This window comes from Pseudobutyrivibrio ruminis DSM 9787, assembly GCF_900218035.1.
Classification (GTDB): domain Bacteria; phylum Bacillota; class Clostridia; order Lachnospirales; family Lachnospiraceae; genus Pseudobutyrivibrio; species Pseudobutyrivibrio ruminis.
This window is the reverse complement of the sequence record NZ_OBMR01000015.1, coordinates 1-57,671: the sequence shown is the minus strand read 5'-3', so window position 1 is coordinate 57,671 and position 57,671 is coordinate 1. Positions and strand designations below refer to the sequence as shown.

Annotated in this window: 47 protein-coding genes (1 of these 47 running past the window's edge); 34 read left to right on the top strand and 13 right to left on the bottom strand. The window is 41.4% G+C overall.

From position 1 onward, the window contains the following. The 4 genes from CRN97_RS13505 to CRN97_RS14350 all read left to right on the top strand — a co-directional run. Window positions 1–2,633, top strand: the 3' portion of a protein-coding gene (locus tag CRN97_RS13505; RefSeq protein WP_097077241.1) for an Ig-like domain-containing protein. The gene continues 7,690 nt to the left of window position 1, outside the view; 2,633 of the gene's 10,323 nt are visible here — the last part of the coding sequence; its start codon lies off the left edge, out of view; the stop codon is at window positions 2,631–2,633. A 141-nt stretch (window positions 2,634–2,774) separates the two neighbouring features. After that, on the top strand, window positions 2,775–3,956 hold the full coding sequence (locus CRN97_RS13500; RefSeq protein ID WP_097077240.1) for a class B sortase: 1,182 nt from the start codon (window positions 2,775–2,777) through the stop codon (window positions 3,954–3,956). A 45-nt stretch (window positions 3,957–4,001) separates the two neighbouring features. Continuing rightward, the gene (locus CRN97_RS13495; protein ID WP_179670763.1) at window positions 4,002–6,341 is read left to right on the top strand and encodes a leucine-rich repeat domain-containing protein; all 2,340 of its coding nucleotides are present in this window, start codon (window positions 4,002–4,004) and stop codon (window positions 6,339–6,341) included. A 14-nt stretch (window positions 6,342–6,355) separates the two neighbouring features. Then, window positions 6,356–7,012 (top strand): lysoplasmalogenase family protein, encoded by a 657-nt coding sequence (locus CRN97_RS14350; RefSeq protein WP_097077238.1) that lies wholly within the window; start codon window positions 6,356–6,358, stop codon window positions 7,010–7,012. On the opposite strand, the gene CRN97_RS13485 is transcribed toward CRN97_RS14350, so the two are convergent. After that, window positions 6,998–9,547: a hypothetical protein gene (locus tag CRN97_RS13485; protein ID WP_097077237.1), complete on the bottom strand. Its 2,550-nt coding sequence runs from the start codon at window positions 9,545–9,547 to the stop codon at window positions 6,998–7,000. The two genes, CRN97_RS14350 and CRN97_RS13485, sit on opposite strands and share 15 nt — an antisense overlap. 199 nt (window positions 9,548–9,746) lie before the next feature. Between CRN97_RS13485 and CRN97_RS13480 the strand changes: the two genes are divergently transcribed. Continuing rightward, window positions 9,747–11,939, top strand: coding sequence for an LTA synthase family protein (locus CRN97_RS13480; RefSeq protein WP_097077236.1), 2,193 nt, complete (start codon window positions 9,747–9,749; stop codon window positions 11,937–11,939). 40 nt (window positions 11,940–11,979) lie between these two features. Here the strand turns inward: CRN97_RS13480 and CRN97_RS13475 are convergent, their stop codons facing one another. Beyond that, the gene (locus CRN97_RS13475; protein ID WP_179670762.1) at window positions 11,980–12,807 is read right to left on the bottom strand and encodes an AraC family transcriptional regulator; all 828 of its coding nucleotides are present in this window, start codon (window positions 12,805–12,807) and stop codon (window positions 11,980–11,982) included. Window positions 12,808–12,920: 113 nt separating this feature from the next. On the opposite strand from CRN97_RS13475, the gene CRN97_RS13470 reads away from it, so the two are divergent. From CRN97_RS13470 to CRN97_RS13450, 5 genes are all read left to right on the top strand, one after another. Beyond that, complete coding sequence (locus CRN97_RS13470; protein ID WP_097077234.1) at window positions 12,921–15,134, top strand: alpha-galactosidase; 2,214 nt, start codon at window positions 12,921–12,923, stop codon at window positions 15,132–15,134. 94 nt (window positions 15,135–15,228) lie between these two features. Further along, window positions 15,229–16,545, top strand: a complete 1,317-nt coding sequence (locus CRN97_RS13465; protein ID WP_097077233.1) for an ABC transporter substrate-binding protein — start codon at window positions 15,229–15,231, stop codon at window positions 16,543–16,545. 87 nt (window positions 16,546–16,632) lie between these two features. Next, a complete protein-coding gene (locus CRN97_RS13460) occupies window positions 16,633–17,523 on the top strand; it encodes a carbohydrate ABC transporter permease (protein WP_097077232.1) in 891 nt (296 codons plus the stop codon). Between the two features lie 15 nt (window positions 17,524–17,538). After that, the gene (locus CRN97_RS13455; RefSeq protein ID WP_044939063.1) at window positions 17,539–18,360 is read left to right on the top strand and encodes a carbohydrate ABC transporter permease; all 822 of its coding nucleotides are present in this window, start codon (window positions 17,539–17,541) and stop codon (window positions 18,358–18,360) included. Window positions 18,361–18,576: 216 nt separating this feature from the next. Then, the gene (locus CRN97_RS13450; protein ID WP_097077231.1) at window positions 18,577–20,052 is read left to right on the top strand and encodes a PTS transporter subunit EIIC; all 1,476 of its coding nucleotides are present in this window, start codon (window positions 18,577–18,579) and stop codon (window positions 20,050–20,052) included. Window positions 20,053–20,133: 81 nt separating this feature from the next. Here the strand turns inward: CRN97_RS13450 and CRN97_RS13445 are convergent, their stop codons facing one another. The 4 genes from CRN97_RS13445 to CRN97_RS13430 form a co-directional block, all read right to left on the bottom strand. Continuing rightward, window positions 20,134–20,631: a hypothetical protein gene (locus CRN97_RS13445; protein WP_097077230.1), complete on the bottom strand. Its 498-nt coding sequence runs from the start codon at window positions 20,629–20,631 to the stop codon at window positions 20,134–20,136. Window positions 20,632–20,703: 72 nt separating this feature from the next. After that, a complete protein-coding gene (locus tag CRN97_RS13440; protein ID WP_097077229.1) occupies window positions 20,704–21,552 on the bottom strand; it encodes a MurR/RpiR family transcriptional regulator in 849 nt (282 codons plus the stop codon). Continuing rightward, the gene (nagA, locus tag CRN97_RS13435) at window positions 21,539–22,693 is read right to left on the bottom strand and encodes an N-acetylglucosamine-6-phosphate deacetylase (protein WP_097077228.1); all 1,155 of its coding nucleotides are present in this window, start codon (window positions 22,691–22,693) and stop codon (window positions 21,539–21,541) included. Before nagA ends, CRN97_RS13440 begins: the two co-directional genes overlap by 14 nt. After that, window positions 22,680–23,390 carry an N-acetylmannosamine-6-phosphate 2-epimerase gene (locus CRN97_RS13430; RefSeq protein WP_097077227.1) on the bottom strand — a complete coding sequence of 237 codons (711 nt, stop codon included), beginning with the start codon at window positions 23,388–23,390 and terminating at the stop codon, window positions 22,680–22,682. Before CRN97_RS13430 ends, nagA begins: the two co-directional genes overlap by 14 nt. A 250-nt stretch (window positions 23,391–23,640) precedes the next feature. On the opposite strand from CRN97_RS13430, the gene nagB reads away from it, so the two are divergent. After that, window positions 23,641–24,366: a glucosamine-6-phosphate deaminase gene (gene nagB / locus CRN97_RS13425; protein ID WP_097077226.1), complete on the top strand. Its 726-nt coding sequence runs from the start codon at window positions 23,641–23,643 to the stop codon at window positions 24,364–24,366. A 787-nt stretch (window positions 24,367–25,153) separates the two neighbouring features. Here nagB and CRN97_RS13420 read toward each other — a convergent pair. The 4 genes from CRN97_RS13420 to murC all read right to left on the bottom strand — a co-directional run bounded on the left by CRN97_RS13420 (window position 25,154) and on the right by murC (window position 30,083). Next, entirely contained in the window at window positions 25,154–26,332 is a 1,179-nt protein-coding gene (locus CRN97_RS13420; protein ID WP_044939028.1) for a ribose-phosphate pyrophosphokinase, read from the bottom strand. Window positions 26,333–26,360: 28 nt separating this feature from the next. Continuing rightward, window positions 26,361–27,350, bottom strand: coding sequence for an ATP-binding protein (locus CRN97_RS13415; protein ID WP_074789448.1), 990 nt, complete (start codon window positions 27,348–27,350; stop codon window positions 26,361–26,363). Window positions 27,351–27,364: 14 nt separating this feature from the next. Then, the gene (locus CRN97_RS13410; protein WP_097077225.1) at window positions 27,365–28,492 is read right to left on the bottom strand and encodes a DnaD domain protein; all 1,128 of its coding nucleotides are present in this window, start codon (window positions 28,490–28,492) and stop codon (window positions 27,365–27,367) included. Window positions 28,493–28,703: 211 nt separating this feature from the next. Continuing rightward, complete coding sequence (gene murC, locus CRN97_RS13405) at window positions 28,704–30,083, bottom strand: UDP-N-acetylmuramate--L-alanine ligase (protein WP_097077224.1); 1,380 nt, start codon at window positions 30,081–30,083, stop codon at window positions 28,704–28,706. A 268-nt stretch (window positions 30,084–30,351) separates the two neighbouring features. Between murC and CRN97_RS13400 the strand changes: the two genes are divergently transcribed. From CRN97_RS13400 to CRN97_RS13325, 16 genes are all read left to right on the top strand, one after another. After that, window positions 30,352–31,626 (top strand): glucose-1-phosphate adenylyltransferase, encoded by a 1,275-nt coding sequence (locus tag CRN97_RS13400; RefSeq protein WP_097077246.1) that lies wholly within the window; start codon window positions 30,352–30,354, stop codon window positions 31,624–31,626. After that, on the top strand, window positions 31,623–32,756 hold the full coding sequence (gene glgD / locus CRN97_RS13395) for a glucose-1-phosphate adenylyltransferase subunit GlgD (protein ID WP_044939015.1): 1,134 nt from the start codon (window positions 31,623–31,625) through the stop codon (window positions 32,754–32,756). The genes CRN97_RS13400 and glgD overlap by 4 nt, the downstream gene beginning before the upstream one ends. Before the next feature lie 2 nt (window positions 32,757–32,758). After that, window positions 32,759–33,019 (top strand): septation regulator SpoVG, encoded by a 261-nt coding sequence (spoVG, locus tag CRN97_RS13390; RefSeq protein WP_028235339.1) that lies wholly within the window; start codon window positions 32,759–32,761, stop codon window positions 33,017–33,019. 5 nt (window positions 33,020–33,024) lie between these two features. Further along, entirely contained in the window at window positions 33,025–33,600 is a 576-nt protein-coding gene (gene pth / locus CRN97_RS13385; protein WP_033152292.1) for an aminoacyl-tRNA hydrolase, read from the top strand. Between the two features lie 107 nt (window positions 33,601–33,707). After that, the gene (locus CRN97_RS13380; protein ID WP_097077223.1) at window positions 33,708–34,952 is read left to right on the top strand and encodes a BTAD domain-containing putative transcriptional regulator; all 1,245 of its coding nucleotides are present in this window, start codon (window positions 33,708–33,710) and stop codon (window positions 34,950–34,952) included. A gap of 2 nt (window positions 34,953–34,954) precedes the next feature. After that, window positions 34,955–35,377, top strand: a complete 423-nt coding sequence (locus tag CRN97_RS13375; RefSeq protein ID WP_097077222.1) for a hypothetical protein — start codon at window positions 34,955–34,957, stop codon at window positions 35,375–35,377. A 19-nt stretch (window positions 35,378–35,396) separates the two neighbouring features. Then, on the top strand, window positions 35,397–36,359 hold the full coding sequence (locus tag CRN97_RS13370; RefSeq protein ID WP_242962108.1) for a transglutaminase-like domain-containing protein: 963 nt from the start codon (window positions 35,397–35,399) through the stop codon (window positions 36,357–36,359). A 10-nt stretch (window positions 36,360–36,369) separates the two neighbouring features. Then, window positions 36,370–37,422: a type II secretion system F family protein gene (locus tag CRN97_RS13365; protein ID WP_044939005.1), complete on the top strand. Its 1,053-nt coding sequence runs from the start codon at window positions 36,370–36,372 to the stop codon at window positions 37,420–37,422. Between the two features lies 1 nt (window position 37,423). Continuing rightward, window positions 37,424–37,777, top strand: coding sequence for a hypothetical protein (locus tag CRN97_RS13360; protein WP_081822054.1), 354 nt, complete (start codon window positions 37,424–37,426; stop codon window positions 37,775–37,777). A gap of 2 nt (window positions 37,778–37,779) precedes the next feature. Then, window positions 37,780–38,274, top strand: coding sequence for a DUF4860 domain-containing protein (locus CRN97_RS13355; protein ID WP_090395427.1), 495 nt, complete (start codon window positions 37,780–37,782; stop codon window positions 38,272–38,274). Continuing rightward, window positions 38,264–38,647 carry a hypothetical protein gene (locus CRN97_RS13350; protein WP_033152281.1) on the top strand — a complete coding sequence of 128 codons (384 nt, stop codon included), beginning with the start codon at window positions 38,264–38,266 and terminating at the stop codon, window positions 38,645–38,647. The genes CRN97_RS13355 and CRN97_RS13350 overlap by 11 nt, the downstream gene beginning before the upstream one ends. An 8-nt stretch (window positions 38,648–38,655) precedes the next feature. After that, window positions 38,656–39,018 carry a hypothetical protein gene (locus tag CRN97_RS13345; RefSeq protein WP_097077221.1) on the top strand — a complete coding sequence of 121 codons (363 nt, stop codon included), beginning with the start codon at window positions 38,656–38,658 and terminating at the stop codon, window positions 39,016–39,018. Window positions 39,019–39,028: 10 nt separating this feature from the next. Further along, window positions 39,029–40,135, top strand: coding sequence for a type IV pilus twitching motility protein PilT (locus CRN97_RS13340; protein ID WP_044938996.1), 1,107 nt, complete (start codon window positions 39,029–39,031; stop codon window positions 40,133–40,135). Window positions 40,136–40,141: 6 nt separating this feature from the next. Continuing rightward, window positions 40,142–41,788 carry a SulP family inorganic anion transporter gene (locus tag CRN97_RS13335; protein ID WP_097077220.1) on the top strand — a complete coding sequence of 549 codons (1,647 nt, stop codon included), beginning with the start codon at window positions 40,142–40,144 and terminating at the stop codon, window positions 41,786–41,788. A 2-nt stretch (window positions 41,789–41,790) separates the two neighbouring features. After that, window positions 41,791–45,318 carry a transcription-repair coupling factor gene (mfd, locus tag CRN97_RS13330; RefSeq protein ID WP_097077219.1) on the top strand — a complete coding sequence of 1,176 codons (3,528 nt, stop codon included), beginning with the start codon at window positions 41,791–41,793 and terminating at the stop codon, window positions 45,316–45,318. An 811-nt stretch (window positions 45,319–46,129) separates the two neighbouring features. Next, window positions 46,130–46,549: an acyl-CoA thioesterase gene (locus CRN97_RS13325; protein WP_097077218.1), complete on the top strand. Its 420-nt coding sequence runs from the start codon at window positions 46,130–46,132 to the stop codon at window positions 46,547–46,549. Window positions 46,550–46,556: 7 nt separating this feature from the next. On the opposite strand, the gene CRN97_RS13320 is transcribed toward CRN97_RS13325, so the two are convergent. Continuing rightward, entirely contained in the window at window positions 46,557–47,144 is a 588-nt protein-coding gene (locus CRN97_RS13320) for an ECF transporter S component (protein ID WP_097077217.1), read from the bottom strand. Between the two features lie 686 nt (window positions 47,145–47,830). Between CRN97_RS13320 and CRN97_RS13315 the strand changes: the two genes are divergently transcribed. From CRN97_RS13315 to CRN97_RS13300, 4 genes are read left to right on the top strand one after another with little or no spacing between them, the layout of a single operon-like run. After that, on the top strand, window positions 47,831–49,030 hold the full coding sequence (locus CRN97_RS13315) for a peptidylprolyl isomerase (RefSeq protein ID WP_097077216.1): 1,200 nt from the start codon (window positions 47,831–47,833) through the stop codon (window positions 49,028–49,030). Beyond that, on the top strand, window positions 48,999–50,771 hold the full coding sequence (locus CRN97_RS13310; protein WP_330400142.1) for an ABC transporter ATP-binding protein: 1,773 nt from the start codon (window positions 48,999–49,001) through the stop codon (window positions 50,769–50,771). Before CRN97_RS13315 ends, CRN97_RS13310 begins: the two co-directional genes overlap by 32 nt. After that, on the top strand, window positions 50,764–52,506 hold the full coding sequence (locus CRN97_RS13305) for an ABC transporter ATP-binding protein (protein WP_097077214.1): 1,743 nt from the start codon (window positions 50,764–50,766) through the stop codon (window positions 52,504–52,506). The genes CRN97_RS13310 and CRN97_RS13305 overlap by 8 nt, the downstream gene beginning before the upstream one ends. Before the next feature lie 8 nt (window positions 52,507–52,514). After that, on the top strand, window positions 52,515–53,810 hold the full coding sequence (locus tag CRN97_RS13300; RefSeq protein WP_044938972.1) for a UDP-N-acetylglucosamine 1-carboxyvinyltransferase: 1,296 nt from the start codon (window positions 52,515–52,517) through the stop codon (window positions 53,808–53,810). 47 nt (window positions 53,811–53,857) lie between these two features. On the opposite strand, the gene CRN97_RS13295 is transcribed toward CRN97_RS13300, so the two are convergent. Continuing rightward, window positions 53,858–54,586, bottom strand: a complete 729-nt coding sequence (locus CRN97_RS13295) for an ion transporter (RefSeq protein WP_074789485.1) — start codon at window positions 54,584–54,586, stop codon at window positions 53,858–53,860. Window positions 54,587–54,593: 7 nt separating this feature from the next. After that, window positions 54,594–54,755: a hypothetical protein gene (locus CRN97_RS14185; protein ID WP_179670761.1), complete on the bottom strand. Its 162-nt coding sequence runs from the start codon at window positions 54,753–54,755 to the stop codon at window positions 54,594–54,596. A 124-nt stretch (window positions 54,756–54,879) separates the two neighbouring features. On the opposite strand from CRN97_RS14185, the gene CRN97_RS13290 reads away from it, so the two are divergent. The 3 genes from CRN97_RS13290 to CRN97_RS13280 form a co-directional block, all read left to right on the top strand. Next, a complete protein-coding gene (locus CRN97_RS13290) occupies window positions 54,880–55,119 on the top strand; it encodes a cysteine-rich small domain-containing protein (RefSeq protein WP_097077213.1) in 240 nt (79 codons plus the stop codon). A 109-nt stretch (window positions 55,120–55,228) separates the two neighbouring features. Then, window positions 55,229–57,280, top strand: a complete 2,052-nt coding sequence (locus CRN97_RS13285; RefSeq protein WP_097077212.1) for a methyl-accepting chemotaxis protein — start codon at window positions 55,229–55,231, stop codon at window positions 57,278–57,280. An 87-nt stretch (window positions 57,281–57,367) separates the two neighbouring features. Then, window positions 57,368–57,671 (top strand): transposase (locus CRN97_RS13280; protein WP_143483272.1); only part of this gene is annotated, 304 nt, incomplete at its 3' end.

Here is a 57,671-nt window from a genome sequence, read left to right as displayed (position 1 = left end):
GAATTACAGATACAGCTGGTAACTATAAGACCTTGGAAGAAGGCGAAGATTACGAAGTTACATTAGCTAGAAATAAAACAACAGGTAGTGCTGCTTGGACAAAGAGCGGTAGCAAGAAGCAGAACGCTTCAGTGGCATCTACATCACCAGAAATCACAATTACTGGTAAGGGCATGTACAAGGATTCAATTTCATTGCCATATAACATTGGTAAGAATTTGAATACTTTGGATCTCAATGTCACATACAGATACGAAGGAGATACTTACACATATTCAACAGCCGAGAACAAACCTGAAAAGTATAAGGATCAGTGGGCTCACGAATACGATGGAAAAACACATCAGCCAGTAGTTGTAAGCGTTGGAAATATTGGTGCAAAGAATTATTCAGTTACATATACAGATTTGAACGATAATGAAAAACCTCGTGTAGATGCTGGATATTATAAAGTAGTAATCACAGGCCAGGGAGATTACTGTGGAACAATCACACAGGTGTTTAAGATTAACAAGAAAGCAATTGGAAATGCTTCAAACACACTGTTTGAAACACAGGATCCTATGCATCCTATGCAGTCAGATGATGGTATGCTGAAATTCACTGTTTCAGGTACAAACATTTCAAGAATGACAGCAGATGATGTTCAGACATATCTTGTTGACACAGGAAAGATTAAGGCTGAGGATACCGCTAACCAAAACAAGTTTGTTAATTACTACTACGCTGTTTACGACGGCACAACTGTAAAGCCAACAATAAAGATTGAAGATACACAGCTAAATACTGTTATCGACAACTCAAAGGATGTCACTATTACATACGAACCTGATTGTAACCAAGCATCAACCTTTAAGTATGAAGGTAACTCTTTGCTGTATGAAACAAGTACAATTAACATACAGTTTAAGTCCAATACAGAGGATAATGAAGGTAACTATTATGCGCCTTCGACTCCTATTACATTTACAATTAAGTTCATCATTATTGAAGAAAGTTTAAGTGACTTCGATGTTAAATTTGTAAATGGAACAGATGATAATAGAGTTGACTATGCTGATGGTGCAGAAATAACACCACAAGTTACAGTATTTAGACCATCCACATCAACTGATGTTAAGAATGAACTTGATTTAGGAACAGATTATACTCTTAAATATGATGACAATGTTATTCCTGGTAAGGCTACAGTCACAGTAACAGGTATAGGAAACTATTCAGGTAAAAAGATATTGAACTTCTATATCACTGGTGACTTAAGCAAAACGTCTGTATATTATGAAGACGCAAGTGGTAACTTAGTTCGATCTGGAGATGACCAGGGACCAACACAGAAGTACCATGGTGAAGGAATCACAGAGGGTGATCCAAAGATGTACCTTGTACTTGAGCACCCAGGCGTAAATCCTGAAAAAGAAAAGCTTGAATTAAACAAGCAGTATACATGCTTGAAGCCTGCTACAGGAACAAAGACAGGTGAGGTGGTATATCGAGGCGTAACAGACAAGTCTAAGGATTACTACTGGACAGGTGAAAAGACTGTAACCTTCAATATTGATTTTGATGTATCAAACATTGGTATCTTAAATTACCAGCCTGAGTATCCATACACTGGAAAGCCAATTATTCCTGACTTTAAGCTTGATTACAGCGAGTCAGTTGCATCAATCACTAGCATCGAATACAAACGTGATGGCAAGACAATCACATATACTGGTGATGGTGACACAGTAGAAGAAGCTCCAGACTTCGTAGAGCCAGGCACAATTGAAGCTACAATCAACTACGATGTAAATGGAGAGCCAGGAACAAAGACTGTCACATACGACATCACACCAAGGTCGTTAGATAAATGTAAGGTTATCTACACTCAGAATAATAGATACACAGGACAGCAGGTAAAACCTGGATTCACAGTATTTATTATTGAGGATGGAAAGGTTGTTCAGACACTTGAGAAAGACAAGCACTATACAGTAGAATATGGTGCTAATATCTACGGAGATGCAACCATAACTATTACAGGTAATGGAAATGAGCTTGTAGGATCAAAGACTTACTACGCTACAATCTCTTTAGGAAAGCCAGTTAACTTGAAACTTTCAGCTAGCGGACAAAGTATCACTGCTACATGGGTACATGATATTTACACTGCAGGCGATGAGTTAGAGCTTGTTAAAGTAGATACTGGTGAGGTTCTTTCAGTAAAGAAGGTTAAAAGCTCAACGCAGACATACACCTTTACAGGCCTCGAAAATGTTACTAACTATAAAGTTAGAATTAGAAGTTATCAAACTATAAATGGAGATTTGAAGTACAGCGATTACACAGAAGATATGACAACAACAGATATCTCATCATCTTCATTGAGCTACAAGACAAGCAATGGTAAGGTAACTATTATCTGGGGCGATGATTTCGGCGATGCAGTAATATACAAGGTATACCGAGCTACTAATGCAACAGACAAGGGCACAAAGATTGCTGTATATCCTACATCAACAGGAGCATACACCAATTCAAACCTTGTACCAGGAACCACCTACTACTATTATGTAGAAGGATACTCAATTATTAACGGAAAACTCACGTTAGTAAGCGAATCCGAGCACATACAAGTAACAGTTAAATAACTCTAATACTAAAGGCTCTAGAGCTAAGCTCTAGGGCCTTTTTTGTGTTATAAATAAAAAAATTTTAATCTATTAATTGTGTGTTCATATTGAATTTGATACAATATATTGTAGTATCATGTGCAATAGGAAGAACGATATATGTCAGACAAGAAAAGGTTTAGTATTGGTGGGTTTGAGTTTGAAACTCACTATGAATATCGTGCAGCCCAAGAGGACGTCAAAAAAATAGAGTGCATCAATGAGGAGCTTGATATACAAGATCCAGAGGTTGCCCTACGCCTATATAATGATATTCGTGATGGCATCATTACATTCAACAGTCCAATCGGAGCTCAATACACCGAGCACGTGGCTGATATTGTGGCAAACAAATCGGCAGGACTTCTAGACGATAGAGAGATAATCGAAGAGGCAGCAACCAAGGCTAAAAGCTCCAGACGCCTTGGCTTGGTGTTTGTAGCTATGGCTGTGGTGCTCATTGGAGTATACGCGGCAGTGGAAATAAAGGACGTTTACGAGACTCGAAAGATAGCTGCAGAAATACAAAATCGAGAAGATAATACCCAAAACACTAATATTTCACAAAATAACGTTAATATTGATAATGATAATGACGATATAGATTCTGTAGAGGACTCAGATGGAGGGAATGTGTCGTCCAATTCAGCTGCAGCTAATGAAATTACTGAGGATTTAATAGTTAGTCCTTGGGACAAGAATTATGCGGCGGATGAGCGTGAGATTCTTCCAGATATGATTGATTTATACTCACAAAATAGCGATTTTGTGGGAATCCTGGAAATCGTTGACACGGATATCAACTATCCAGTCATGCAAACGCCAAACGACCCAGAATACTATTTGAGAAGAGATTTCTATGGAGAAACGAGTACCGCCGGTACTTTATTCGTCGATTATCGTTGCGACATAGTTAATCCAACCACTAACACCATCATATATGGTCACAACATGAGATCAGGGACCATGTTTGGTGGATTGAAAAGATACTTAGACTATGATTATTATCAGTCGCACAAGACGATAACCTTTAAAACTCTATATGAGGAGCAGGAGTACGAAGTTGTAGGCGTAGGCTTGTCAGCAGTGGGTTATGATGATGACGACAGCTACAAATACTACAATTTCATAGACGCAGTTACAGGCTCTGAGCTCCAGGAGTTTTTAGATAATATCCAAAGTTTATCAGTCTACGACGAGACAATAGACATTAGTTCTACTGACAAAATATTGACTCTCAGCACATGCAACAGCTACACCGAGGACGGTCGCATGTTTGTAGTGGCAAAGAGAGTTAAATAACAAATAACAGAGCCTAAAAACTTGGATTTAGGGATGGGAAATGCTATGGTGAAAAAGAACAAGGGATTATTGAAAAAAATTGGATGTATTCTTATTAGCGCATCTATACTTCTGACGGGCTGGACATTCTTTGGCAGCTCAATTTCAATTGCGGATTCGGATACAGATTTTGTTACGGAGACGCCTCTTGAGCCTTCGGAAAATGAGGGAGAACCTTCAGAAGAAGAAAATACAGAGGAACTTGAGGTAACAGAGCCTTCTGCAGATGCAGCAGTAGAGGAGCCAACAGGTGAAGCAGCAGGAAATGAAACTGTTACATTAGACCCAAATACATTTGAGACATACAGCTTATCAGAGGATATGCTTCGTTCATCTTTGACTTCAGTTAATTCAGATGGTGTGTTTACTTTCACAAGTGATGCAAATACTGTAAGCTCAGCAGATGGATATAGTAATTCAACTACAATTACAAGAATTGTTGATTCAGATAGCTGCGGCGCAAATATTGGGGCAAGTTCTTTTGTAAACTGCACAGCTTTAACAAATATAAATATTAGTGGAACTGCTTCAATTGGTGACGAGGCATTTATGGGGTGTACATCACTTAAAAGTGCAACATTTGGTTCAGTTTCAAGCTTTTCTTCAACAGCCTTTCAAGAGTGTGAGGCACTTACAGAATTATCAATAACAAATCCTGGAACATACTACACATATAACAATGCAATTTATAATGGAACAACCCTTGTATTTGTAGCACCTGGAACCGAATCACTTACTGTAAAGGCTGGAACTACAGCAATTGGCAAAAATGCTTTCTATGGTTCAAATGTTTCATCTCTAAAATTTGAAGATGCATCAGATATGCAAAGTATTGACGAACAGGAGAATTGGCCTTTAAACAAACCATTAAGCGTCAATGCCCCAAATGGTCAGAATACTGCAGTAGAGACTTATTTCGATGAATACAAGGAAACTCATAAAGATTCACAGATATCAATAGTATTCAGTAATGAGGAAGTAGGTACACTTACTGTTATTATCACAGAGGAAGCATCAGATGGAAGCTTTAGCGAAGAAGTTGTATATGAAAACAAAGCAGAAGGTGCAGTAATTCGACCTACAACAAGAGCTGGCTATACATGCAGTGAGACATACACAGTAACAGCAGATGATGTTCAGACTCACACATTTACTTATACACCAGGAGGAACTACAACTGGTATTACAGTAACAATCACAGAAACAGCATCAGACAATAGTTTTAGTGAGACAATCACTTATACAGACAAAGCAGCTGGCGATGTAATCAGTCCTACAACAAGAACTGGCTACACTTGCTCAGATACATACACAGTAACATCAGATACAACACAGACACATACATTCACCTACACTGTCGGCGAATCAGAAGGTGGCGGTGGCGGCGGTTCAGATGCCAAGAAGTACTCAGGTACAATCATGGGTAACTTCTACGAGAACGATGGCAAGACAGCTATCGGCACACGTCAGGTTGGTTCATTCTCTCAGGCAGCAGGCACAACAGTTTCTGCTCCTGCAGTAGATGGTTACACAGCATTTGGCACAACAACCTACAAGGTAACAGCTACAGATGGCCAGACAGCCACATTCAATTACAAGAGAAATAGCTCATCTTCATCAGGCTCTACAAAGAAGTTTAAGGTCACAGTTTATGATGAATTCTATGACCAGACAATGACAAAGAAGATTGAGACAAAGACACGTCAGACTGACACATATGCTCAGGGCGATACATACAGCTACGAGCCAAAGACATACTCTGGTTACGAGTTCGTTACAGCAGAGAATCAGTCAGGTACAGTAAATCAGGATAGAACAGTAACATTCAAGTACAAAGCAACAACAGCTTCTGGCAAGACAACAAGCAACTCAAAGTATTCAGTTATAGCTGGTGCAAACCAGAAGGTACCATCAAATGTAGGTACAGTTACAATCACATGTGACGGCCCACTTGATAAGATTGTTGCAATCAAGGTTGATGGTGTAACACTTGCTCAGAACCAGTTCACTGTAGAGTCAGGTTCAACAATCCTTACTCTTACTGCTTCATATGTTGCAAGCCTTTCAGCTGGCGACCATGTAGTCAGATTTGAGTACACAGACGGTTGGGCAGAGACATTACTTACAATCACAGGAAAGACAACAACTACAGTTACTTACAAGGTTGGAAGCGATGGTTCAATTTCTTCTGGCCACACAAAGGATACAACACCTACTACAGCAGATGGATTCGATAGCAGATATTTACTTTGCTTAGCAATCTTCTTACTTGGAGCAGGTACAATTCTTTTCAGCAAGCAGAAGAAGCTTGAAGCTATTCTTGCAGGTGAGAGAGACGACGAATAAGTCGGGTGAAAAATATGATAATAGAAACTATTATTTATGTAGCACTTATAATTGCATTATTTGCTGTATGTGATAATAGATTTTCAAGGAGATACTATGTCCCATTAAAGGTGATCTGTAGTATCTCCTTTTTGGTTATTCTATTTATCAATCAGTGGTATTCGGAAAGATTAGGGTTGCTTCTGTGGGCCCTATTAGCCTGTTTTATAGGCGATTTAATGATGGGCCTATACAACACCTATAGTCGCAAACAAGCCATGGAAATCGGCATTATAGCCTTTATGCTGGGCCATGTAGGACTGCTTAATTATATGTGCCGAATCTCCGTAGGTACAAATGTGCTTGTGTACATCGTGCCAGTCATTCCTTGTCTGATATTAGTTGGCATGTCAAAGTGGTGTCACCTCCATATGGGCAGCCTTTTCGTGCCATGCATAATCTACTGCTACTTCGTATCTACAATGACTTTAAAGGCCCTTGAATGCGGCCTCAACGGCACACCAATCCTTGGCATAGCTGGAATGCTGTTCCTGTTCAGCGACTTCACTATATTATTCCTATATTTTTACCATTATAAAAACCGCAACAACAAGCGGTTGGTTCACTATGTGAATCTAGGCACTTATTATGCTGCGGTTTTATTATTCATATATAGTTTACTGTATGTATGACACAAATACATTTCCAAAGGATTCAAAATAGTCACTAGCTTCGGTTAGTGACATTTTTTGATTTTGGCTTGTCATAGGATCGAAGTATATGATGGAGCTTGCATCGTATCCTACAATAAGTACTGCGGTGTCATCACCGGTGTATGCGTACACTGGTGTGCCAAGGTTTACATAGTAGAGAACTTGGCTAAGCGACAATCCTGTTAAATCAAGAATATCGTAATCCTTCAACGTCTTTGAAAGCACCGAAATAGGTGTTTCTCCTGATTCTAACAGTGTGTGCACCTGCACATTTTCTCCAGCCTGAACAAGCATAGCTGAAAGGGCTCTGGCGCTGCCGGAAGCCTCCGAATCACTAGAACCAACAGCGATTCCTGTGATTGCATTCTGATATGACTTGCGGCCTCGTTTCCACACGTATTTAGGTGTGTTATCAAGCACGATACCCATGTTTTCATCGGCCTCAGTAATGGCGCGATTCAAATCGTCGGTGGCCAGTGAAACCTTGCTGCCTACATATACAAAGTATTGTGTAGAGCTTGTGGCAGAGGCAACAGAGATTGAGTGGCTGCCATCGGCAAGTACCAGGCCAGGCACATCGTAATCAACCTTGCCAAGCTTTTCGTCTTCCTCCAGCTCAGCCATGGTGAGAACAACAACCTGTTCCTTGGAATCATCGGCCATTGTGCTAACATCAACGGCTTTGTTTTGCTCACCAGCACTATTCTTGATGGTGTCCCCATCAGCGGAGGTGATAATGCCCTCAGAATCTATCTGAATACGGTCCAGATAAATGGTGTAGGACTCGATTGAAACATCTGTAATGTAGTACCCGCGCTTTTGATATGTCATCAGCTCACGTCCTGAGCCAGAAGAGATATCTGCGATTGTCAGCTTGTACATTGGATAAACAGTAGAGCCGGCACCGTCGATAGTGATATCGTTTTCATTTAAAGTACCGTAAATCAAATCGTCATCCAAAAAGGCCAGTGGCTTTAAGAGCTGTCCTTTGCTTGCTGTAATATCATAGGAATTTCCAGTCTCCAAATCCATGATGTGGATTGAATCTGACATATCCTCCTGATCCATCCAAGCCAGGTATCTGCGGGATGCAGACACAGCGTATTGAGCATCATCAAGGCCTGTCATCAGCTCCTTGGTAGTAAGCTCGTTTAAGTTCATATATAGAAGAGTTCCATTTACCATGATGTAGAACTGGTTGTCAGCTGTCTCGTACAAAAGCTCCGAGAAATTGGCGTTCAAAATCTGGTAAGAGCTTGTAGAGGTGATGAACACCTGCTCGCTGGAAGTATCTTCGATTGCATCGTAGTGGTAAAGGTTGATACCACATTCGCCTTCGTGGCTGCCGGAATTCATGTATCCATAAACAACATAGTCCATAGTACCGGATTCATCGATGTTTAGTAGAAGAATCTGGTGTTGGTTGTAAATAGAACGGCTATCAGTAGGGTCGTCCACAAAGCTGAAAATCTGCTTTAGTGTACGGTCAGTCTGATTGTATTCGTAAAGTGAACCGTTTTGCACAAATGAAACGATGGTACCTGTTTCATTTGACATGTACTGCAAATCAGGATCAGTGATGCCGATGTTTAGCACATTTTGACTAAATGAAACTGACTTATCATCCAAAATTTGCTCCATTGTCCTGTAGTAAGAAAGCAGGTACAATCTGTCGGAAGTATAGCGGATTCTGAAATCCTCTACACATGTGTAGTACTCAGATTTACCAGAGTTATCTCTATTTAATAGGTAAGTGAATGTGAGGCTGATGTAGTTGCTGCTGATATCAGTGAGAGCTGTATTTACATCACCAACCTGTGTGCCGTCAAATCCACCGTAGGAAATCTGAGCAAGATTTGAATTGATAGTAACGTGGTTTAAATCCTCGGAAGCAGAGGAGGAAGGCTCGATATATGTAGCCAAATCCGATGCATCCTCTGAAAGAGCTGTATTGTGGAAATACTGAGCAAAATCAAGTATCTCTTCCTCGTTACATCCCTCTGGCTGCATGATTCTAGTGTAGTAGTAGATTTCCTGGTCGCCGCTTGTGATTGTAAGAATAAGAAGATATTCTTCGTTCTTCTCAATCAGGTTTTCAGCCTGGAAGCTAGCCTTGAGAAGGCCTTCCTCAGATGTAAATTCAAGCTGGTTATTCGAAATGTTTCGCTGAGTATCCAAAGAGCGTATCTCGTATGATAATCCATCTACATCATAGTCCTTGGAATCCACTGTGATAGACACATTACGCTTGGAATCCAAAGGAATAATAGCGTCTCGCATGTAGGCTGGGTCCATCTCGGTTACATAGCCGTGAAGCTCTGTAGTTGCATCACCTAAATAATCTATGGTGACAGTAGGCAACGTAGGAGAGGACTGGGCCAAAACCTCCTGTGGCTCGCTGATATTTGTGACTACCTCGAAAAACACCACTGAAACCACAAAAACAACCAATAAAATGGCCAATCGCTTAAGGATTTCTGTAGGGATGCCCTTCTTATAGAATTGTAACTTCATATATTCTCGCTTTCTTGATTAAATATCTTTTAAGTGTTATAATCCGTTGGAATTTTGATTTTAAGATATTCAGATGTCCTATCTTTAATAAGAAATGATTTTCTTTGATAGGCTCTGAATATTTAACATTTTATCACTATTTTTTCATACTGTCTTGATTAAATTAGATTAGATGTTATTTGTGCTAATCGGAGGATTCATGAAAAGATTTTTTTCAAAAATAAAGTCCGGCTTTGTATGGCTGGGAAAGAACATAAAAAAGCCATTTATCAAGCTGGCTAACTCAAAGGCTGTTCAGTCTTATCTAGGAAGTAAATTCCATAAAACATGGTTGATGTTGTGGGATAAATACTCATTCTGGATGCACATTCCACTATCGATGCTCCTGATATTTGTTATGGAGTGGATGTCCCGTCATTCATTCACAGAGGCATGGGGCTTCGTAGTTAATCACACAGGACCTTACCTATTCAATTCATATTGTATATTCGTAGCACTTTCAATTGTGTTCCTTAGTAAGAGACGTGGTTGGTGGCGAGTATTCATCAGCATGATTTTTATAATTCTTGGTATTATAAATTGCGTCATTCTGTTGAACCGTGTTTCACCATTCGGCTACACTGATTTATATATGATCAGCGACTTGCTGACAATGCAGGATTCCAACTACTTCTCGCCACAGGAAGCTATGATTGCAATCACAGCCTTGGTAATCTACATAATCATCATGATTATCTATTTGAAAAAAGGCAAGAAAAAGCAGAACGGCAAGCCATTCTGGCAGAGATTGATACTTGTGGTGGCCCTTTGGGTTTCCCTTTATCCATCCACATTGCTTCTTAGAAACTCAGGAATCATGACATCCTACTTCGGCAACCTTGCCCAGGGATATTTGGATTACGGTTATTTATATGGCTTCTCTACTTCGGTTCTTGACCGTGGTATGAACCGCCCATTCGGTTATTCAAAGAGCAAAATCGAAAGTATCGTTGATGAAGATTCTGCTTATGTAAGCACACTTGAGATTCCATCTGAGGACGACTCACAGCCAAACATCGTTGTTATCTTGCTTGAGTCATTCTACGATGTATCAGAGGCAGATTTTATCGAGACAAGTGAGGACCCAATTCCTTACATTCACTACCTTGAGCAGAACTATTCTACAGGCCACTGTATCGTACCTGTAGTTGGTGCCGGCACATGTAACTCTGAGTTCGAAGTTCTTACAGGACTTAGCTGCAACTTCTTCGGCCCAGGTGAGTACCCACAGAAGACCATCCTTAAGGAGACAGATGTTGAGAGCTACGCTGATGTTCTTTCAGAAGATGGCTACAGCACTCACGTTGTCCACAACAATGGTGGTAACTTCTATTCAAGAGCAAACGCATTCTCCATGATGGGATTTGATACATTCACATCTAAGGAGCTTTTAGATATTACAGATTACACTCCACTTGGAAACTGGCCTACAGACGACATCCTTATTGATGGTACTCTCGACGCCATGGATGCCACACCAGAGAGCGATTTCGTTTACACAATCACAGTTGAAGGCCACGGCGCTTACCCAACTTACCAGGTTGAGGAAGATCCAGTTATCAAGGTCAACGCAGTAGGCAAGACAGAAGAAGAAAACTGGGCTTGGGAATATTACATCAACCGTATCTACAACGTAGATGATTTTATTAAGCAGTACATCGAGGCACTTGATGCCAGAGGTGAGGATACACTTGTTATCATGTTTGGTGACCACCTTCCAACTATGGGTCTTACAAACGATGAGGTTGCCACAGGTGACCTTTACAAGACAAAGTACTTCACATGGAACAACTTCGGTATGGAAAAGGTCGACGAGGATTTAGCATCATACCAGCTTGTATCAGAGTTCTTAAACAGACTCAACATTCACAACGGAAACATCAACGCTTACCATCAGACAGCAATGGCTGAGGGCAAGGAGCGTGGAACCAGCGAATACATGAATGACTTACGTATGCTTCAGTACGATATCATGTACGGAGATCGTTACACATACGAAGTTGGCACAGAGTACGGCCCTTCAGACTTAATCATGGGTGTAAATGATGTCACAATCGACAGCGCATACTTCTTCAACGGAAGGCTGCACATCTATGGTGATGAGTTTACCAAGTGGTCTAAGGTATATGTAAATGACGAACAGGTTTCAACTAAATACGAATCTGGACAGGTCCTTTCAATAAAGGCTTCTGACGTTAAAAACGGCGATGTAATCAAGGTTTGCCAGGTAGGTAGTTCAAACACCATCTTCCGCGAATCAAATGAGTACACCGTATTCGATCCGAACTATGTAGAGGAAGAAGAGGAAGCAGAATTAGAAGAATCTGAAACATCAGAAGATGCAGATGAATAAAAATAAGGTCGCAAGGCATTAAGCTTTGCGACCTTTGTTTTTATGTGTGATTGCTGCGATATTCGCTAGGCGATAGATTGCTGTATCTTTTGAATGCCTTTGAAAAAGTGAAGGAGTCGGAATACCCTACATTAAAGGCAATGGTATTGACGCTTTCATTTGATTTTAAAAGCATTTCAGAGGCCTTTTTCATGCGGTAGGTGGCCAGGTAGGATTGAGGTGTGTAGCCGGTGGCATGTTTGAACACACGGGTCAAATAACTTCTGTTTAATCCACAGGCATTGGCGATGTCTTCCACATTGATAGGCTCGGAATATTTCAGTCTGATATATCTGATGGCGTTTTTTACATAGGCAAGGCGAGGGTCCACCTCAGTGGCTTCTGTCTTGGTGCTGGACAGTTTTGATATGCAGCTAAACATCTGATAAACCATAGCGTAGCAGTAGCATTCGTTGTCATAATTATCGTATATACGATTTATATATTCTACAATTTCACTGGCATCTCCATTTGGAGTAAAGATTGGCTGCTCCAGAGAAATTCCTGCTGAATTAAAAAGCTCTGTAACACGAGGACCATCCACGTGTATCCAGGTGTACTCCCAAGGGTCATTGGAATCCGCTTCATAATAGGCTTTCACCTTGGCCGGAATCAGGAAGCCTTGGCCTGTATGAATCTCATATTTCTTATCATTCATATACAGATATCCCACACCAGAAATTACATAGTGAAAGATAGTTCTTGTGCGGACGATTGGCCCATAATTATAGTGTGGTTCACATTTATATCGGCCTACCTCAAAAAGATAAAAATCATTCGAAGTTGTAATGTCTACAAATCGGCATTTATCTACGCCTCTAATTTCCATACGATTCTCCCAAATGTCACATAGTGACATGAACATGAATAATTGGAACATCTTAATTGTTCTACGTAATCAATATAATGATTATAGCAAAAAAGAAGGGCAAAGGAGAGAATATGGGAATAATTTTTAATGAGCAGGAAAACCAATTTCATATATTTAATAAAGCATTAAGCTATGTGATTGGAATATGTGAGGATGGAGACATTGGCCAGCTGTATTTTGGAAAGCCAATACATACAGAACAAAGATTGCAGGATTATCAATCATTTGGAATCAGACCTTTATGCTGTAACGAAAAGGATGATGAGAAATACACCAAGGAGCTGGCCCTTTTGGAGTACCCAGCCTTTGGCGATGGAGATTTTGGATCAAGCGCATATGAAGTGCTTCAGGAGAATGGATCTAGAGTCACAAAGTTTACCTACCAGTTTCATAGAATCTACAAGGGCAAGGCGTCAATCCCAGGCCTTCCAGCCACATACACAAATGAGGATGATGAGGCAGAGTCATTAGAGATAGTTTGCAGAGATTTGATATCTGGTCTTGAAGTGACTTTGTACTACACAGTTTGGGAGAATTACTCTGCTATTTGCCGCCATACAAAGCTAAAGAATACTGGAGACAAGAAGCTAAAGCTTGAGCAGGCACTTAGCTGCAATGTGGATTTTCCAGATACCAGCTTCACATGGCTTCAGTTTGAAGGTGCATGGGGAAGAGAGCGCAGCCCAAAGGAAAGAGATATATCATCAGGCATCACTGCCATCGAAAGCCTTCGTGGCCATTCCAGCGCAAACTATAATCCATTTGTAATTATCAAAAGAAAGAATGCAGATGATTTTCAGGGGGAGGCCTTTGGATTCAATCTGGTATACAGCGGAAACTATATTGCAAAGGCACAGGCTGACACTTTTGGAAAACTTAGATTCAATATGGGAATCAATCCAAAGTGGTTTCAGTGGCCACTTGAGCCTGGGGAAGAGTTTAATACTCCAGAGGTCATTATTACCTACACTTCAAATGGTCTCAATGATTTAAGCCAAAACATACATAGGCTCATGAACAACAACCTGGTGAGAAGCGCCTATAAAAACAAGCCACGCCCAATTCTTCTCAACAACTGGGAAGCTACAGAGATGGATTTCGATGAGGAAAAAATCCTTAAGATTGCCAGAAAAGGAAAGGAAGCAGGTGTAGAGCTTTTCGTCCTTGATGATGGCTGGTTTGGAAAGAGAAATGACGATTTTGCAGGCTTGGGAGACTGGTACGTAAATACCGATAAGCTTCCAGATGGCATCAGCGGATTATCAAAAAAGATAAATGATCTTGGATTAAAATTCGGCCTTTGGATTGAGCCGGAGATGGTAAACGAGGATTCCGATATGTACTGCCAGCATCCTGATTGGGTACTTGCAGCACCATACCGACCACGCACATTAGGCCGCCATCAGATGGTTTTGGATTATTCAAAGCCAGAGGTTGTAGACAACATCTACAATCAGCTTTACGAAGTGATTTCAAACGCCAGCATCGACTATATCAAGTGGGATATGAACCGCTCAATTACTGAGTGCTACAGCCAGGATGTGGCTAAAGGAAGACAGGGCATGACATATCACAAATATATCATGGGCGTGTACAGCCTTTATGAGAGATTGAGAAAGGCATTCCCACATATCCTGTTTGAATCATGCGCCAGCGGTGGTGCCAGATTCGACGCAGGTATGCTTTACTATGCTCCACAGGCTTGGTGTTCAGATGACACAGATGGACATGAGAGAGTGAAAATCCAGTACGGCACAAGCTACGGCTATCCTGTGTCAATGGTTGGCTCACACGTATCTGCATCCCCAAATCTGCAGACACATCGCGATATGACCATAGACGATAGAGCTAATGTGGCTTACTATGGCACATTTGGATACGAGCTTGATTTAAACGAAATATCTGCAGAGGAATTCGAGAGAGTCAAAGAGCAGATTAAGTTTATGAAGGAGTACCGTGAGCTGTTCCAGTATGGAAATTATTATCGTCTACAGTCTCCATTCGAAAACAATATCTCAGCATGGATGGTTGTTTCAGATGATAGACAAACAGCAATCGTTACCACACATAAAACAGAAAATATTCCAAACTGGGGAATAGAACGAATAAAGCTTCAGGGGTTAAATCCAGATATCGTATATACGATAAATGATAAGGATGATATTTATGGTGACTATTTGATGAATGCCGGAATTTCCCTTATGAACAAGGAGAGAAACTGGTATGAGAGCGATGGAGACTACACAACTCACATGTATATCCTAAAAGGGAAAGTCACAAAATGACATCTTTTGGAATAATTAATCCATATAAAGATGTGCTAAAGAAAGTTAATATGAATTTATAATAAAAATCGGCAAGACCGAAAGGGAGGTTATTATGAAGGTAAAGAAAGTGACTAGTTTATTGCTTGCCTCATTAATGGCAATGTCTATGATGGCATGTGGTGGCTCTGGGGAAAGCACATCAGATGCAGCAGCAGACAGCGGTGATGCAGCAGCAACAGAGATGAAGGGCAGCGTAGAAGGCGAACTTACAGTTTCTATTTGGGATGAAAACCAGAGAGCTGGTTTACAGGAAATCATTGATGAGTGGTCAGAGCAGTCTGGCGTAAAGGCTACTATCCAGGTAGTTGGTTGGGATGATTATTGGACACTTCTTGAGGCAGGCGCTTCAGGCGGTGAGCTTCCAGATGTATTCTGGATGCATTCAAACCAGGCACAGAAATACATGGAAAATGACATGCTCATGGATTTGACAGACAAGATTGAAGCTAGCGACAAGATTGACATGGCAAATTACTACGAAGGTATCGTTGATCTTTATCAGTCAGGTGGCAAGCAGTACGCAGTTCCAAAGGATATCGATACAATCGCTCTCTGGTACAACAAAACAATCTTTGACGAGATGGGCGTTGATTATCCAGATGACACATGGACATGGGATACATTCGTAGATGCAGCAGCAAAGCTTACAAACGATGAGCACTGGGGATATGCAATTGCACCTTCAAACAACCAGGACTCATTCTACAACGCAGTATATTCAATGGGTGGAGAAATCATCAGCGATGACAAGAAGTCTTCAGGCTATGACAACCCTAACACAATCAAGGCAATTCAGATGTATGTAGATATGATTCAGGACGGCTCTTGCCCAGACCTTAACACAATCTCAGAATCTGCAGCAGATGTACTTTTCGAGTCAGGAAAGGTTGCAATGGTAACACAGGGTTCTTGGATGGTATCAGCTTTCAAGGACAACGAATACACAGCAGCAAACTGTGATGTAGCAGTTCTTCCAAAGGATGCAACAACAGGTAAGAGAGTTTCTATTTACAACGGACTTGGCTGGGCAGCATCAGCAAACACAAAGAATCCAGATGCAGCATGGTCACTTATCGAATGGCTTGGTTCTAAGGAAATGCAGGAGAAGCAGGCAGAGCTTGGTGTAACAATGTCAGCATACGAAGGATGCTCAGACCTTTGGGTTAACTGCACAGATGTATTCGACTTAAGCGGACATATGGATATGCTTGATGCAGACTTAGTATTCCGTCCATATTCAAAGTACACAACAGTTTGGGAAGATATGCAGACAGAAAAGCTTAAAGAAGCTTGGACAGGCGAAAAGGACGTAGAAACAGTTTGTCAGGAAATTTGTGACAGCATGAATCAGACCCTCAGTGAGGAATAACTTCTTCTTTATTATTGTTTAAATTGCAGATAAAGGTGCAGTAGTCCATACTGCACCTTGTCTGTCTTAAAGCAGGAGACTATTGTTATGAATAAAAAAAGAGTTACAAAGCGCGAAAGAAGCGAATTTATTTGGGGATGGCTTTTCATTGCTCCAACAATGATAGGGCTAATCATTCTAAACATCATTCCAATTTTTCAAACTATATATCAGAGCTTTTTCAAAACAGGTGATTTCGGAAAAGGAAATATTTTTGTAGGGCTCGGTAATTATCAAAGGGTTTTCTCAGATACTGAAGTATGGCAGGCATTATGGAACACAATTAAATATGCAGTAGTTGAGGTACCAATCTCTATCATTATTTCGTTAGTATTAGCTGTATTTTTAAATGGGAAAATAAAAGGTAGAAGTGCCTTTAGAACCATCTTTTTCCTGCCAATGGTTGCGGCTCCAGCAGCAATCGCTATGGTGTGGAGATGGTTATATAATTCTGAATTTGGACTATTGAATCATATCTTGCCAGGAAAGACCAACTGGATTTCAAATCCAGACATTGCAATCTATTCAATTGCAATCATCGGTATCTGGTCAATCATCGGCTACAATATGGTTTTGTTTTTGGCAGGCTTGCAGGAAGTTCCAAGAGACTACTATGAGGCTGCATCTATAGATGGAGCAAATGGAATTCAGCAGTTTTTCAGCCTTACAGTTCCACTTATTTCTCCAACAATTTTCTTCGTATTGGTTACAAGAGTTATTGCAGCTATGCAGGTATTCGACGTTATCTACATGGTAATCGACAATAACAATCCTGCACTGTTTAAAACGCAGTCACTTGTAAGCTTGTTCTACAAATACTCATTTACACAGGGCAACAAGGGCTACGGAGCAACAGTTGTGGTAGTGCTTCTTGTAGTAATTATGCTTTTGACTGTATTGCAGATGGTTGGTCAAAAGAAGTGGGTTCACTACAACTAATGTGAGGTGAGAAAAATGGGACGTAAAAATAAAATAATTATTTATATAATTCTAATAATCATGTCATTTATAATGCTGGTGCCATTTGCATGGATGGTGCTTACAGCATTCAAGACAGTTGGCGAATCTACTCAGATGGATCCATTCGTAATCTTTCCGTCAAAGCTTCGGGTAGAAAACTTTGTAAAAGTTCTTCATAACGTAAACTTTGGAAGACTGTATTTCAATACAATAATGATGATTGCCCTTCGAGTTTTGTGTGCAGTTCTCACAGCCACACTTGCAGGATATGCCTTTGCCAGACTTCAGTTTAAGGGCAGGGATTTCATGTTTGGCTTGGTTCTTTTCCAGATGATGATTCCATCTCAGATTTTTATCATTCCACAGTACGTAATGGTAAGTAAGCTTGGCTGGACCAACTCACTGCTAGGACTTTTATTCCCAGGTTTGGTATCAGCCTTTGGAACCTTCCTTCTTCGCCAGGCCTACATGGGCTTACCAAAGGAACTGGAGGAAGCGGCCCGACTGGATGGCTGCAACATTGGACAAACCTTCCTCTTCATCATGGCTCCTCTTACAAAATCAGCCATGGTAGCCCTTGGAATCTTTACAGCAGTATTTGCTTACAAGGATTTGATGTGGCCAATGATTGTTTGTCCAGATACAAACAAAACAACCCTTGCAAGTGCACTTTCAAAGATGCAAGGACAGTTCTCTTCAAACTATCCAGAACTTATGGCAGCAGCATTAATCGCATGCCTCCCAATGATTGTTCTTTATGTCATTTTCCAGAAGCAATTCATCGAAGGTATTGCTACATCCGGTGGAAAGCTTTAATAAAACCCAAATACATGAAAGGAAGCCCAAGCATATGCTTGGGCTTCTTTTGCGTGAAAGTACTGTCAGGGAAACTGAAAGGTTAGCTATAAACATGAAAGAGGTTTCAGAGTAGGGCGAATTCATTGACACAGATTTTATCCAATAACTATAATTTAGTTAGTACTTAATAAGGAATCTTATTAGGGAGTTAGGGGATAAAAAGGAGGATAATGTATGAAGTTTTTACAAAAACTTGGAAAAGCCCTTATGTTGCCCGTAGCGGTATTACCTCTATGTGCTCTTTTGATGGGTATTGGTTACGCTTTATGCCCAGCAACAATGCAAGGAGGAGATATCACCGGTGCAAAGATGCTTATCGGATTGTTCCTGGTAAAAGCTGGCGCAGCGTTAATTGACCACATAGCGATTCTTTTTGTTATCGGTGTAGGTGTTGGTATGTCAGATGACCATGACGGTACAGGTGGATTAGCAGCTCTCGTTTCATGGTTAATTATGACAACACTTCTTGCTACAGGATTTGTTACAACAATCATGCCTTCAATCGCAGAAAGTGCTACACGTTCAATGGCGTTTGATAAGATTGAAAATCCATTTATTGGTATTCTTGCCGGTGTAATCGGATCAATGTGCTACAACAAATTTAAAGGCACAAAGCTTCCAGATTGGTTAGCATTCTTCAGTGGTAAGAGAAGTGTAGCAATCATTTCAGGTATCATTTCTATCTGTGTTTCTGCTGTATTGCTCTTTGTATGGCCATTACTTTTTGCAGGCCTTGTAGCAATCGGTACAGGAGTTTCAAAGATGGGAATCGTTGGAGCTGGTATCTATGCATTCCTTAACAGACTTCTTATTCCAACAGGTCTTCACCACGCACTTAACAACGTATTCTGGTTCGACACAATCGGACTTGGTGATTTAACAAACTTCTGGGCAGGCAAGACATCTGCAGATGTTTCATGGGATTTAGGACTTTACATGTCAGGATTCTTCCCATGTATGATGTTTGGTATACCAGGTGCTGCAATCGCAATGATTAGACGTGCAAAGACAAATCAGAAAAAGGTTGCCATTGGTATTCTTTCATCTGCTGCAATCTGCGCATTCGTTTGCGGTGTTACAGAGCCATTCGAGTTTGCATTCATGTTCCTTGCTCCAGGTCTTTACGTAGTATACGCACTCCTCTATGGTGTGTTTACAATTATCACAGGCTTGGTAGGATTTAGAGCGGGCTTCTCATTCTCAGCTGGCGCGACAGACTTAATCTTCTCTGCATCACTTCCAGCTGCTAAGAACACATGGATGATTATTCCACTTGGCATTGCAGCATTTGTAGTATTCTACCTTGTATTCTATTACATGATTGGAGCATTCAACCTCCAGACAATTGGACGCGAGGATGACGAAGAACTCTTCGGTGAAATTGATAAAGATGCAAAGCTTTCAGATAGCAACTACGCTGCAGTAGCTACAAAGGTTTTAGCTGCTCTCGGCGGAAAAGAAAATATCACATCAGCTGACTACTGTGCAACAAGACTCCGACTTGAAGTAAAGGATCAGTCAGTGATTGATGAAAAAGCTGTAAAAGCTGCTGGTGCTGCCGGCATGATTCGCCCTGGCAAAACATCAGTACAGGTAGTCATCGGAACTCAGGTACAGTTCGTATATGACGAATTCAAGAAATTACTATAATTCACATTCCCATAACTCCATTCTAGAATGTAAAAAGGCCACAGCGAAAGCTGTGGTCTTTTTCTATGTTGTAATATTCTTTTATACGTCTGGAACGTTAGGAACGATGATTTGAACTTCCTGATTAGAAGCGGCGTTAATTTGGATATCGCCTTTAGCTTTTTTACCAACAATTTTGATCAATGAAGTTCCTTCTTCAACATCGATATTTAAAGTTCCTTCTGCTGTGGCATCATCGAGATTTTCCCAAAGTGTAATAACTTCCTTATCGGGAGTTATCTCAATAATTTTAAAATTACCTTTTTCTACATCAAAGGAATAGTCAAGTGAAAACTCACTGGTTTCATCAGCCGTTAAATACCAAACATAGTCGTTTCCAGTGAAACCTTTAAATTGTAAATCAACAGAGTCAGAAGTGACATTTCCAAGTCTTTCAGCGTAGGTATAGCTACAACTGTCATCAGAAAGAAATGAATCATCATCGTAACCACGGCTTTGCATATCTGTAATACTGTTGCTGCAGCCACCTAATAACAATCCTAAAACGCTAAGTGTTGTAATAATTATATGTTTTTGCATTATAAAAATCCCCTTAAATGTATTTATAGGGATAAGTATACACATATAATATTGAGTGGTCAATTGCAGGATCTACAAAGGTGAGATATTTTTCTCAATCTCCAGTGCAGTCAATGTACGCTTGTATTTTTCAGCTTTGAAAAATGAGTCGTTAGCAAAATAGTAAGAGTATAGAATATCAATAAGTATCAGCAGAGATATTTGTGGGGAAATCTTGGTGCCTTTTTCAAGCTCCTTGAGGTAGGCAACTTCAACGATTTCATCGCAAAGCTCTGCTAATTTTTTGTCTTTTGAAGCGGTAAAGAGAACCACTCTGGCTCCGTTTTGTTTAGCTTTTTTAATGCCGTCGATAACCACTTTTGTGGTACCGCTGATAGAAAAAGCCAAAACTAAAGAACCTCTTTTTACTAAAGAGGCATTCATAGCAATCATCTGGGAATCCGTAATTGCGATAACATCTAGACCTAGTCTCATAAATCGAAGCTGGAATTCGCGGGCTACATATCCGCTAGAACCCATGCCATACACTGGGACAGTGTACTCGGTGTTGCTGAGCTTGGTAGCGATGCGTCGCATCTGATCTTCATCAATCAAATCGAAGGCTTTCACCATAATGTCTTTATAGTTTTTGCGAACAGAGCGAGTGATATCAGAGATTTCTTTTTCTTCCTTTTCAGTGAAGTAATCCTTGAAATCCAGCTCGTACATGTAAACAAATTCGCGGTAGCCTTTGAACCCGCATTTCTTGGCAAAACGTGAAAGTGTAGCCTCAGAAACGTATAGCAGCAAGGAGATATGCTTTGATGAAAAATCGCTGATTTCAGTGTTCTCCAAAAAGTAATCTGCAACCTGCTGCTCTGATTTAGTCAAGTTATCGTAAGCTTCTCGAATTTTATCTTTAGTTGTATCAACTGTTGACATATTTACCTCTTACTATGACTTTTTTAATACTTAGATCGGATTTATTAATTATAACAAAATCCGCCTGTTTGCCAATAGTGATGGAACCGACGGTGTCGTACACACCAATAGCTCTAGCGGGATTTCTAGAAGCACAAAGAATGGCATCTGCAAGAGGAATGTTCATTTCCTTTACAGCAGTCATCATACAGTCGAAGAGGTTAGTGGCAGAGCCGGCGATAGTGCCATCGTGAAGAGTGGCTCTGCGTCCCCTTACAATTACAGGCTGGCCGCCCAGTTCGTATTCTCCGTCAGGCAGTCCTGTGGCGCGCATAGAATCACTAATCATAATAAGTCTGTCAGCACCGAAAACCTTGTACATCATATTTACTGCAGCAGGATATACATGGACGCCGTCGCAGATAAGCTCTGGAGTGACATCTTCGTTTTCTGCAGCAGCACCTATTGGACCAGGTGCACGGTGTGTAAATGCTGGCATTGCATTGAACAGGTGAGTAAGATGCTTTGCGCCGCGCTTAAAAGCTTCTTTGCATGTGTCATAGTCTGCTGTGGTGTGGGCCAAGGATATTCTTGTTTCGTCCTTTGCCTTATCGATGAACTCCATTGCGCCATCAGTTTCAGGGGCGATATCGCATAAACGAACTGAATTACCACTGGCTACGTTTATACGGTGAAACATATCGTAATCTGGATTTTGAATATACTTAGGATTCTGGGCGCCCTTCTTTTCAGGTGAAATGAATGGACCTTCCATATTTATGCCGTGGATAGTAGCAAATCCTTCTGTATTATTATCGTATTTACGATAGTCGGCAACAGCCTTAGCAATAGTAGTAAGAGTCTTTTCTGGATATGTCATGGTTGTTGGCAGGATAGAAGTGACGCCTACGCTTGCCTCGTATTTTGCCATGGCAGCAAGAGCTTCCTTTGTGCCATCACAAGAATCAAAACTCATGCATCCATGGAGATGTATATCACACAAACCAGGGATAACATAGCAATCGCTGGCATCAAATATTTCTGTATCGCTAGATGAAGTGATATCCTGGCCGATATCCGAAATCAACCCATCCTTACAAACAACATCAACTTCATCAAATTTTCCGTCTTCCAAAAACACGCTACCGTTAATTATTTTCATTTTGAATCTCCTTGATTGAATCGGTAAATCGTTTTGTAATCAGCTGTGGCCTGGTGATTGCGCTGCCAATAACAGCGCAGTGACATCCAAGCTCAAAGGCCTTTTGAAGCTGAGCTACCTCCCAAATACCGCCTTCGCAAATTACAGGAATACTGAGTGTGTCGACAAGCCTTTTAAGCATGTCAAAATCCGGTAATTGCCTTCCAGCAGTTTCTTTGGTGTAGCCAGCTAGAGTAGTGCTGACAATATCGAACCCAAGCTCCTGAGCTTTAACACCTTCTTCGTAGGTAGAGCAATCTGCCATAAAAAGCATATCCGGATACTTTGCTCGAACCTCCATGAAAAAGCTGTCTAGTGTAATGCCACCTGGCCTGTTTCTATCTGTGGCATCAGTAGCAATAATATCAATACCAGCTTCAGCGAGAGCATCGATTTCTGTCATGGTAGGAGTGATGTAGATTTCTGAATCATCGTATTCTCGCTTCCACAATCCAATAATAGGAACATCAGTGGTCTTTTTTATCTCTGCAATGTCATCAGGCCCGTTTACTCTGACTCCAACTGCGCCGCCTTCTACAGCCGCCTTCGCCAGCCTTCCCATAATGAAGCTACTATGGAGAGGCTCGCTTTCAAGGGCTTGGCAGGAAACCACCAATCCACCCTTTATTTGATTTAAGATTTGAGAATTATGATTCATAGGTAACTCCTTATGCATCTATTTTAAGTAAGATATTTTTATTCCTCAATAATTTAGCCCATTTATGAAAGTACTAACATCACCACACCCTGATATGGGATATGTGTATGAAAGCCGTTTCAGAAGTGCTCCGTTTAATTGACGCTAAACTCTGGCGGTCCATATAATTAGTTTACAAAAGAGATAGCGCAAACTCTAAACACATATTGTTAGTACAATAATAGCATAATAAAACTGAGGTATTTAAGAAATGAAGATTTACAAAGAAAAAGATTACGATGCTGTAAGCAAGAGAGCAGCGGCCCTTGTAGCAGCTCAAATAAAAGAAAAAAATGACAGTATCCTTGGCCTTGCCACAGGCTCATCACCAGTAGGCATGTACAAGGAACTAGTAGAAATGTACAACTCCGGCGAATTATCATTCAAAAACATTCGTACCGTAAACCTAGATGAATACGCAGGCCTTGCAGACGATGATGTAAACAGCTACCACTATTTTATGAACCAGCATCTCTTCTCAAAGGTAGACATCGACCCTGCAAACACCCACTTACCTAACGGAATTGCGACAGACCCTGATGCAGAATGTGCATCCTACGAAAAAATGGTACAATCCCTTGGCGGAGCAGACCTTCAGGTCTTAGGCCTTGGCGAAAACGGACACATCGGCTTCAACGAACCAGGCACACCTTTTACCGAAGCCACTCACCTGGTAGATCTAACCGAAAGCACCATCCGTGCCAACTCCCGCCTCTTCGAAAAAATCGAAGACGTCCCAAGACAGGCCTACTCCATGGGCATCAAAACCATTATGAGCGCCAAGCACATCCTACTCATCGTAACCGGCACCGCCAAAGCAGACGCCTTGGCCAAAGTCCTAACCGGCCCCGTCACCGAAACCGTGCCAGGTTCAGTCCTCCAAACCCATCCGGACGTCACCGTAATCTGCGACGAAGCCGCTGCATCCCATCTCTAAACCGCACCCTACGGCCCCAGGTACCACACCCGGGGCTCTTTTTATGCCCGCACCCGCCCCGCCCGCCGTAACCATAAGGGGCCAACTGCCCTCCATGAAACGCTTTGTCAAGCAAACTCCAGCTACGCTGGCCGGCTGTGGATAACTGCTTAACAATTTCGCGAAGATTATAGATTTTCTTAACGCCAAAAGGGAGCTTTATGTGGGTGTCTTTTCATTGGTTTTGCAATTCGAAGCCGCTGTGTGTAGGATGCAGACACTTGAGGTTTACGTATTAGTCTCCACACAAGGCTTAGGATAATTGCGCTCATACTTCGTTTGCCAAGAAAATTAAGAAAGGGGATTTTGGATGCTTAGGCGCCGCCCTTTAACTCAGTCCGTTTCGTTGTCGGGCTCTCGGCGCCGTCCATGGCGCCTCACGCCTATTCATCGCAAAATACCCCTTTCTAATTTTCTAGGCTCACTTCAAATGTCGCGGCAATTATTCCTAAGCTTGCTGTGGAGATTAATACTTATAGATAAAGTGTGTCTGCATTTCCTACATACAGTGGCGTCAGAATTGCAAAGAATTGAAAAAACACCCACTTATAAAGAAAGCGACTCTTGGCGTTTAGAAAATCATAATCTGAAGGCGAAGTTAAGCAGTTACCACAGTCGGCCAGTGTAGCTGGAGTTTGATTAGAAATTCACTCATGGAGGGCAGTTGGCCCAGCCCCCAATCCCCGGCGGGGCTGGTGCGGGCAATAAAAAGAGCCCCTCATAAGAGAGGGGCCCAGAAGGGTGCGGCTTAGTATTCGCCGTTTTTGTACTTTGTGATGAGCTTTTCAATACGTCCGTATGGGTTGAGGAGCTCTGAGATTGAGCACTCGTGGTTGAGGGTATCGATGATGTATGCGATGTACTTTGACATGTCGCATTTGATGAAGTAGTCCTTGTTGAGGACTTCATCTGTAAGGTATGTCAGGTTTGTTGTAACAACCTTGTAGATGATGCCGTCAGCTACGGCCTTGTCGAACTTCTCCATTCCGTTTGTGAAGAGTCCGAATGTAGCTACTACGAAGATACGCTTTGCGTTGCGCTTCTTGAGCTCTGTAGCTACGTCTATCATTGACTCGCCAGAAGAAATCATGTCATCTACGATGATAACGTCCTTGCCAGCTACGTCATTTCCAAGGAATTCGTGTGCTACGATAGGATTACGTCCGTCTACGATGCGGCTGTAATCACGACGCTTGTAAAACATACCAACATTTACGCCAAGGACAGAAGCCATATATACGGCTCTCTTTGTACCACCTTCATCTGGAGAGATGATCATAAGGTGATCATTGTCGAGAGTAAGGTCCTTGCAGTTCTTGAGGATAGCCTTAAGGAACTGGTATGTAGGAGAAACTGTCTCAAAGCTGTGAAGTGGAATAGCATTCTGTACACGTGGGTCGTGAGCATCAAATGTGATGATGTTGTCTACACCCATGTTTACAAGTTCCTGAAGTGCCATAGCACAGTCAAGAGATTCACGAGCACTTCTGCGGTGCTGTCTGCCTTCATAAAGGAATGGGATGATAACTGTGATACGCTTAGCTTTTCCCATTGCTGCTGCGATGATACGCTTTAAGTCACAGAAGATGTCGTCTGGACTCATGTGGTTCTCGTGACCACAAACGCTGTATGTAAGGCTGTAGTTTGTAACATCTACGAGGATGTATAAATCAAGTCCTCTAACTGACTGGTTGATGATACCCTTTGCTTCGCCTGAACCGAAACGTGGGCAATCAGCCTTTACGATGTAAGAATCGCTGCGGTAACCTGCGAGAGTAATGATTGACTGATCACTCTTGCGCTCCTGTCTCCACTGAAGAAGATAGTCGTTAACGCGTTCTGCGATGGCTGTACAGCTCTTGTGAGGAATAATTCCTAGCTCTGCCATAGGTGGTGTGTTTTCCAACACGATTTCATTGTTTGGCATGTTTTGCTCCTTGCTAATATTAAATTAATTATTTTGATATTACTTTTTTGATGCGAATATCATTTCCAATGAGCTTGATAGTCTCATAGTTAGAGAATACTCGCGAAGTAATACGTTCGCTGTAGGTGTCTCTTAAATCTTCAAGAGAAAAATTAGTTGAAATTATAGTTGATTTACTACGAAGTAATCTTTCATTTAAGCATTGAAATAGGCGTGCTGTAGTGAAAGAATTCTGAAACTCTGTGCCTAAATCATCGATGATTAATAAGTCACAATCGAATATTTGATCATGAAGATCCGCTACGTTTGCGTTCTTCTTGAAAGTCTGTTCTTCAAAAACTCTGAAAAGCTCTGACGCTGTGAAGTAAATAACAGATATACCTTCGTCTAAAAGAGCTTTTGCGATACAGTTGGAAAGAAAGGTTTTTCCACACCCTGTCTGTCCAAGCAACAAGAGATTACCACCTTTTTCCCTAAAATTCTGCACAAAGTTTTTCGCTCTTTCTAGCGCTATTTTAGCATTTGAACGAGCATCTATATCAGAATTATCCTCATAATAATCCTCATCGTATACATTCAGATCAAATGCATTGAAGTTTTCCTTGGCAAGAATGTTGCTGATGTTAGACTGTCTGTAAACAATATTGATAGCGGCCTGCTTGAAGCAATGGCAGCGTTTCCCATTGATATAGCCAGTGTCTTTGCAATCAGGACAATCGTATGGTGGCTCAAGATAATCCACAGGAAAACCTGCAGATTTAATAAGCTGCATACGACGTTCCTTAAGCTGAGAAAGCTTGCGCTTTGAATCTGCGGAAGCTTCAGAAATACTTTTACCTTCAAAGATAGCAGTGATAGAAGATACTGAAACCTTTGATACTTCGTCATCTAGCTCTGAAAGGGCTGGAACAGCAGAGTATAACTCTTTTGTGCGGTAAGAAACAATCTGGTTGTTACGTGACTGCTTGTGATTGTATTCGCGCATAAGTGCGTCATACTGCTCATTAGATAATGCCATAGATTAACCTCCCTTTAGTGCCCAAGAAGCTTCTTTTCAAGTGCTTCAAAATCATAATCTCTCTGTGAGAAATTGTGGAACTTGTTGTTGGCCTTTGCACGAGCCGCTGTGGCGCTGTTTGCCTGAGCTGCCTTTGCACGGTTTGCAGAAGAAAGCTTAGCAACAGATGCCTTTGTAAATTCCGAATCAAGCTTAGCAATGTCATCAAGAGTCTTTACTCCTGAATTGTGCCAGCTAGTAATGATTGTATCTGCATATTTAAAGCTTGGTTTATTAGTCTGTGTGATGGTGCGCTCACATGCTTCTGTGATGATATCAAGTGGGAAGCTGTAAACGTTAACCCATTTGTCGATGTAGTTTAACTCTGAATCAACTAAATCGCGATTTCCGATGCCAAGTGCACGCTTGATTGTGTAAGCTGCGTTTGTATGTGCACTGCTGGATTTAATTGCTTCAGCTACTGTAGTGATTCCATCGTCGGCCCAGTTACGAGCAACAGTGTCCATGTAGTGGATGCTGCTGTGACCTTCGTCGATGCTAGTCTCAATGAGATACTGAATCAAATCAACAGACATGTGGAGACTGTCGTACCAGAATAATAGTGTGTTCATATCTGTTACAGAAAGTGGTCTCTTGAAGTAAGTCTGTGTAGCGAAAATAAGATCGCTAACCTCATCGTTCTCCTTGAAAGCATCAAGCTGGTCTGAGCTGTAGCTTGGTCTGAATGGTACAGTGTTGTTAATAGCCTTATCTGAAACTGCAGGTGCGCCTGTGGCAGCAGCGACAGAAGCTGGAGCCGCAGTGGTAGCTGCAGTGTAGTTTACTGATGTGAATGAGTGCATATCATTCACATCCACTAGACAGATTCCTGAAAGCTCATTATCTGCAGAGTACTCAAGACGAAGCAAGCCCACTTTCTCCCAATAAGTAAATGCACGCATTACATCTTTTTCTGTGTGGTCTAAGCAGTCCGCCAACTGCGAGATGGAAAAATCAAAATCCTCTCTGTTAAGACAACGAAGCAGATAAAGGTAAATCTTTACGTACTCTCCATTGGCATCTTTCATGTAATCGTCAATAAAAGTATTAGAAATGCAAGTAAAACCAGTGTTAGTGCTGGTATGTAGCATGATGTCAGCCATATTCAAATCCTCTCCCTCTTAATGAACCGAATTATATCAAAGTAATTCCGAAAAGAAAAGAGGCGAGACCCCGCAAACCCTTGTAAATAAAGGGTTTGTGGCTTCTGTGGATAATGTGGATAACTATTATGACCCATTGAAAATAGGGCATAAAAAAATCCACATTTTCGAGGGGGATAAATCCGTTCAAAAATGTGGATAATGTGGATAACTATTTCTGAAGTAGATGTTCGCCTACTAAATACACATTTCCTGCGCCCATAGTTATCAACAAGTCATTGTTTACAATATTTTTTTCTAAAAATTTTTCACATTGGTCAAAAGAACCCAAATAATGAACTTCGGTTCCTAGCTTTTCGATTCTATCTGCAATGTCCTTTGAGCTGACACCGTAGATATCTGGTTCTCTAGCTGCATAGATGTCTGCAAGAACAACAACATCTGCTGCTGAAAGAGCCTTAGCAAAATCGTCAAGGAAGCTAAGTGTACGAGTGTATGTGTGTGGCTGGAAGCAAACAACCACTCTGTTGTGTGGGTAGTTTGCAGCAGCTGCAAGGCTGGCAGCGATTTCTGTTGGGTGATGAGCGTAGTCATCAATTACAGTTGCGCCATTGAAATGTCCCTTAAGCTCGAAACGTCTGTGAGCACCGCCGAACTTTGCAAGTCCTGCCTTGATATGGTCAAATGAAATGCCCATCTCAGTAGCAAGTGCGATAGCAGCAAGTGAATTGCTGATGTTGTGGTCTCCAGGAACATTTAATGAAACTCTTTCCATAGCCTTTCCGTTGAATACAGGAGTAAAGCTAGCGAATCCCTTTTCATTATATGTAATGTCTGTAGGATAAATATCAGCGCCTTCCTTAAGAGAATAGGTGATAACCTGACACTTTAATCCCTCAGTGAAATACTCAACGTCATCAATCTCATTATTAATAATAAGAATACCGTCGTCTGATGTGTTGCCGGCAAACTTCTTAAATGAAGCGCGATAGTTCTCAAGATTCTTGAAGAAATCAAGGTGATCTGCTTCTACATTAAGAATAATGTTGTATTTAGGGAAGAATGAATGGTAGCTGTTTGTGTACTCACAAGCTTCTGTGATAAACACATCGCTGTCGCCAACATGAACATTGCTTCCAATAGCATCCAAGATACCGCCTACAGAAATGGTAGGGTCGTCTGCAGTCTCAAGGAGAATCTGGCTAACCATTGATGTGGTTGTTGTCTTGCCGTGAGTTCCTGCAACGGCAATTGAACGAGCGTAGTTTTCCATAATCTCACCGAGGAGCTCAGCTCTTGTAAGCATTGGCTTGCTAGATGCTTTTGCAGCAGCAAACTCAGGGTTATCCTCACGGATTGCAGCAGTGTAAACAATAAGGTCGATATCTGAAGTGATATTTTCAGCTGCCTGTGGATAACTAACCTTTGCTCCAAGTGATGCTAAATGAGCTGTGAGATCACTTTCTTCTCTATCAGAACCAGAGATAGTAAAGCCAGCGCCAAGCAATATCTCAGCAAGACCGCTCATGCTTATTCCACCGATTCCAATAAAGTGAACGTGTATCTTGTTATTAAAATCAATTTTGTACATGAAAAATTTCCTTCTTTATATATTATTATACCCTCAATAATTTAAACCTAAAAACCTTGAGTTTCAAGGTACATTATATGAATTAGTAAAATTTACGGGAATTGTCTAACTATTAACGATGTTATAGTAAAAAATTATGAATATTATTGCACCAAAATATTCACTTTGTTATACTAAATGTACAAGATTGTGAATTTAATTACAATTCACAACGGGGGGTGCGTTATGCACATCCTTAACTGACACCATGAGAAAGGCAGATGATAGGATGATTAGAAAAGAAATGATTGCCATGCTTCTCGCTGGCGGGCAGGGAAGCAGACTGGGGGTTCTAACTTCAGATGTAGCAAAGCCAGCAGTTTCTTTCGGAGGTAAATATCGAATAATCGATTTCCCTCTGTCAAATTGTATCAATTCGGGAATTGATACCGTTGGCGTACTTACTCAGTACCAGCCATTAGTACTTAATTCACACATAGGAATCGGTATTCCTTGGGACTTAGACAGGAATAATGGTGGTGTAACCGTTCTTCCTCCTTATGAGAAGAGCGACACAAGTGAGTGGTATTCAGGCACAGCCAACGCCATTTTCCAAAACCTTAAGTACATGGAGAACTATAATCCAGAGTATGTATTGATTCTCTCAGGAGATCACATCTACAAGATGGATTATGAAGCCATGTTAGATTTTCATAAGGCAAAAGGTGCTGATGTTACAATCGCAGTAATTCCAGTACCAATCGAAGAAGCATCTCGATTTGGAGTTGTTATTGCTGATGATGAAAAACGTATCAGCGAATTCGAAGAAAAGCCAGAGCATCCAAGAAGCAACCTTGCTTCAATGGGTATCTATATATTTAGCTGGAAGGCATTAAAGGAATCGCTTCTTGCTCTCAAGAATCAGAGCAATTGCGATTTTGGTAAACACGTTTTACCATACCTCCACGAAAAGGGAGCTCCAATGTATGCCTACGAGTTCAACAGTTATTGGAAGGATGTAGGAACACTTGGATCATATTGGGAAGCCAATATGGAGCTTATTGATTTAATTCCAGAGTTTAACTTATATGAAGAGTTCTGGAAGATTTACACTAATCAAAATATCATTGAGCCACAGTTTGTTGCATCTACTGCAGTAGTTGAAAAAGCAATAATTGGAGCAGGTGCTCAGATTTATGGAGAGGTGTACAACTCAGTTCTAGGCGCAGGTGTAGTAATTGATGAAGGCGCGGTGGTTCGCGATTCAATTATTATGGAAGGCGCAATTATCGGAAAGAACTGTGTAGTAGATAAATCGATTATCGCCGAGAATACAGTCATAGGCGAAGGGACAAAAATCGGACAGGGAGCCGAGGCTGAGAGCAAGCTTAACGCCAGCATCTATTCATTTGGATTGGCAGTTATCGGGGAGAACTCAGTTGTTCCAGCAAACGTTACTATTGGTAAAAACACAGCTATCAAGGGCGAGACTAGCGAAGCAGATTATCCTGACGGACAGTTGGCTAGTGGCGGCTATATTATCAAGGCAGGTGATCGAGTATGAAAGCATTAGGTATTATTCTAGCAGGTGGAAACAGCAGTAGAATGCATGAGCTTACTGAGAAGCGCGCTATCGCAGCGATGCCAGTAGGTGGAAGCTATAGATGTATTGATTTTGTCCTTTCAAACATGACAAACTCACACATCCAGACAGTTGCTGTGCTGTCGCAGTACAACGCACGTTCATTGAACGAGCATCTTAATTCAGCAAAGTGGTGGAACTTTGGTAGAAAGCAGGGAGGTCTCTTCCTATTTACACCAACAGTTACAACAAACAATAGTTGGTGGTACAGAGGTACAGCCGATGCCATTTGGCAAAATATTGATTTCTTAAAGAAAAGACATGAGCCATATGTTATCATTGCAAGTGGTGATTGTGTTTACAAGCTTGATTTCAATAAGGTACTTGATTACCACATTAAGAAACAGGCAGACATCACAGTAGTGTGTGCAAAGTTGCCAGAGGGTGACGACATCAACCGCTACGGTGTTGTAGAGATGGATAGAGACGGCAGAATTACAGAGTTCGAAGAGAAGCCAATGGTTGCTACTTCAGATATTGTTTCAGCAGGTGTCTATGTCATCAGAAGAAGAGCTCTCATCGATTTGCTTGAGGAGTGCAATAGAGAGGGCAGGTACAATTTTGTAACAGATATTCTCATCAGATACAAAAACATGAAGAGAATCTACGGCTACAGAATGGAAGGTTATTGGGCAAATCTTGCAGACGTAGATAGCTACTTCAAAGCAAACATGGATTTCCTTAGAAAGGATGTCAGAGATAACTTCTTCCATACTGAACCAGGAGTTTTCTCAAAGACACACGACCTACCACCTGCTAAATACAACACAGGTTCAAAGGTTACGAATTCATTGGTTGCAGGAGGATGTATCATTAACAGTACGGTTGAGAATTCTGTACTATTTAAAAAGGCCTTTGTTGGCAACAATTCAGTTGTTAAGAATTGTGTCATTTTAAATGGAGCATACATAGGGGACAACGTGCACGTAGAGAATTGCATTGTTGAAAGCCATGAGACATTGCTCAGCGGATCCACATATATTGGGGAAAACGGAGTCCGCATAGTTACCGGAAACAAAAACAGATACGATATGCCAGTTGGGGAGGTATAACAATGCAAATCACAGACATTAGAATCCGTAAAATCGAAAAAGAAGGTAAGATGAAGGCAGTTGTTTCAGTAACAATTGACGAAGAGTTTGTTATTCACGACATCAAGATTATTGAAGGAGATAAGGGACTTTTCATCGCTATGCCATCTAGACGTGGTTCAGAAGGCGGCTACAAGGATATTGCTCATCCTATTCGCTCAACAACAAGAGAGCAGATGCAGACAATGATCCTTAATAAGTATAAGGAAGAGTTCCCAGAGTAAGATTTATGTTTTTAATTGTTGGTCTAGGCAATCCTGAAAGGAAATATGAAGGAACAAGGCATAATGTTGGATTTGAAGCCATCGACGCCATCTCAAAAAAGTTTGGGATAGAAGTCTCTCACAAGGAGCACAAAGGCATTGTAGGAAAGGGCGTTATAAATGGCCACAAGGTTATGTTGGTAAAGCCTCAGACGTATATGAACCTTAGCGGAGAATGCGTTCGCGAGATGTGTGATTATTATGAAGTGGACCCAGAAACAGAGCTTTTGGTTATCTCTGATGATGTATCACTTTCTACAGGCAACATCAGAGTTAGAAAAAAGGGAAGTGCTGGCGGTCACAATGGACTAAAAAATATAATTGCACATACCGGTTCGAATGTTTTCCCTCGAATTCGTGTGGGAGTTGGAGAGTGTGAAAATGGTGACATGGTTAGCCATGTGCTCGGTCACTATGACGCTGAGGACCGAGAGCGTGTAGACGCCTCGATGGACAAGGTGATTGGAGCGTTAGAGTTGTTTTTAGAAGATAATTTGGATGGAGCCATGAACCAATTCAATGTCAAAGAAAAAGTTGAATAGCTGTTATAGCCTGCAGAAAGCTGCAGGCTATTTGGTTATTTACAATAACATTTTGTTATTTTATACTTTTATTTGTAATGAAATGGATTAGCTAAAAAGGGAGAACTATGTACGATTCAAAAATTCTTATTAAGGCAGATTTTTTAGGTAAGTTAGATATCACATGTAATGATGTACCTATTGTACTAGAACGTAATAACACAACAAAGGTAAATCAGCTTTTCCAGATGCTGATTTATTACACAAACGGTATAGCTAGAGATCAGGTTATCTACAATCTTTTCCATAATGAAGAGATTGCTGATGAATCTAATAGCCTTAGAGCTATTGTATTTAGATTAAGAAAATCCCTGGCTGCCCTTGATATTCCAAATGAAGACTATGTTTACATCAAGCGTGGAACATATTCTATCAATCCATTTGTGACTATCGAGTGCGACGCAGTCAAATTCGAAGAGCTTGCAAAGAATGCTCTGGGTGCAGAGGATGCCAAGGAACAGCAGAAGCTTCTGGAGGAGGCTTGTGCTCTTTATAATGGAGATTTCCTTGCTACACTTAGTGGCTACGAGTGGGTTGTAACTACTCAGGTTAGACTTAAAAAGCTTTTTGACCGTTGCTTAAAGCAGCTATTAGAAATATACGAATTACAAAAAGAATACAAAAAGATGTATGAGCTTAGCCACAAGGCTAACGGCATCTATCCTTACGATGGATGGCAGACATACGAGATGCGTGCCCTCATCGAGGTTGGTAACACAAAGGATGCATTAAAGTTATACGAGGATACTGAGACTCTCATGTTTGAGGAGCTTGGTGTTTCCGTTGCATCTGCTATGACCGACCAGCTTGATAGACTAGGCGCACAGATTAAGAACAATACAGATATGATTAGCGAGGTTAAGAGAAACCTCGATACATCTAAGGAAGAAATACAGGGTGCATTCAATTGCACATATCCTACTTTCGTTGAGACATACAGATATATCAAGCGCGTCATCAGACGTTCAGGCCAGGCAGCATGGCTTATGCTTTGCACCATCACAGATGGCAAGGGCTTTGGACTTAATGATTCCGACAGATTAGAAAATCTTGCTGAGGAGCTTTCAGAAGCAATCCGTACATCAGCAAGAGGTGGCGATATGTACGCCAGATATAGTAACAATCAGTTTGTAGTTTTACTTTTAGATATTACTCAGGAGGACTGCGTTTTGGTTCAGGCCAGAATCAACGAAAACCTCAGCAAGGAATCTAGAAAGCGCTACATTCAATATCATCTTGCACCAGTTAATCTTGCAAGTGCGGGAACAGATTCAGACACAGCAGAGCTTCAGGATATGGTTAAAGGGGAATAGCTATGAACATCTCTGATAGAATGAAAAGAATGCACAATTGTGTTGGCATCACCATAGAAAGCAAGGACAGCTTCAGTGGCAATCTATACAACTGCTACGACAAGGAGCCATACAAGTACACAGATGTTGATGATTTCTTCAATATCATTAATAGCTTTCTGGATACTGTTGAGTTCCCAGCGCAAAAATTTAGATATAGAGCTTTCAAAAAGACATATCCTACTCTCAAGATTGTAGATATCGATCCAAAAGAAAAGCTTTTTGAAACTATGGATTTACTTCCTATGATAGGAAATGATAGCTTCATCCTTATGGTGACAGGCAGAGATAATGCTTCATGGCAGGGCAAAATCTACAGTGCTGCGGATGATGAAGAATATGATTTTAACAGTGAAGTGGAGTTAATTAGAATTTTAAATAAATAAGGAACAGTGGAGGAAGCAAGTGAAGAAATACAAATATTTGCTTTCACTGATTGTTCTTACTCTTAGCTTTATGGCTTGTGGCGATCAACAGCCAGCCTTTAATTCCGACTCATCCACCACAGAAAGCAGTTCAAGTGGTGCCATGGCGAAGGAATCCAAGGGTTCCAGGGACAACACCATCCGGGTGCTTACACCTGAGGCAAGTGGCGTGGAGGTTTATTCCAATGTGGATGCATCCATCGATGCAAGCAACGCCTCCGAAGGCTACGTTATGGTGAAATACACAGGTTCAGCGGCTAAGGTTAGAATGCTAATAGAAACGCCAGCAGGAAACACTTATAACTACCTGATGGATTTGGATGGCAACTACGATGTCTATCCTCTATCCGAAGGCAGTGGCACCTACAAAATCGGTGTCTATGAGAACTTGCATGATGATCAATATGCGGCGGCATTTACTCAGTCAGTGAGCGTAACACTAAAAGATGAATATAGTATGTTCCTGTATCCAAATGCATACGTGGATTTCAATGCAAATTCCAAGGCGGTGAAAAAGGGCCAGGAGCTGGCGGCCAGCGCAAACAACGACATTGAGGTGGTGCAGAACGTTTACCATTACATCACCAAAAATGTTAAGTACGATTATGACAAGGCCGAGACAGTTCAGTCTGGATACATTCCAAAGGTAGACAGCACTTTGGCAACCAACACGGGAATCTGTTTTGACTATGCATCCCTTATGGGGGCGATGCTCAGGTCCCAGGGTATTCCAACACGGCTTGAAATTGGATACGCCGGCACAGAATATCATGCCTGGATATCCGTATATACGAAGGAGACAGGCTGGATTGATAAAATCATCCAGTTTGATGGAACAGATTGGACGCTTATGGACCCAACATTAGGTTCATATGCAAGCAACAGTCAAGTAAAGAAAACTTTAGATGACACTACTTACTATCAACTAAAGTATAAATATTAAAGGTGTAACTATGAGCGAAAAAATTAGAAAACAACTTACTCCCGAGGAACTATATGCATTCTCAGATGAAATGGGAATGATGATTTCCAGTGGTGTTTCAGCAATACAGGGAATCACAATGATGCTTGATGAGTCCCAGGGTGGTGAAGAAAAAGAGCTCCTTACAGAGATGGAGCAGGTAGTTGGAGAGACAGGCTCACTTTCAAAGGCAATTGAAAGTGTTGGTGTTTTCCCAGACTATTTTGTAGAGATGGCAAAGATGGGCGAGTCTACAGGTAAAATGGATTCAGTTCTCATCAACCTTGCAGCACACTATTCAAGAGAGATGGCAATTTCAAACGCAATCAGAAGTGCAGTTACATATCCACTTATGATGGTTTGTATGATGCTTGTTATCATCATCGTGCTTGTAACAGAAATCATGCCAGTATTCAACAGAGTATTTAAGCAGCTTGGCGGCACAATGGATGGCCTTTCAGCTGGTTTCCTTGCTGTTGGAACATTTATGAAGTCAAACGGTGTGATTCTTTTATTGATTCTTCTTGCTATCATTATTTATGTAATCGTTCTCAATAAAACAGAGTGGGGCAAGAATCATCGTAACGACATCCTTTACAAGAGTCGTCGTTTCAAATCAATCCATTCTAAAATTGCAACAAGCCGTTTTGCATCTGCAATGGCTATGACACTTTCAAGTGGAATGGATGTTATGCAGGCACTTGATGTCAGCGGTAATATCGTAGAAGCTCCTGATTTCGAGGACAAGGTTGAAAAGTGCAAGGATTCTTTTGCAGAGACAATGGATATCGGAAAGGCATTTTCTATGTCAGGAATTTTCGGTGGTCTCTACGGACGTATGGCAATCCTTGGTGCTAAAACTGGTAATATGGAAAACGTTCTTGAGAAGGTTGCAACAACCTATCAGGAAGAAGCCGATGAAGAGATTAACGATTTAATTGCAGTAGTGGAGCCAACACTTGTAATTATTCTTTCAGTTATTGTAGGAATCATTTTACTTTCAGTTATGCTACCACTTTTGAACATTATGTCGGGGATGATTTAATATGGCAAAGACAAGATTTGGAAGCCTAGACGGCATTCATCAAATCAAACAGAAGAACGTGGCCGGCAGCACTATGATTTCTGCAGGGCTGTTTCTTCTCATATTTATCCTGTTTTTGTTTGCAGTATCAAAGGCATCAGCTGGCTCAGTTACCGAGCAGCGCCAGAGCTTAAGTGATGCCATCGACAGGGCAATCATCCAGTGCTATGTCACTGAAGGCAGATACCCGGAAAGCTTTGAATACTTACAGGAAAACTACGGAATCATCTACGATGATGACCGTTTTAGAGTTGATTATGTTATCTATGGTTCGAATATGCGACCAGAGGTTACGATTATAAATCTGGAGGATTAACGTTGAAACAGGGACGACTTAGAAAACATAATATAGACATCATGTTTCTAATGGTCTTATTTTTGATATTCACCTTTTCTGCGGTGAGTGTTCTTTTGATGGCTGTAAATTCCTACAGATCAGTAGTACTAGCAAATGAAGCCAACTCAAGTGCACGTACAGCAATCGCCTACATTCGCGAAGAGGTAAGACAGCACGATTCTGATGGAGCAGTTACCCTTGATACATTTGATGGTGTTGATTGCATCAAAATGTCTGAGGGCAGTGGCTTCAATCTCTACATCTACGAATACGATGGATATTTGATGGAGCTAGAGGCAAAGGATACTGCCGGCGCCACAGCAGATTTTGGAAATAAAATCATGGAAGTAAACAGCATCAGCTTTAGCCAAGGAGAAAACGGCACTATCAATGTGCAGCTTGAGGATTCCCTTGGTGCAAAGCAGGATGTGGTAATAGGCATCAAGTCAAAGGAGGGCCAGTCTAATGAAGAATAGAAATAACGGCTCTCGAATTTTCATGACTGAGCTTATGTTTGCTATTTTCTTTTTCATTATCGTATCGGCAGTTTGTATTCAGTGTTTTGCTGGAAGCTTTGCAAAAAGTGGTGAGGCAAAAGAAATCACTGAGGCAGTAAATCTTGCAAGTAATGCAGCAGAGGATTATCTCTGCAATGATGACTATACTGGATTTACTAATTACTACGACGACAACTGGAATTTAGTGGACGATTCTGAGGCAACCTACAAGGTCACAAGCCTTGTTATTGAGCCAGAATCAGAGGGCATGTGCCAGACAATGCACGTGGTGGTTTCCACAATTTCAGATGAAGAAATATACAGCTTAGCAGTTGAAAAAGCTCTTAAATAGGAGTGACAATGGAGCATACAAAAAGAGAAAACAGGACAATAATAAATATAGGTACATCGCTGATGGTTGTTATCCTGATTGGCATGGCATTTGCGGTAATTGCTGCCCTTGCCATCTCATCCAGTCACAACAACTACAATCTCAGTATGAAGCTTCTTAATCATACTGACGAATATTACAGCGCATCCAACCAGGCATACGAGATAATTGCTGATTCAGATTGGGCAGATCAGGAATTTACAGTTGATATTAATGAAAATCAGGTGTTAAATGTAAAGGTTGAATCTAAAGAGATTACTTGCTGGCAGGTGCAGAATGTTTCATCTTGGGAAGCAGACAGCACACAGCCAGTAATAACATTGGAGGATTGAGGGGGATAAAATGAGTACAAATATTGTAACTTACTTAACAGATGCAGTTAGAAAATACAAGGCTTCAGATGTATTTATTGTTACAGGCCGTGAGGTTTCATTCAGAGTAAACGATTTGGTTCTTACTCGTTCAGAATTGGAACAGGGCTACACAGAAAAAGCTGAGCCAGATGACGGTCCAGTTATGCCAGCAAAAGCAGAGGATTTGGTTCGCCAGATTTATGAGCTTGCAGGCAGGGATATTACTAAATACATCGAAGGCGGCGATGACGATTTCTCATTTGCAATCAAGGATGTTTCTCGTTTCAGAGTTAATGCATTCATGCAAAGAGGTACTTTTGCAGCAGTAGTTCGTGTCATCACATTCACACTGCCAGATTACAAAGAGTTACTCATTCCAGAATCTGTAATCAATCTTTCAAATGAGTCAAAGGGCTTGGTGCTTGTAACAGGTCCTGCCGGAAGTGGTAAGTCTACCACTTTGTCTTGTATTGTTGACAAGATTAATAAAAACTACAACAAGCATATTATTACCCTTGAGGACCCTGTGGAATACCTTCACAGACACGGCAAATCAATTGTGTCTCAAAGAGAAATCCACTTAGATACAGAGAACTATGTGACTGCACTTCGTGCCTCACTTAGACAGAGTCCAGATGTTATTTTGCTTGGAGAAATGCGTGATGCTGAAACAATTTCCGTTGCAATGACCGCGGCTGAGACAGGACATTTAATTCTGTCAACATTGCACACCATTGGAGCAGCAAACACAATCGATAGAATTATCGACGTATTCCCTTCTGAGCAGCAGCACCAAATAGCATTACAGCTTTCTATGGTTATAAAGGCAGTTGTATCTCAGCAGCTTGTTCCAGCTGTTGACGGTTCACTTGTGCCTGCATTTGAAGTCATGACAGTGACTCCAGCCATCAGAAATATGATCAGAGAAAACAAGGTACCACAGATTGAAGGTGTCATCTATTCAAGTGACACAGACGAAATGGTATCAATGGATTCTAGCCTTTTCAAATTGGTGCGTGAAGGCAAAATCACAAAGGAGACAGCTATGGAATTTGCTGTCAATGCAGAAATGCTAGGAAGAAGATTAGGAGTTTAGTTAGAAATGGATAGTTTTAAACCTATGCTGTTTACTTGCATGAAGAAGTATAGCAAGGAGCAGTTCTTTAAAGACTTAGTATCTGGAATCATTGTGGCAATCATCGCATTGCCACTTTCTATTGCCTTGGCTTTGGCCTCAGGTGTTGGCCCAGAGCCAGGTTTATATACAGCAATCGTTGCTGGATTTTTGATTTCCTTCTTCGGAGGAAGTACAGTTCAGATTGCTGGACCTACAGCAGCCTTCGCTACAATCGTAGCAGGCATCATTGCAACTGATGGAATGGATGGTCTCATCATTGCAACTATCATGGCCGGTATCATTCTTATTATCTTAGGTGTGGTAAAAGCCGGTGCACTTATCAAATTCATCCCATACACAATCACAACTGGTTTCACAGCCGGTATCGCAGTTACAATTTTAATTGGTCAGTTCAAGGATTTCTTTGGTGTAGATTTCCACGGTGAAAAGCCAATCGAAACAATCGACAAATTAAAAGTATTCTTTGGCAACATTGATTCACTTAACTGGCAGGCAACACTTGTTGGCGTTGTATGTCTTGCAGTGCTTATCATTTGGCCAAAGTTCTTCTCAAAGATTCCTGCATCAATCATTGCTGTATTCGTCAGCATCGCAATGGTACAGGGACTTCACCTCAACGTAAACACAATCGGAACACTTTATCCTGATTTAAAGGCAGGCTTGCCAACAATCTCAGTTCCACATTTTTCACTTGCAGTTGTTAGAAACGAAATGCCTAACGCATTTACGATAGCAATTCTTGCAGCAATCGAGTCACTTCTTTCTGCAGTAGTTGCAGACGGAATGGTAAACAGCAAGCACAGAAGTAACCAGGAGCTTATCGGTCAGGGTATCGGTAACATCGGATCAGTTCTTTTCGGTGGTATCCCTGCAACAGGAGCTATCGCTCGTACAGCAGCCAACATCAAAAACGGCGGTCGTACACCAGTAGCTGGTATGGTTCATTCAGTTACACTTCTTATCGTACTTGTTGTACTTATGCCATACGCAAAGTTCATTCCAATGCCATGTATCGCAGCAATCCTTTTCCAGGTTGCATACAACATGTGCCAGTGGAGACCTTTCGTAAGACTTGTAAAGTTTGCTCCAAAGTCAGATATCATCGTACTTGTACTTACATTCGTTCTCACAGTAGTATTCGACCTTGTAGTAGCTATTGAGTGGGGCATGATTGTTGCCTGCATCCTCTTCATCAAGAGAATGAGCGAGGAGACTCATGTCAGCGGATGGACATATCAGTCAGACGACACTGAGTTCGTTGATGATTTACGTCCAGTTGAAAAGGAAATTAGAGTATTTGAAATCACAGGACCACTTTTCTTTGGTGTTTCTGATATGCTTGCAGAAAGCATTAACGTAAAGGATTATACAAAGGTGCTTGTCATCAGAATGCGTTCTGTTCCAGCCATCGACGTTACTGCTCTTAGAGCACTTCGAGATTTGGTTGAACGAGCAAAGAAAAAGGGAGTTACAGTTGTATTTTCACACGTAAATGAGCAGCCACGTCACATGATGGAAAAGGCTGACTTCGTAAATACGGTAGGAGCTGAAAACTTCCAGCCAAACATTGATGCAGCAATTGATAGAGCTGAAAAGATTATAGGCAAGTAATTATGAAAACTTTTTTGGAACCATTTAAAAATTTAACAGCTGTTGAGTCTCTTCGCGAGGCTCTAGCTCGTTATGGCAAGGTTTACGATATCACGGGGTGTGCTGATAAAGCGCACCTCATTTTTGGTATTGGGCATGATGTTAGTCACAAGCTGATTATCACTTCAGACGAGCTGAAGGCTAGAGAATTGTACGAGGAATATCGTTTTTACGATAATGATGTGGTATATTTCCCTGCCAAGGATTTTCTTTTTTATCAGTCTGATATCAGAGGTAATGCACTGACTCGTGAACGAATGAATGCTATTGAGGCAGTTATAAACAACAATAGCTGTACCGTCATCACCACTATCGATGCCCTTATGAATAAGCTGCCGGATGTGTCTTATTTCGAAGAGGGCGTTGTTGCTATTTCCGATACTGATACTATTGAGCTTGAGGCTTTGCGCCGCAAGCTTGTTGCTATGGGTTACGAGGCAGTGGGCACCTGCGAGCATCCTGGAGAATTTGCAGTGCGAGGTGGAATCATTGACGTATTCCCTCTTACCGCAGATTTACCAGTTAGAATCGAGCTTTGGGGAGACGAGGTTGATAGCATCCGTTCCTACGATGCCAGCAACCAAAAATCAATCGAGAATATCAGCTCGGTGATCATCTTCCCAGCAGTGGAGCTTATCCTATCAGCTGATGAGGTGGAGGCTGGTCTTGCTAAAATCGAGGCCGAGCGAGATGAGCGATACGAAGCATATCGCAAGGAAATGAAAACTGAAGAGGCCTATCATCTGAAAACCTATGCTGACAGAGTAGTGGAGGAAACCAGAGAATGGGGGCTTAGCCAGGAGCTTGAGACAAATCTCACTTACTTCTGCGATAAGCTTGGCTCATTCATCGATTTCATGCCTAAGGGCACCTATGTCTTTATCGATGAGGTTCAAAAGGTCATTACCAAGGGTGAAGTTACCCAGACAGAGTTTTCCGATGCCATGACTCGCCGAGTAGAGGCTGGCTACATGCTTAAGGGGCAGATGGATATGCTTTACGGTGTGGAGGAGATTTTTGCCAAAATCGAAAAGTGCCCAACAACACTTATGTCAGTTCTCGATGCAAAAAATAAGCTCCTTAAATCTGCAGATCATTTCAGCATCGCGGTGCAGGGAGTAAACGCATATAACGGCAGCTTCGAGCTTCTCACCAAGGAGCTCTTACAGTACAAGAAACGTAAATACAAAGTACTTCTTGTGACAAGCTCATCTACCAAGGGACAGCGACTTGCAGAGGATTTGCTGCAGGAAGGATTAAATGCATATTTCACATCAGATTTGGATCATCAGATAAATCCTGGTGAGACTATGCTTTGTGTGGGAAATATAAAGCGTGGCTACGACTATCCTGATAGCGCCTTTGTAATGCTTTCAGATGGGGATATCTTCGGCCACGTCCGCAAGAAAAAGCATCGTGTAAAGAAGTACGAGGGAGAGTCAATTTCATCCTTCTCTGATTTGCACGTAGGGGATTATGTTGTTCATGAAAACTATGGCCTCGGTGTCTACAAGGGTACCGAGCAGATGGAAATAGACAAGGTTATCCGCGACTATATCAAGATTGAGTATGCCAAGGGCAGCAACCTTTATGTCCTGACATCTCAGCTGGATATGATTCAAAAATATTCCGGCCCAGACGGCAAAAAGCCAAAGCTCAACAGCCTTGGCGCAGGTACTCAGGAGTGGACTAGAACAAAGCAGAAGGTTCAGTCTGCCGTCGGAGTTGTGGCAAAGGAGCTGGTGGATTTGTACGCTCTTCGCCAGAATACAGATGGTTTTGTATACGGTCCAGATACTGTATGGCAGAAGGAATTTGAGGAAAGCTTCCCATACGAGGAGACGGAGGGCCAGCTTTCAGCAATCGAAGCTGTTAAGTCGGATATGCAATCTACTAAAATCATGGACCGTCTTATCTGCGGCGATGTTGGTTTCGGCAAAACAGAAGTTGCCATGCGAGCAGCCTTCAAGGCAGTTCAGGAAGGCAAGCAGGTGGCATATTTGGTTCCAACCACCATTCTTGCCCAGCAGCACTACAACAACTTTGTTCAGCGTATGGGCGGCTACCCAGTAAACATGGGACTTCTTTGCCGATTCAGAACAGCAGCTGAGCAAAAGAAAACTATCGAAGGTTTGAAAGCCGGCACAGTTGACATTGTTATCGGAACTCATCGTTTGCTTTCAAAGGATGTGGAGTTCAAGGATTTAGGTCTGCTCATCATCGATGAGGAGCAGCGATTTGGTGTAAATCACAAAGAACGCATCAAGCAGATGAAAAAGACAGTAGATGTGCTGTCACTTTCTGCTACACCAATTCCTCGTACACTTCACATGTCGCTGGTAGGAATACGTGATATGAGTGTATTGGATGAGGCCCCAATGGAGCGTACACCAATACAGACATTCGTATTTGAATACAATGAGGAAATGGTCCGTGAGGCAATTGTTCGAGAGATGGCCCGCGACGGTCAGGTATATTATGTCTTCAATCGCGTCCGCGGAATTCAGGATATGGCGGCGGAAATCGAGCGACTTGTGCCGGAGGCAACGGTGGGCTACATACACGGCCAAATGACTGAGGCCAAGGTTGAGGATGTTATGATGCAGTTCATCAACCATGAAATCGACGTGCTTGTTGCTACAACTATTATTGAAATTGGCTTGGATATTTCTAACGTAAATACGATAATCATACATGACTCAGACAACATGGGATTGTCTCAGTTGTATCAGCTTCGTGGCCGAGTTGGTCGAAGCAACCGTACCGCATATGCGTTCTTAATGTATCGCAGGGACAAGATGTTAAAAGAAGTTGCCGAAAAGCGTCTTGCTGCTATTAAGGAATTTACAGATCTTGGCTCAGGCTTCAAGATTGCCATGCGTGATTTGGAAATCCGCGGCGCCGGCAATCTCCTTGGCGTAGAGCAGCACGGCAACATGACAGCAGTAGGTTATGACCTATACTGCAAGATGCTGAACGAGGCAGTAAAGATTGAAAAGGGTGAAGCAAAAGAAGAGAACTTCAATACATCAGTGGACATCAATATCGAGGCTTACTTGCCAGATACTTACGTATCCAACGAGGAGCAGCGTATCGACATCTACAAGCGTATCGCGGCCATCGATTCTGAGGAAGCTCGAGATGAAATGCTGGATGAGCTTGTGGACCGTTTTGGCGAGCCAAAGCGATGTGTACAGAATCTTCTTTGGGTGGCTATGCTCCGCGTAAAGGCTCACGACGCTTACGTCACAGCCATCGAGCAGAAGGGTGATTTCATCCGCATCGTAATGTACGAAAAGGCCAAAATCGACGTAGCTCAGATCCCAGCCCTCCTGGAGCGCAACAACCCACACATCACATTCGCAGCCGACCCAAAGAACCCGGCCTTCATCTTCAACACCAAGGCTAACACCCGCATCAAACCAAACGAAGTGTTTGACTATCTGCAGGATTTCTTGTTGGATTTGAAGTCTATAAAGGTGGAGGAGTAAAGCTGGCAAAGGTGCGATAGGTGCTAGGTGGAAAAGCTGTTGGAAATATTTGAGGTTGTTTCAACCTGCTAGCTACAGCATATCAGCAGCTGTCTTGCGTCAAGAGCAAGGCCTTGCGGCGCTACGCCTCTTGACACTGCGCCAGCATGCAGATATGGGGTGGTCAAGCAGGTTTGAAACTGGGACTGTGGTAAAGCCACCAGTGCCGATTACTATCTGAGAGAGAAAATAGAGAGTAGATAGTAAGGAAGAGGTGGATTTTTACTATCTGAGGAAGATAATAGGAACCGGAGGCTGTTTCAACCTGCTAGACACAGCATATCAGCCTCATGCCCAGTATCAAGAGCAGGGCCTGCGGCGCTCCGCCTCTTGACACAGGCCATTCAGCAGAAATGAAGTGGTCAAGCAGGTTTGAAACTAGGAGTGTGGCAAGGCCACCAGTGCCGATTACTATCTGAGAGAGAGTAATAGATATAGATAGTAGTGATTTTGGTATATGTTACTATCTGGAAAAGAAAATAGAGAGTAGATAGTAAGGAAAAGGCAGAAGTTTACTATCTGAATAAGAAAATAGAAGATAGATAGTAAGAAAGAGGAAGAATCTTACTATCTGGAAGAAAAAATAGAGAATAGATAGTAAGAAAAGGGCAGAAACATACTATCTGAATGAGAAAATGGGTATTAGATAGTAAGAAAGAGGCAAAAGCTTACTATCTGAAAGGAAAAATAGAGAATAGATAGTAAGAAAAGGATAGAATCTTACTATCTGAAATAGAAAATATAAGCTAGATAGTAAATAGGGAGAAGGAATATGGAGACCAGTAAGTACATTCACACAGTGCAGTACTATGAAACAGATAAAATGGGGATAACACATCACTCTAACTACATTAGGTGGATGGAAGAGGCAAGAGTTGATTTTCTTAATCAAATTGGCTGGCCATTTGACAAGTTGGAAGCTCTTGGAATTGTATCCCCAGTTTTAAATGTTTCTTGTGATTATAAGATTTCCACTGGTTTTGCTGAAAGAATCACAATTACTGTGGGTGTGAAGGAGTTCAAAGGAGTAAAACTCTTTCTTTCATACACAATGGATAATGAAGAAGGTAAAGTAGTTTGTACTGGCACAACCAGCCATGCATTCCTAAATAACCAAGGTAGACCAATCAGGATGAAACAAGAATATCCTGAATTCTACCAGTGCTTAATGAGCATGGTTGAAGGCAAGTAAATCTATATTAAGCGCTAGCTTTTACAGGGAAGATATTTGCTTTGTAGAGAGCGGGGCGTAATGCATTGTACAAAATTATACCTACTACTGAATTAATAGCGGCGTTGATGATTGTTGCATAAGTAGTTACAGCTACTAGTGCAGCGATTGCAGCAGTCGCTTTTTCTGCGTCTGGGGTTAATAATGTATACCATATATACTTCAGCACAGGCTCAAAAATACAGTTGAAGCCTAGACCTGCAACAGCAGCAATAGCAGACCACTTGATGATGTATGAGCTTTTGTGTGATTCATTAATTTTTGCAATCTTGTGAGCAATTAATCCCACAATAAGACCAATTACAAGCTTTGTAATAAAAGTTCTAGGGGATGATGCAGCATATCCAGATAAAATATCAGCCAGTGAAAGTCCTACAGCTCCGGCTAATCCTCCATATAAGCCTCCAATTAATAGCGCTCCCAAAACAACAAAAGCATTACCGAGGTGAACTTTGGTGCCAGAAGCATTGATGGCTGGAAATACAGTGTAGCCAACATAGCAAAGTGCAGCTATTAAACCTGAAATTGTTAGTCGTGTTATGCTTTCGTTTTTCATAAATATCCTCCTGTTCAATTGATTTGTTGAAAAGAATACTAGAGTATTAATGACATTAAAAAAAGTGATAATTTTGTGAATTTTCTAGGGGACAGGATAAGATTTATTGAAAACAAAAGCCTGACCGCATTGGTCAGGCTTTCTTAATATTAGTTAATCTCGTGAATTCTAGATGCATCGAAACGATCCTGCTGGAATGCCAACAATCTCAAAATACTGAGAGAAATATCGAGCCCAAAGAAGAAAATAATGATTAGACTAAGTTTAAAAGTATTAAAATGAGCTGATTTCGAAGTTTAATACCTTGAAATGGCAAAGATTATTGTTATTAAGTATTAAAATAAAGAAAAACTTAAATTCAAAACTTTATTAACCATATGTTAGTACTCACATTGCAAAGCAAGTTGAATATCACAATTTTTCAAGTATTTAATCTCAAAATAAAACAAATTCAATACTTTCAGCCCAAGATGACAATGAAAAAAGAAGACAATCAACACTTTCAGCCCAGGATGACAATGAAAAAGAGGGCAATCAATACTTTCAGCCCAAAATGACAATACAAACATAAGACAATCAATACTTTTAAACCATAATTAGCCCCAATAATTGATTAATTCAGCAGGATTAACTATAATAAAAAGGCTTGAAAAAATATGGGTGGGTTCACTCAGGAGGAATTTATAATGAATAAAAATATGGTTAAATCAGCAGGTATTGCTGCACTTGCAGCAGCAGTTCTTTTTACAGGATGTAGTAAGTTCAATCCTGACACTACTCTTGTAACAATAAATACAGGAGATGGCACAAAGGATACAATCTCCCTTGGCTATGCGAATTTCGCAGCCAGATATCAGCAGTCAATGTACGACCAGTACTTGCTTTCATACTATGGTGAGGGCATGTGGTCAACAGATATGACTGGTACAGGCTCTACAATGGAGGATGACACAAAGGAAGGTGTCTTAGAGGATATTGAGAACCAGTATTTAGCAAAGCTTCACGCTAGCGATTACGATATCACTCTTACAGATGAGCAGAATACAGCAATTGCAGATGCAGCTAAAAAGTTCATCTCAGACAACCCAGCAGATACACTTGAGGTGATGGGTGCTACAGAGGAATACGTAAAGCAGTACTTAGAGTACAGAACATACTATTCATTAGTATCTAGCGCTGCAAAGGAAGAAGCGGGCGAAAGCATTTCTGATGAAGATTGCTGGATGCGTACATTCTCATACGTGCTTTTCGATACAACAGGCACTACAGATGAGGAAGGCAACGCAGTTGAATACACAGAAGAAGAAATCGCAGATTTAAAGGCTAACGCTGAAGAGCTTGCAGCAGCTGATGATTACTCAGCAAAGGCAGAGGAGCTTGAGGCTACAGCATCTACATACTCTTACCTTAAGGGTGAAGAAGAGGATGACACAATGGATATGGCTATCATCGAAGCAGCAGAAGCACTCGATGAGGGCGAGACATCAGATGTTATCGAAATCGATGGCGTAGGCTACTATGTAATTCACCTTGATGCAGATCATGATGAGGATGCATCTCAGACAAAGAAGGAATCACTTGAGTCAGATGAATTTGATAAGCTTCTTGAGACATGGAAAGCAGCTATCACATGGACAGTTGATGAGAAGGCTTGGGCAAAGGTAGAGTTTGATACATTGTTCAAGACACTTGAGACTGAGACAGAAGAGACAACAGAAGAAACAACAGATGATGCAACTACAGAGGAGACAACTGATACAGAAGAATCTGAAGATGCAACAGAAGACACAGAAGTAGAAGACACAGAAGATACATCAGCAGAAGAGGATACTGAAGAAACATCTGAAGAGTCAGATGAATCAACTGAGGAAACAGAAGCAGAGTAATATGAGTTTTATACTTACTTATCTCAAAAAATATAAAATACGAGCAATACTTGCCCCACTATTCAAAATGCTAGAGGCGATATTTGAGCTTTTGGTACCACTTGTTATGGCGTCAATCATCAACAAAGGTATCGCAAGCTCAGATACCCACTACATCATTAGGATGAGTGGGGTTTTGCTTTTGCTGGCAGTTGTAGGTCTAGTGTTTTCGCTTACAGCCCAGTACTTTAGCGCAAATGTAGCTGTATATGCAGCAGCCGAAATCAGAAGAGATCTTTTTGCAAAGATTCTTTCATTGTCTCAGGGTACAAAAGAAAAGATTGGTGACGAGGTGCTGACAACACGAATCACCAACGATATAAATCAGATTCAAAATGCCATTAATATGGTCCTTCGCTTATTCCTGCGTTCACCATTTATTGTGTTCGGTGCAACTATAATGGCGTTTATTGTGGATGTTAAATCAGCACTTATTTTCCTGCTGGTAGTAGGTGTGCTTTCCCTGATCGTGTTCATTATTATGAAGTACACCTTACCTAGATACAAAACTATCGCAGCAAGGCTTGAAAAAGTACTTCACGCCACATCTGAAAACCTGGAGGGAGCTAGAGTTCTTCGTGCATTCAACCAGGTGGATAAGGAAAAGAAAGGATTTGAAGCTAAGACTGGAGAGCTTGCTTCCATGCAGATTTCCACAGGAAAGATTTCTGCACTTTTAAATCCGGTCACTTACGTGGCAGTAAACCTTGGAATTGTTCTTTTGATTTATGTTTCAATGAGACGTGTAGATGGAGGCTACATCCTCCAGGGTGATGTAGTAGCATTAGTAAACTACATGAGTCAGATTTTGGTGGAGCTAATCAAGCTTGCCAACCTCATCGTGCTACTTATGAAGGCATTCCCATCAGCAGATCGTGTGCAGGAGCTGATGGAAATGAAGTCCGATGAAAGAATGCATCTGAACAGTACCGGCAATATGCAGAATGAAAATGCCGGTTCAATCCAGCTTTCCAATGTGTCATTTAGCTACAATGGCACAAATGATTATGATGTAGAGGATATTACTCTGGACATCCCAGCCGGCAGTGTCCTTGGCGTAATCGGCGGTACTGGTTCAGGTAAGAGCACATTGCTGAAGCTTATGAATCACACTTATGATGCTTCAAAGGGACAGGTTTCTATCGATGGAATAGATGTAAAGTCCATGACAGATGGAGAGCTATCAAATCTATTTGGTATCGTTCCACAGAAGGCATCCCTTTTTAGCGGCACAATAAAGTCCAACATGACTATGAAAAAGCAGGATGCTGGTGATGAGGAAATTAAAGCGGCACTTAATATAGCACAGGCTTTGGATTTCGTGGAAGCAAAGGAAGGCGGCATTAATGCAGAGGTTTCCGGCAAGGGAACAAATTTCTCAGGCGGCCAGCGCCAGCGACTTACAATTGCAAGAGCTTTAGTAGGCCAGCCAAGAATCCTTGTCCTGGATGATTCTGCCAGCGCCCTGGATCTTGCCACTGAGGCAAAGCTTCGTAAGGCACTTCACAGTCTGCCATGGAAGCCAACCATCATTTTGGTTTCCCAGAGAGCATCTTCTGTAATGGATGCAGATCAAATCCTCGTGCTAGAAGATGGAAAGGCAGTAGGCCTTGGCACACACAGCCAGCTTCTTGAAAGCTGCGACACATATCAGGAGATTTACTACTGTCAATTTCCTAGAGAGGAGGCTTGCAATGAATAAAAAGTCTCAATCTCGTATATTAAATCGCGTTTTAATAGAGCTAAAAACATACAGTTTTAAAATATTTATTTCACTTATCTGCGCCCTGGCAACAGTTTACCTGACCCTCAGAATTCCAATTCTCACAGGCCAGGCAGTGGATTGCATAGTTGCTCCCGGCCAGATTGATTACGACAGATTAATCCAGGTGCTAAAGATTATGACAGTGACAATTGCTGCTACATTCTTTACCCAGTGGATTATGAACCGTGTAAACAACGACATTACCTACAGCGTTACAAAGAGCCTGCGAGACAGAGCATTCGTTAAGTTACAGCACATGAAGCTTTCCACCGTGGACTCACATCCACATGGTGATTTTGTCAGCCGAATAGTTTCCGATGCAGATACTTTTGCAGATGGACTTTTGATGGGCTTCACACAGTTCTTCACAGGAGTACTTACAATCCTTGGCACTATCTATTTCATGCTGATGATTTCAGTAAAGATTGCCTTGATTGTCATTATCGCAACACCAGCATCTTTGCTGTTGGCCAAATTCATTTCCGAGAAAACCTACAAGTTCTTCGGGGAGCAGGCAAAGCTTCGTGGAACAGAAACTTCTTATATAGAAGAAATGATTTCAGGAAAGAATATCATCCGAAATATGGATTATGAGGATGACGCCCTTGAGCGTTTTGAATTGATGAATGATAGATTGGCAGATGCATCTATGAAAGCTACTTTCTATTCATCAACGGTAAACCCAAGTACACGCCTCATCAACAATATTATCTACGCCGCTGTCGGTGTGTTTGGCGCAATCATGGCAATTGGTGGCGGCATCACGGTAGGTGGCCTAACCAGCTTCCTGTCATACGCCAGCACATACGCAAAGCCATTTAATGAAATCTCAGGTGTAATCACTGAGTTCCAGAATGCATTGGCCTGCGCTGCCAGATTGTTTGAAATGATAGATGCAGAAGTTGAAGTGGATGAAGGCGAAACAACCATCCCTGAAGTAGATGGCGAGATTCAGTTCAACGACGTTTTCTTCTCTTATGACAAGAGCAAAAAATTAATCGAGCACCTTAACTTAAATGTTAAAAGTGGACAGCGAGTTGCCATCGTTGGACCAACTGGTGCTGGAAAAAGTACAATCATAAATCTTTTGATGCGCTTTTATGATGTTGATGCCGGCGAGATTCTAGTAGATGGCGTTGATATCAGAGATTTATCACTTGAAGATTTGCGAAGCAAATTTGGAATGGTTCTTCAGGAAACCTGGTTAAAGAATGCATCTGTAAGAGATAATCTTAGAATGGCAAAACCAGATGCCACAGATCAGGAAATAATTGAGGCTGCAAAGGCAACTCATGCCCACAGCTTCATTAAAAGAATGCCTTATGGATATGATACAATACTTTCATCGGTGGGCGGCTCATTATCCCAAGGCCAGATGCAGCTTTTGTGTATCACAAGAGTAATGCTAAATATTCCACCAATGTTGATTCTGGATGAAGCAACCAGCTCAATAGATACTCGCACAGAACAGAAAATACAATCAGCATTTAACAAGATGATGAAAGGCCGTACTACATTCATTGTAGCCCACAGACTTTCAACCATTAGAGAGGCTGACGTCATTCTGTTTGTAAAGGATGGAAGCATCGTAGAGCAGGGAAGCCATGTGGAGCTATTGCAGAAAAACGGCTTTTATGCTAAATTATATCGGAGTCAAATTGAGAATTGTTAGGAGTTAATATGGAGCAGTATGTTATAAAAGGTGGCACAGCCCTTTCAGGAGAGGTTGAAATCAGCGGTGCCAAAAACGCAGCTCTCGGTATTTTGGCTGGTGCCATCATGACAGACGAGACTGTTACAATTGAAAATCTGCCAAATGTTAAAGATATAAATGTTCTTATTGGAGCAATCGAGGATATTGGAGCATCAGTTACACGTGTGGATGAGCACACTGTAAAGATTAATGGCTCTAGCATCTCTCGTCTTTCAGTAGATTATGAGTACATCAAAAAGATTCGTGCTTCTTATTATTTAATGGGAGCACTTCTTGGCAAATATAAAAACGCAGAGGTAGCACTTCCAGGTGGCTGCCTTATTGGTTCGCGTCCAATCGATTTACACGTTAAGGGACTCAAGGCTCTTGGTGCCAATGTAGACGTGTCTTATGGTCTTTGGTCTGCACGTGCTGACAAGCTTGTTGGTAACCACATCTACCTTGATAAGGTATCTGTTGGTGCTACTATCAATATCATGCTTGCAGCTGTTCTTGCAGAGGGCAAGACTACTATCGAAAACGCAGCTAAGGAGCCACACGTTGTAGACGTGGCATCATTCCTTAACAGTATGGGTGCAAATATCCGTGGCGCTGGTACAGATGTTATCCGTATCGTTGGTGTTCCAGAGCTTCACGGCACTACTTACGCAGTTATTCCTGACCAAATTGAGGCAGGTACATATATGTGTGCGGCAGCAGCTACACACGGTGATGTTCTTATCAAGAATGTCATCCCAAAGCATTTGGAGGCTACATCAGCAAAACTTATCGAGGCAGGCTGTGTAATCGAAGAATACGATGATGCTGTTAGAGTTATTGCAAAGGGACGTAAGCTTACACATACTCACGTTACCACATTGCCATACCCAGGCTTCCCTACAGATATGCAGCCAGAAATCACTGCTGTTCTTGCTATTGCAGAGGGTACTAGCACAGTTTCAGAGTCAATCTTTGAAAACCGTTTCAAATATGTTGATGAGCTTGCTCGCATGGGCGCAAGCATCAAGGTCGAAGGTACAGTTGCTATCGTTACTGGTGTTGAGCGTTACACAGGTGCTCAGGTACAGGCATCAGATCTTCGTGCAGGTGCAGCACTTATCATTGCAGGTCTTGCTGCTGATGGCATTACAGTTATCGATGATATCAAGTACATCCAGCGTGGATATGAGGATATCGTTGGCAAGTTCTCAAAGCTTGGTGCAACTTTAGCAGAAGTTGATTCAGAGCATGATCTTCAGAAGTTCAAATTAAAAGTTTCATAAAAATAGTTAAGGCACTGCGTTAAGCAGTGCCTTTTTTAATCTAGATTTTATAATTCATATTTTGATTTCTTTTTATTTATCTCATTCATATAGGCTGCCGTAATGATACCGGACGGCAAAGCTATCACAGCTACACCCACCAAAGCAGATATCATAGTAATCATTCGACCTATTGGTGTCACAGGAGATATGTCTCCGTAGCCGATAGTTGTGATGGAAATAGTTGCCCAATAAAGCGCATCAAAAAAGTTATTGAAAAGCTCAGGCTCCAGTTGGAAAATCAACATGGCTGACATAAAAATATAAACAGTAATCAGAAGTAGAACTGCCATCAGCTGCTTCTTTACCTTCCTGATTACATTAGAAATGACAATCATTGTCTTGGAATAACGTACCAGCTTTATTGCCCTGAAGGCTCTGAACAGACGTAGAAGTCCAATCCAGGATTTAACAGGAGTAAACCAATAAATAATTGGAAGAATTGATATGAAATCAAACAACGCAAGTGGTGAAAGAATGTAGGCAATGTAGGCTTTATAGCTCTTGTAGCCCATCTTATAATCTGCAGTGTAAACGCGAGCAGCATAATCAATAATGAATATAAATGAGACAAATAATTCCAGCCAGAAGGTCATTGCCATATCCTTTTTAAAAGTCATAGGAATTAAACTTACGATGATGGCAGTGTTCATCATAATATCGTAAGCTCGGCTGGATTTGTCTCCCATGCTGGAAACTTCTACAACTTCATAGACTCTACGTTTAAATTCTTCCATAGTCCCCTCAAATATTTCCGTAAATCAGGTTTAGTACTCCTAGAATGATAAGTATAGCTGTTACAAAACGGCACAAACCTACAAAGAAGGTTATCTTTTTGACCTTTGTATCTTCGTGTACACCAGTATCATCCACCAGAGTATGGGATTCCCTATCGTGTCTATACATACTTTTTACCTCACATAGGTGTTTATAGGGCAATCCTAACAAATAGGTGTGAAAAAATAATGTAGAACTGATGTATAATAGGAGTAGGATTTTTCGAGCAAAGCTTATAGATAGAGGTTTACATATGGAACATTACAAATATTTTCAAAATAGAGAGTGCGAGTACTTCCCTTGCCACAAGACAGATGACCCAGACAATTTCAATTGCCTGTTCTGTTACTGCCCACTGTATCATCTAGGTGATAAGTGCGGCGGCAATTTCACATACACTAGCAAGGGGATAAAATCCTGCATCAATTGCATGAGGCCACATCTCAAGGAAAACTATGACCTCATCAAGGAGACACTTGTGAAGAATCAGTGAATTAAATAAAACCCTCCTAATAATTAACAGAAAAGTAACAATTATGCGTGATAATGGTGAAAGTGAACATATGCAGATTGCGAATCTGTGAAAATAGGAGGAGAGCATCATGGCTAAGAATGGAAAAGAAATGGCGAGCGCGCCAAAAGTAAAACGCAGTATAGGAACAACACTGTTGATGATTCTACTTCCAATTATTGCAATTGGTATTGCAGGAATCATTGTATTTATTTCCTATAATGCAAGAAAGATTATCACAGAAGTATCTCTTATGGATTTAGAGGCTGAGGGCCAGTACAATTCATCAAGATTAGGTGCAAATATCCAGATGCTGACTGCAAAAGATGGACAGTACTGTGATACATTGGAAAATGTCTACTTCGAGGACCATGCAGCAATGCTTCGTTATGTGGAGCCATCTGCAGATTATGATGCAGTAGAAAACACTGGTATATACATTGGATTTTCTGATGATTCATATTTCTTTGCAAATCACCAGACTCAGCCAGCTGACTGGAGACCAACAGAGCGTGGTTGGTACGCCGAAGGTAAGGATGAGGAGACATTTGTATGCACAGAGCCATATATAGATGCAAGTAGCGGCGAACTTTGTGTAACATTTGTACGTAATGTCAACTTTGCAAACGGCGAATTTGGTGTTGCAGCTGTTGATGTTTATTTAACAGCTCTTCAGGAAGAAGTGGCAGCTCTTACACCTATGAAGACCGGTGGTTCAATGGTGCTGGATGGAGACTATATCGTATCCTACTTTGATACAGCACTTAATGGTGGTCTGGTTTCTACATCAGGAAGTAAATATCTTGAAGAAGTAAAGGCATATGTGGAAAGCGGAGCAACAGAACCCGTTATAATCAATCAAGATTCAACAAACACAGATTACTATGTATGTGCAGCTTCAATCCCAGGAACAACATGGACACTTGTTTCATCAGTTGCAGTGGATGATGTTATGGCAGAAGCAAATAGCTTTATGATAGTGTCCCTTGTAGCAATGCTAGCTCTTATTATTGTAATTATCGCTGTTATTCTTATTACAATTAAAAAGGTTATTACAGCTCCAGTTAATGGCCTTTCAAATAGCATTCTTAAGATATCAGATGGTGACTTTACAACAAAGATGCCAGTTGATAAGGGCGATGAGATTGGTCTTATCAGCCGTGAGATGACAAGGTTCGTTCAGATTATGAATGGTGCCATTGGTTCAATTCAGGGACGTGCTGAAAAGCTTCAGGAAGATTCCGAAAGTTCAAAGACTGCATCTGGCAAGATGAGCACACAGGCTGGAGATCAATCAGTATCTATGGGCCAGATTCAGGAGACAATGGACGATATTTCAAATGCTGTTGGCGAGCTTGCTGAAAACGCAACAAATCTTGCTCACGCAGTATCTGATTTGACTGATAATGGAAACAGCACAAACGAAACAATGATGGCTCTTGTAGATCAGGCAAAGATTGGTCAGGAAGACATGACAGAGGTTCAGCGCAGCATGGACAACATCAACGAGTCAATGAGCGAGATGAACGACGTGGTTGTTACTGTTGGAGATTCTGCTAAGCAGATTACAGATATTGTTCAGATGATTGATTCCATCGCAGAACAGACCAACCTCCTTTCACTTAATGCGTCAATTGAAGCAGCCCGTGCCGGTGAAGCTGGTAAGGGATTCGCGGTTGTTGCAGATGAGATTGGAAAGCTTGCTCAGAATTCTCAGGACGCTGCCAAGGAAATCGGCGACATCATCAGACAGATTACAGGTCTTATCACAGATTTGGCTGACAAGTCACAGAGAAACATGGATTCAATCAATGCAAGTGGTGAGGTTGTAGAAAAGGCCGGCACAAGCTTCTCTAAGATTTACGAAGATCTTAACGAAGCAGCAGAGGTTATGAAGCAGATGATTAGCATGATGGGCGAAGTAAACGACATCGCATCATCAGTAGCTGCCATTTCAGAAGAGCAGTCAGCAAGCTCAGAAGAAATCACCGCTACAATCTACACATTGGCAGAAAGTGCAAACGAGATTGCCACAGAAAGCCAGGGCGTAGAAAACGTAGCCAACTCAGTATCAGATTCTGCACTTGCTATCAATGATGAGCTTTCTAAGTTCAAGATTGAAAGTGACGCGCCACAAGAATAAAGCGAATAGTATAAATGTAAAAGGATTCAGAATGATATGTACCCTCTTTACTGGACAATAAAAAGTTCAGTAAGGAGGGTTATTTTTATGCGCTATAGTTATGAATTTAAAAGGAAGTGTATTGAAATGTATAGAAACGGGACTATGCCAGATGTTCCTGATGGAATATCTAAAAGTCAGTTTCAACATGAAATTCGTAAATGGGTAAGGATTGAAGAGGCTCAAGGGCCTGAAGCATTACAACATAAAAACTCAAATAAGGTTTGGACTCCTGAAGATAAGTTAGCTCTTATTTCTAAAGTATATGCTGGGGAATCAATCACATCGGTAGCGTTTAATGCAGGAATTAACGATGGTTTGCTTTATCAATGGGTTCGCAAATATAAGATTT

Bases quoted from the DNA above. Each gene is read 5' to 3' on its own strand.
- CRN97_RS13500 (WP_097077240.1), top strand. From the start codon at position 2,775: ATGTCAGACAAGAAAAGGTTTAGTATTGGTGGGTTTGAGTTTGAAACT.
- CRN97_RS13495 (WP_179670763.1), top strand. From the start codon at position 4,002: ATGGTGAAAAAGAACAAGGGATTATTGAAAAAAATTGGATGTATTCTT.
- CRN97_RS14350 (WP_097077238.1), top strand. From the start codon at position 6,356: ATGATAATAGAAACTATTATTTATGTAGCACTTATAATTGCATTATTT.
- CRN97_RS13485 (WP_097077237.1), bottom strand. From the start codon at position 9,547: ATGAAGTTACAATTCTATAAGAAGGGCATCCCTACAGAAATCCTTAAG.
- CRN97_RS13480 (WP_097077236.1), top strand. From the start codon at position 9,747: ATGAAAAGATTTTTTTCAAAAATAAAGTCCGGCTTTGTATGGCTGGGA.
- CRN97_RS13475 (WP_179670762.1), bottom strand. From the start codon at position 12,807: ATGGAAATTAGAGGCGTAGATAAATGCCGATTTGTAGACATTACAACT.
- CRN97_RS13470 (WP_097077234.1), top strand. From the start codon at position 12,921: ATGGGAATAATTTTTAATGAGCAGGAAAACCAATTTCATATATTTAAT.
- CRN97_RS13465 (WP_097077233.1), top strand. From the start codon at position 15,229: ATGAAGGTAAAGAAAGTGACTAGTTTATTGCTTGCCTCATTAATGGCA.
- CRN97_RS13460 (WP_097077232.1), top strand. From the start codon at position 16,633: ATGAATAAAAAAAGAGTTACAAAGCGCGAAAGAAGCGAATTTATTTGG.
- CRN97_RS13455 (WP_044939063.1), top strand. From the start codon at position 17,539: ATGGGACGTAAAAATAAAATAATTATTTATATAATTCTAATAATCATG.
- CRN97_RS13450 (WP_097077231.1), top strand. From the start codon at position 18,577: ATGAAGTTTTTACAAAAACTTGGAAAAGCCCTTATGTTGCCCGTAGCG.
- CRN97_RS13445 (WP_097077230.1), bottom strand. From the start codon at position 20,631: ATGCAAAAACATATAATTATTACAACACTTAGCGTTTTAGGATTGTTA.
- CRN97_RS13440 (WP_097077229.1), bottom strand. From the start codon at position 21,552: ATGTCAACAGTTGATACAACTAAAGATAAAATTCGAGAAGCTTACGAT.
- nagA (WP_097077228.1), bottom strand. From the start codon at position 22,693: ATGAAAATAATTAACGGTAGCGTGTTTTTGGAAGACGGAAAATTTGAT.
- CRN97_RS13430 (WP_097077227.1), bottom strand. From the start codon at position 23,390: ATGAATCATAATTCTCAAATCTTAAATCAAATAAAGGGTGGATTGGTG.
- nagB (WP_097077226.1), top strand. From the start codon at position 23,641: ATGAAGATTTACAAAGAAAAAGATTACGATGCTGTAAGCAAGAGAGCA.
- CRN97_RS13420 (WP_044939028.1), bottom strand. From the start codon at position 26,332: ATGCCAAACAATGAAATCGTGTTGGAAAACACACCACCTATGGCAGAG.
- CRN97_RS13415 (WP_074789448.1), bottom strand. From the start codon at position 27,350: ATGGCATTATCTAATGAGCAGTATGACGCACTTATGCGCGAATACAAT.
- CRN97_RS13410 (WP_097077225.1), bottom strand. From the start codon at position 28,492: ATGGCTGACATCATGCTACATACCAGCACTAACACTGGTTTTACTTGC.
- murC (WP_097077224.1), bottom strand. From the start codon at position 30,083: ATGTACAAAATTGATTTTAATAACAAGATACACGTTCACTTTATTGGA.
- CRN97_RS13400 (WP_097077246.1), top strand. From the start codon at position 30,352: ATGATTAGAAAAGAAATGATTGCCATGCTTCTCGCTGGCGGGCAGGGA.
- glgD (WP_044939015.1), top strand. From the start codon at position 31,623: ATGAAAGCATTAGGTATTATTCTAGCAGGTGGAAACAGCAGTAGAATG.
- spoVG (WP_028235339.1), top strand. From the start codon at position 32,759: ATGCAAATCACAGACATTAGAATCCGTAAAATCGAAAAAGAAGGTAAG.
- pth (WP_033152292.1), top strand. From the start codon at position 33,025: ATGTTTTTAATTGTTGGTCTAGGCAATCCTGAAAGGAAATATGAAGGA.
- CRN97_RS13380 (WP_097077223.1), top strand. From the start codon at position 33,708: ATGTACGATTCAAAAATTCTTATTAAGGCAGATTTTTTAGGTAAGTTA.
- CRN97_RS13375 (WP_097077222.1), top strand. From the start codon at position 34,955: ATGAACATCTCTGATAGAATGAAAAGAATGCACAATTGTGTTGGCATC.
- CRN97_RS13365 (WP_044939005.1), top strand. From the start codon at position 36,370: ATGAGCGAAAAAATTAGAAAACAACTTACTCCCGAGGAACTATATGCA.
- CRN97_RS13360 (WP_081822054.1), top strand. From the start codon at position 37,424: ATGGCAAAGACAAGATTTGGAAGCCTAGACGGCATTCATCAAATCAAA.
- CRN97_RS13350 (WP_033152281.1), top strand. From the start codon at position 38,264: ATGAAGAATAGAAATAACGGCTCTCGAATTTTCATGACTGAGCTTATG.
- CRN97_RS13345 (WP_097077221.1), top strand. From the start codon at position 38,656: ATGGAGCATACAAAAAGAGAAAACAGGACAATAATAAATATAGGTACA.
- CRN97_RS13340 (WP_044938996.1), top strand. From the start codon at position 39,029: ATGAGTACAAATATTGTAACTTACTTAACAGATGCAGTTAGAAAATAC.
- CRN97_RS13335 (WP_097077220.1), top strand. From the start codon at position 40,142: ATGGATAGTTTTAAACCTATGCTGTTTACTTGCATGAAGAAGTATAGC.
- mfd (WP_097077219.1), top strand. From the start codon at position 41,791: ATGAAAACTTTTTTGGAACCATTTAAAAATTTAACAGCTGTTGAGTCT.
- CRN97_RS13325 (WP_097077218.1), top strand. From the start codon at position 46,130: ATGGAGACCAGTAAGTACATTCACACAGTGCAGTACTATGAAACAGAT.
- CRN97_RS13320 (WP_097077217.1), bottom strand. From the start codon at position 47,144: ATGAAAAACGAAAGCATAACACGACTAACAATTTCAGGTTTAATAGCT.
- CRN97_RS13315 (WP_097077216.1), top strand. From the start codon at position 47,831: ATGAATAAAAATATGGTTAAATCAGCAGGTATTGCTGCACTTGCAGCA.
- CRN97_RS13310 (WP_330400142.1), top strand. From the start codon at position 48,999: ATGAATCAACTGAGGAAACAGAAGCAGAGTAATATGAGTTTTATACTT.
- CRN97_RS13305 (WP_097077214.1), top strand. From the start codon at position 50,764: ATGAATAAAAAGTCTCAATCTCGTATATTAAATCGCGTTTTAATAGAG.
- CRN97_RS13300 (WP_044938972.1), top strand. From the start codon at position 52,515: ATGGAGCAGTATGTTATAAAAGGTGGCACAGCCCTTTCAGGAGAGGTT.
- CRN97_RS13295 (WP_074789485.1), bottom strand. From the start codon at position 54,586: ATGGAAGAATTTAAACGTAGAGTCTATGAAGTTGTAGAAGTTTCCAGC.
- CRN97_RS14185 (WP_179670761.1), bottom strand. From the start codon at position 54,755: ATGTATAGACACGATAGGGAATCCCATACTCTGGTGGATGATACTGGT.
- CRN97_RS13290 (WP_097077213.1), top strand. From the start codon at position 54,880: ATGGAACATTACAAATATTTTCAAAATAGAGAGTGCGAGTACTTCCCT.
- CRN97_RS13285 (WP_097077212.1), top strand. From the start codon at position 55,229: ATGGCTAAGAATGGAAAAGAAATGGCGAGCGCGCCAAAAGTAAAACGC.